This window comes from Xanthomonas pisi DSM 18956, assembly GCF_001010415.1.
GTDB classification, from domain to species: Bacteria; Pseudomonadota; Gammaproteobacteria; order Xanthomonadales; family Xanthomonadaceae; genus Xanthomonas; species Xanthomonas pisi.
This window is the reverse complement of record NZ_JPLE01000016.1, coordinates 115344-170906: the sequence shown is the minus strand read 5'-3', so window position 1 is coordinate 170906 and position 55563 is coordinate 115344. Positions and strand designations below refer to the sequence as shown.

Sequence of the window (55563 nt, the reverse complement as noted above, 5' to 3'; positions counted from 1 at the left end):
GACAGGATCAACGACAGCCGCGTGTCGTCGGCAGTGAGTTCCAGGGTCGGGATGGGGTCCGATTCGTGCGCACGGTGCAGCAGCACTGCCAGCCGCAGCAGCGCAGCCTTGCGGCGGGGGGGCAGCAGCAGGCGGTCCGGCAGCGCATCGAAGGCGGTCTTGGGCACGTTGCGCCGGTGCGTGCGTACCAGCGCCGCCAGGACCTGCTGTTCCTGCCGCGAAAAACCGGCGATATCCGAATGTTCCAGGATATAGCTGCCATGCACGTGATACTGGCTGTGCGCGATGATCAGGCCCAACTCGTGCAGGCGTGCGGCACGCCGCAGTACCTGCGCATCGTCGCCATCCAGTTGCCAGGATTCGCAGACCTGATCGAACAGGCGGCAGGCCGTGGCTTCCACGCGCTGCGCCTGCACCTCATCGATGCCGTAGCGCTGCACCAGCGAGGCTACCGAGCTATCGCGCGGGTCGTTCTGGCCGCCGCGGCCGAGCATGTCGTACAGGATGCCTTCGCGCATCGCGGCCTTGCTGACCATCAGCTTCTCCAGCCCCAGCGCCTGGAAGGCCGCTTCGAGCACCAGAATTCCACCGGCGATGATTGGGCGCCGCTCGGCCGCCAGGCCGGGCAGCTGGATGTCTTCGATGCGCTTGGCCTTGAGCAGCTCATCGCGCAGCGCCGGCAGCGCCTGCGCGGTGATCGCACCCTTGGTGAGCTTCATCGCCGCGCAGATTTCGCCGATCGCCTTGTGCGTCCCGGACGAACCGATCGCCTCATGCCAGCCCAGCGCCTTGTATTGGCCGGCGAACTGCTGAAATTCGGCACCGATCTCGGTCAGCGCATCCTTCCATTTTTTCTTCGACAACTTGCCGCCCGGGAAAAATCGTCGCGTGCTGGCAATGCAACCGGCCTGCAGGCTTTCGCGTTCCAGCGTCTGGAAGCCCTGGCCGATGATGAATTCGGTCGAGCCACCGCCGATGTCGATCACCAGCCTGCGTTGATCGGGCTTGGGCGGTTGCGCATGGGTCACGCCCAGATAGATCAGCCGCGCTTCCTCGCGCCCGCTGACCACTTCGATCGCATGCCCCAGTGCAGTCTCCGCCGGCATCAAAAAGGCTTGCGGCGAGCGCAGCTGACGCACCGTGTTGGTAGCCAGCGCGCGCACGCGCAGCGAGGGCACGTCGCGAATGCGCTGGCCGAAGCGTGCCAGGCATTCGAGCGCGCGCTGACGTGCTTCGTTGGAGAGACCACCCTTGCCATCCAGGCCATCGGCCATGCGCACGGTTTCGCGCAGGCGATCGACGACGCGCAGCTGACCCATCAGGTAGCGCGCAATGACCATGTGGAAACTGTTGGACCCTAAGTCGATGGCGGCAAGAAAATCGCCATCGCGCAGGGGCGGAATCGTGGGGGAGGGCATTGGCATGGCCGCATGGTAGCCGATGGGCGGTTGGCCACGTGAGAGCCCACGGCTCTCGCGTTCTCAGATCCGATCGAGCAAGGTCATCTGCGCCGAATGGGCCGGCTCGCCAGGGCCGGGGGTGCGCTTGTGGTACACGCCTTCGGCATCCAGTTCCCAGGCACTGACGTTGTCGTCCAGGTAGTTCTGCAGCACTTCGCGATACACGCGCTTGGCCAGATCCGGTTCCAGGATCGGGAAGCAGGTTTCCACGCGGCGCAACAGGTTGCGTTCCAGCCAATCGGCGCTGGCGCAGTACAACTCGGCCGCCCCGTCGTTGCCGAACCAGTACACACGGCTGTGTTCCAGGAATCGCCCGACGATCGAACGCACACGGATATTCTCGGACACGCCCGGCACCCCGGGACGCAGCGTGCAGGCACCACGCACGATCAGGTCGATCTGCACGCCGGCTTGCGAGGCGGAATACAGCGCACGCACCACCTGCGGTTCGTTGAGGGCATTCATCTTGGCGATGATGCGGCCGGGGCGACCCTTGCGTGCCAGGCGGGTCTCGCGTTCGATCCGCTTCAGCACACCGGCATGCAACGTAAATGGCGACTGCAGCAGCTGCTCCAGCTTCATGCGCGGGGCCAGCCCGGACAACTGCTGAAACAGCATGTGCACGTCGTTGCCGATCTCCGCATCGGCGGTGATCAGGCTGATGTCGGTATACAGCCGCGCAGTGCCGCTGTGGTAATTGCCGGTGCCCAGGTGCACATAGCGTTTGAGCTTGCGCCCCTCGCGCCGCACGATCAGCAGCATCTTGGCGTGGGTCTTGAAGCCGACCACGCCATAGACCACTTGCACGCCGGCCTCCTGCAGCTTGTCGGCCAGGCCCAGGTTGGCCTCTTCGTCGAAGCGCGCGCGCAGCTCCACCACCACGGTGACGTCCTTGCCGTTGCGCGCGGCCAGAATCAGCGCATCGACGATCAGCGAATCCTTGCCGGTGCGATACAGCGTCTGCTTGATCGCCAGCACGTTCGGGTCGACGGCCGCCTGCCGAATGACATCCAGCACCGCAGTGAACGCATCGAAGGGATGATGCAGCAGCACATCGCCCTTGCTGACGATCTGGAAGATGCCCTCGCTTTCGCGCAGGGTACGCGGGTTGAACGAGGGGTACTTGAGTTCCGGGCGCTGTACCAGGTCGTAGACCTGGGTGACACGGCTCAGATTGACCGGCCCGACGATGCGATACACCGCATTCTCGTTCAAACCGAAGTTCTGCAGCAGGGTGCGCATGATCGGCGCCGGGCAATCGTGCGCGATCTCCAGCCGCACCGCCGGCCGGTAGCCGCGCGTGACCAGTTCGTCGCGCAATGCCAGTGCCAGGTTTTCGACTTCCTCTTCGTCCACCACCAGCTCGGAATTGCGGGTGACGCGGAACTGGTAGGAGCCTTTGACCTGCATGCCCGGGAACAATTCGTCCACGAACTCCGACAGCACCGAGGACAGGAACACGAAACTTTGCGCGCCCTCCGGCGACAGGCTGGCCGGCAACTGGATGATGCGCGGCAACGAGCGCGGCGCACGCACGATGGCCAGATGGCCGGCGCGCCCGAATGCGTCCTGACCTTCCAGCACCACCACGATGTTCAGGGTCTTGTTGAGAATCTTCGGGAACGGATGCGCCGGGTCCAGGCCCAGCGGCGACAGCACCGGCATGATCTCGTTGCGGAAGTAGGCGCGCAGCCAGCGCTTCTGGCGCGAGGTCCACGTCGCGCGGCCGAGCACGGCAACGCCGGCCTCTTCCATCGCCGGGCGCAGCACATCGTTCCACGCGTGGTACTGCTGCTCGACCAGCTTGGCCGCGCGGTCGTGCACGGCGTTGAGGATGGCCGTGGGGCTCAGGCCGTCCGGTGCCGGCGGCAGGCCGAACTCCTGCGCGTGCCGCACGGTGGCGGCGCGAATCTCGAAGAACTCGTCCAGGTTGGTGCACGAGATGCACAGGAACCGCAGCCGTTCCAGCAGCGGCACCTGTTCGTCCAGCGCCTGCGCCAGCACCCGGAAATTGAAGTCCAGTTGCGACAGTTCCCGGTTGATGTACAGCGCCGGATCACGCAAGGGATCGGTGGCGATGTCCTCGGAAGGTGTGACGTCGTGCAGTTGTTTGGCGTGGCCCATGGAGTCGGTCATCAAGACGGATTGGTGTGCGGTGCAGCGCGTGCAACGGACGTTGCGCAGGTGCATCGCGACGCGCGTCGACGCGCACTGCTTACATATCACGCCGAGCGTGACAGTGGCAGGGACTGGTCGCGCTGCACCACGCGTGCGGCCACAAAATGACACGAGAATTCGCTGCCGCGTCCCACTTCGCTTTCGATCTCCAACCGTGCCTGGTGCAGGCCCAGGATGTGCTTGACGATCGACAGCCCCAGCCCGGTGCCGCCGCTCTCGCGCGAGCGGCTGCTGGAGACGCGGTAGAAGCGCTCGGTAATGCGCGGCAGGTGCGAGGCAGGAATGCCGTAGCCGGTGTCGCGGACCGCCAGCGCCGCGCCGTCGCCCTCGCGCAGGAAGCGGATCGTCACCGTGCCGCCGCCGGGCGTATAGCGCACCGCGTTGGTCACCAGGTTGGAAAACGCGCTGTGCAATTCCTTGTTGGAGCCGAGCAGGTCCACGCCGGCTTCATCGATCACTTCCACCGTGTGCCGGCCCTGGCTGTGCGCCTCGGCCTCGCGGCGCAAGGTCGAAAGCATCGGCGCCATCGCCACGTTTTCTTCGCCGAGCTCTTCCTGCGATTCCAGCCGCGACAGGGTCAGCAGGTCCTCGACCAGCTGCGCCATGCGCTGCGACTGCTTGCGCATCTCCGCCAGCATCGGGCCAGAGTCCGGAAAGTCCTCCGGGTCGAGCATGTCCAGGTAGCCGTGCACCACCGTCAGCGGGGTGCGCAGCTCGTGCGACACATTGGCCACGAAATCGCGACGCACCTGTTCCAGGCGCAACAGCTTGCTGACATCGCGCGCCACCAGCAGCCAGTAGTCGTCGGAGTAGGGGATCAGGCGCAGATTCAGGCGCAGGTCCGGGTCCACCGGCGAGGCCGCATCCAGCATCGGCTCGGCATTGCGCCCGGCCGCCAGCCAGTGGGCAAGCGGCAATGGCTGCAGGCGTTCCACCACCGACACGCCCATATCGCCAGGATGATGCAGCCCGAGCAGGCCGCCGGCCGCCTTGTTGAACCACTGCACGCGCTGGCTGTTGCGGTCCACCACCACCACCGCATCCGGCAGCGCCTGCGCCGCGGCGCGATAGGTGCGCAGCATGTCGATCAAGCGTCGCTTGCGCCCGCGCATTTCGGCCTGGCTGCGATACAGCAGGCGGTCCAGTTCGTTCCAGGCGCCGACACCGGCGGCAGGCTCGGCACGCTGGCGCGCAGTGAGCCGGCGCAGCACCTGGCGCAGCCGCCAGTAATGCCAGCTCAGCACCCCCAGCGCGGTGAGCGTCAACGCCATCCACACATGCCCGATCAGCACGCCCACCACGACGGCAGCGCCCAGTAACAGCGCAAGGGTGCCGAGCGTCTTGAGCCAGGCGGAACGGATATGTTGGGGCATGGAAGGCGTTACCACGAAGCGTCAGGTGGGCAGGCAACCCGGCCAGGCAGCGGCCGGGTCGCGGTGCGGCACGTCAGGTTGCCGACGAAAAACGATAGCCCGAGCCACGCACGGTCTGCACCATGTTTTCCAGGCCGAACGGTTCCAGCGTCTTGCGCAGGCGGCGGATGTGCACGTCGATGGTGCGCTCTTCCACATACACGCTGCCGCCCCAGACATGGTCCAGCAACTGGGTGCGCGTATACACGCGCTCCGGATGGGTCATGAAGAAGTGCAGCAGCCGGTATTCGGTCGGGCCGATCGGCACCGGCGCATCGCCGGCAAACACCCGGTGCGCGGCGCCATCGATACGCAGCCGGCCCACGGCCACGCTGCCGTCCTCGTCGTCCTCGCGGGTGCGGCGCATCACCGCACGGATACGCGCCAGCAGCTCGCGTGCCGAGAAGGGCTTGACCACGTAGTCGTCCACGCCGGCTTCCAGCCCGCCGACACGGTCGTTCTCTTCGCCGCGGGCGGTCAGCATGATGATCGGGATCTCCCGGGTCAGCTGTTCCTTGCGCCAGCGCCGCGCCAGATCCAGCCCGCTGGTGCCCGGCAGCATCCAGTCCAGCAGGATCAGGTCGGGCACGCGGTCGGCGATGGCGGTCTGCGCCTCGCGCGCGTCGCCAGCATGGATGGGTTCGAACTCGCCTTTGCGCAGCGCGAACGCCACCATGTCGCGGATCGCGGGTTCGTCGTCGACGATCAGAATGCGTTTCTGCACGCGGGGCTTACCGTCTGGCTTTGGTTGATCGCCAGTAGACTACGGTTTTGTGACTTTAATGTGACATGGCGGGCGTTGCCTCCTGTCAGACCGTCGTTCTGCGGAGCGGGCTGAGCCGCTGCAGGAATGGTGAAGCCAGGCGCAGCATGCCGCTCGATGCGTCTTGCCGCACCCGCTGTCACTGCGTGGACAGATCCGGATCGCGAATGCCTTGGCGACGCAGTTCCAGCACCGTCGGCGTGATTGCGGCAATCCGCGCATCCACACGCGCCCGTGTCACATAGTCCAGGTCCTTCTTTTTCAGCGCCTCCAACTGGATCAGGGCCTGTTCCGGGCGCCCGTTCAGAGACGCCGATTCGGCATAGGCCTCGCTGGCTCGCAGATGATCGCCGGCGAGCTCGCAGGCGCGGGCGTAGGTTTGCTGCAGCAACGGGTCCTCGCCGCTGCGGTAGAGCAGGGGCTCCAGCACCTGACGCGCGCGCTGACCGGATTCCTTGCCGGCTTGTTCGTTGAGCGCGCCGGCATAGGTCAGCGCCACCGCACGGTTGTTCGGCAGCCGCTTGAGCAGCGCATCGAAGCGGGCGTTGGCCGCCTCGCGCTGGCCCACGCGCGCCTGCGCCTCGCTCAGGCCCAGCGCCAGCCACAGATTGTCCGGATGCGCCTCCAGCAGGCCGGTCAGCTCGGCCACCGGTTCGCTCGGCCGGCTCCCGCTGTTACGCAGTTGCGCCAGCGCCAGCCCGTAACGCTGCGCATCGGTCAGGCCCTGCTTGGCGCTGCGGCGCAGGTTTTCGTATTCGCGAATGGCCGCGTCGGGCGTGCTCGCACTGAGCACGCGCAGGCGCTCCTTGGCCCAGTCGAAACCCTGTTGGTCGCCGCCACGGCTCAGCGCATCCACCGGCAGCCGCAGCGCATACGGCAGCAGCGCGTTGCCGTTGCGGCTCAGCGGCTCCGACAACGATGGGTCGGCCGGGTCCACGCGCTCCTGGCGCGTTCCGCCCGGCACCGAGGTGGTCAACACCACGGTGTTCTTCTTCATCTGCTCGGCGCGCGCCTTGGCCTCGCTGATGCGGGTGGTGGTCACCGGGTGCGTCTGCAGGAAATCCGGTGCGCTATAGCCGCCCTCGTTGGCGCGCATCGCAACGGACATGCGTTCGAAGAAGCCAGCCATCGCGTCCACGTCGTAGCCGCTGCGTACCAGCGTGCGGATGCCCAGCCGGTCGGCCTCCGATTCGTTGGAGCGGGTGTAGTCGATCTGGCGTTGCTGCATCAGCCCCATCGCACTGGTGATGGTGGCCATGGTGGCATCGCCCTTGGAATTGCCGCCGGCCTGTTGCGCCGCCACCACTGCCGCCAGCATGCCGAGCAGGATCGGGATCTGGTCGCGCTGGGCGCGTTCGACCCCGCGCAACACGTGCTGCTGGGTGACGTGGGCGATTTCGTGCGACAGCACCGCGGCCACTTCGTCCTCGCGCTCGGCGGTCAGCACCAGCCCGGCATTGACCGCGATATAGCCGCCCAGCGTGGCGAAGGCATTGATCTGGCGGTCGCGCAGCATGAAAAAGGTAAACGGCTGCTGCGGTTGGTCGCTGTTGGCGCCCAGCCGGGTGCCCATGGTCTGCAGCCAGTCGCCGATCAGCGGGTCGTCCAGCACGTAGTCGTAGTTGCGCAACTCGGCCAGCATCATCTTGCCGTACTCGGCCTGACGGGCCGGAGTCAGCAGCTCGCCAGCCGACGAGCCGATATCGGGCAGGCGGCTTTCCTGCGCAGGTGCCACGCCCACGGCGATGGCCAGGGTGAGGGCGGTAGCGAGCGGAAGCAGGCGCAAGTGGAACTCCCAGGTGGTGCGCGGAGCATGCGGGCAGCGCAGCGCAGCGGCGTGAATCGGCAATTAATCCACAGTGTTGCGGTGACGACATGGAAATTCCAGTCGCCCGCTACCATGTGTCAGACCTCAAACCCACCACGGAGTTTCCCGTGAGCCAAGACCACACCGGGCAGGACGCGGCCACCGGCCCGCAGATCACCCTGTATTCCACCGCCATCTGCCCGTATTGCGTGGCGGCCAAGAACTTCCTCAAGAGCAAGGGCCAGACCTGGACCGAGGTGCGGATCGACCTCGACCCGGCCGAGCGCGACAAGATGGTCGCCCTGGCCCGGCGTACCAGCGTGCCGCAGATCTTCGTCGGCGATGTCCATGTGGGCGGCTACGACGACATGATGGCCATGCATCGCGCCGGCAAGCTCGAGCCACTGTTCGCCGCCGCAGGCGGTCAGGCATGAGTGGTTCCGATGACGGCAGCGCCGATCGCCTGCGCGAGTTCACGCAATTCCGCCAGCGCATGAACCAGCGCATCCTGGCCGAGCCCAATCAGGTCGTACGGCGCTTCTTCGCGCTGGACACCCAGACCTACCAGGCCGGTGCACTGGACGTGAAGACCAAGGAGCTGCTCGGCCTGGTCGCCTCGATGGTACTGCGCTGCGACGATTGCATCAGTTATCACGTGGCACAGTGCAAGGAAGCCGGCGTCACCCGTGAAGAGTTCTTCGAAACCTTCTCGGTCGGGCTGGTGGTCGGTGGCTCCATCGTGATCCCGCATCTGCGCCGCGCAGTGGATTTCCTCGATCAGCTCGAAGGCGGCGCCCAGGCACCGGAGCAGCACGCGCACGACTGACTGCCTGGCTTGGGGCGCGGGAGTGGGGATTGGCGATCAGCGATTCGTAAGGGCGCGCGTGCTGCGCCCGAGGTCACTGCCTGGCGGCAGCATCCAGCCAAGCATGCGCGGGTGGTCATCCCGACCTTGGATCGAGATGGCTCCAGCCCTGCGGCGCGCGACCCAGCCAACGCCCCCGCGCCCACTTAGACCATGGTCGGTTTGGGCGCGGTCACCGGCATCGGGCATAATTGCCGGTGAAACCTCCTTGCGCCGATCTGCCGCGTTGACGGCTGGCGCTCCCCCCTTCAAGTTCGGAAACCCAACGTTATGACGCAGACAATCACGGTCATCCGCGGCGACGGTATCGGCCCGGAGATCATGGATGCCACGCTGTTCGTGCTCGACGCGCTGCAGGCTGGCCTGACCTACGAGTACGCCGACGCTGGCCTGGTCGCGCTGGAAAAGCACGGCGATCTGCTGCCCGAGTCCACTCTGGCCTCGATCACTAAGAACAAGGTGGCGCTGAAAAGCCCGCTGACCACGCCGGTCGGCGAGGGCTTCAGCTCGATCAACGTGGCCATGCGTCGCAAGTTCGACCTGTACGCCAACGTGCGTCCGGCCAAGTCGTTCCCCAACACCAAGTCGCGTTTCGCCGATGGCGTTGACCTGATCACGGTGCGCGAAAACACCGAAGGCGCCTACCTGAGCGAAGGCCAGACCGTGTCCGAGGATGGCGAGACCGCGTTCTCCGGCGCCCGCGTCACCCGCAAGGGCTCCGAGCGCATCGTGCGCTACGCCTTCGACCTGGCGCGCGCCACCGGCCGCAAGAAGGTCACCGCGGTGCACAAGGCCAACATCATCAAGTCGACCTCGGGCCTGTTCCTGAAGGTGGCACGCGATGTGGCCACGCAGTACCCGGAAATCGAATTCCAGGAAATGATCGTCGACAACACCTGCATGCAGCTGGTGATGCGTCCGGAACAGTTCGACATCATCGTGACCACCAACCTGTTCGGCGACATCATCTCCGACCTGTGCGCCGGTCTGGTCGGCGGCCTGGGCCTGGCCCCGGGCGCCAACATCGGTGTCGATGCGGCGATCTTCGAGGCGGTGCACGGCTCGGCGCCGGACATCGCAGGGCAGGGCAAGGCCAACCCGTGCGCTCTGCTGCTGGGCGCCGCGCAGATGCTGGACCACATCGGTCAGCCGCAGAACGCCGAACGCCTGCGCGAAGCGATCGTCGCCACCCTGGAAGCCAAGGACTCGCTGACCCCCGACCTGGGCGGCACCGGCAACACCATGGGCTTTGCCAAGGCCATCGCCAGCCGCCTCTAAGCGACACGGCGACAGCACAACAAAAAGAAAGGGCGCCCAGGCGCCCTTTCTTCTGCTCGAAATCCGAATGATTGAGGGCGCCGCTTCTGCGATTCCCCAATCCCGATTCCCAATTCCCTTAATTGCGCGACTGCAGCTTCGACAGCAAGCGCAAAAACTCGATGTACAGCCACACCAGCGTCACCATCAGGCCGAACGCGCCGTACCACTCCATGTGCTTGGGCGCGCCGTGCTCGACGCCGCTTTCGATGAAGTCGAAGTCCAGCACCAGATTCAACGCCGCCACCACCACCACGAACAGGCTGAAGCCGATGCCGATCAGGCCCGAGTCGTGGATGAAGGGGATGCGCACGCCGAAAAAGCCCAGCACGATGGTCGCCAGATACACCAGTGCGATGCCACCGGTGGCCGCGACCACGCCGAGCTTGAAGTTCTCGGTGGCCTTGATCATGCCGCTGCGATACGCGAACAGCAGCGCAAACATCGTGCCGAAGGTCAGCAGCACCGCCTGGAACACGATGCCGTTGAAGCGGGCCTCGTACACCGCCGAGATCGACCCCAGGAAGAAGCCTTCCACCAGCGCGTACAGCGGTGCGGTGACCGGTGCCCAGGTCGGCTTGAAGCTGGTCGCCAATGCAAACACCAACCCGCCGATCGCGCCTGCGATCATGTACAGGCGAGCTACCGGCAATGGAATGCCGTCGGCGCCGATCGATTGCGACCAGGCGAAAGCGGCGGTGAGCACTGCCATCAGCAACAGCAGGCCGGTCTTGTTGACGGTGCCGTTGAGGGTCATCGCCTGACCGTCGCGGGTGACCACCGAGCCGGAGCCGAGGTCGAGGAACGTGGATTCCCGAAGGGCCGGGTTACCGCTACGCATACATGTTCTCCATGAAAGTGGTGCTCGCCTTGCAGGCGAGCGTTGCAGTGAGGATACCGGATCGCCCGATTTACACGGAAACGATTGACAGCGAGGCCAATCGTTCCCAAAATAGCCGACCTTTCCAGCCTTCGGGATGGAAGGGTCCCGCCGGGGTATAGCGCAGTCTGGTAGCGCGCCTGCTTTGGGAGCAGGATGTCGGGGGTTCGAATCCCTCTACCCCGACCATTCCGAGCTCTTGACGGCGTGGGAATGCGAAGTTCGGTCCGGGCGCCCGTAGCTCAACCGGATAGAGCACCGGCCTTCTAAGCCGGCGGTTACAGGTTCGAGTCCTGTCGGGCGCGCCATCGGCGGTACGGTAGGAAGCAGGTTTTCAGTGGTGGCTGTAGCTCAGCTGGTTAGAGTACTGGATTGTGATTCCAGATGTCGGGGGTTCGAGTCCCCTCAGCCACCCCACTGATAGCAGGAAAGTTTGACCCGATGCATCGCGGGGTGTTGCAACGAAGCAAAAAAGCGCATAAGATGCGCGACTCAGTTTCAGGGCCGTTAGCTCAGTTGGTAGAGCAGTTGACTCTTAATCAATAGGTCCAAGGTTCGAATCCTTGACGGCCCACCAGACAGGCAGCCACTCAGCGAAAGTTGAGTGGCTGTTTTTCTTTGCGTCGACATCTGGTCCAGGCGCGCTGCATTTGCTGCATCGGTGCGCAGCCATCGACGCAGCAAATGCAGCGCCTGGCGTCCACGTCGACACTTCGACGCGCGAATCGATCCGCTCGGCCTGGTCATTTGGGTGTGACCGGATGGCTGCCTGGCGGCGGCAGTGCGCTGCACACCGCCGGCAGTGTCCTCATCTCGCATCGCGACGATGCGCCGTGCGCGCGTCTTTAGCGTTGCGTGTCCAGCAACTGCTGGCGCACGGCAATCATGCAGCTCTCCTTGGTGAGCAGGTGCTCCAGGGCGCTGTTGTCGTCGCGGTTGCCGCTTCCCAGATCCAGTACCGTGACCTGCGTGCTGCCGTGCCGCTTGAAGCTGTCGATGGCGGTGGCGGCGTTCTTCAGTGGCACGGTGGCGTCATTGGAGGATCCGCACAGCAGCGTGCGCGTGCGCGGCGCCCAGTCCAGCAGATCGTTGCGCGCCAAGTCCTTGCGGAACGGGTTGTTTGGATTGCGCGGGACGTCCCTGTAAAAGCTGGGCTGGAAATAGCTGCCGATCTTGTCGATACCCGGCAGTGCGTCACCGATCGCAAGATCGGTCAGGTCGTGCGTGCCCGGAAAGTAGCCCTCGACCTTGCCCGCCCACGGGTCCTGGAAGACCTGCGACGGGGCGAGATAGATGTTGTGATAGGCATGCTGCATGCCGACCAGCGCGTACGTCGCCAGCACCAGGCCGAATGTGCTTTCGCCAACCGCATTGGTTCCGCTCCAGCTGTCCAGGAAGGTCTGGCTCAATGCATATGGCCCGGAGATCGGCGCGCTGGCAACCAGGTCGAACTCCTTGGCATCGTGCGCCTCGATCTCGCGCTGGGTCGCCATCGCCGCATGCCCGCCTTGCGAGTATCCCGACAGCATGACCTTGCCCGACAGGGGCGTGTTCAAACGCGCCAGAACCTGGCGCGCGGCGCGCATCGCATCGATGCTCGCACTGGCCTCGGTGGCCGCATGCAGATAAGGATGGAACGAATACTGCGACTTGCCCAAACCCAGGTAATCGGTGCTCACCACCACATAGCCCTTGCCTGCCAGTCGAGTGACCAGTGGGTCGTCGCCCTTCGCATCGCGGATGTCCTTGGCCTGTTCCGCGGTCCGTTTCGGTTGGGTGCCCTGGTTCCAGCTCAGCAACGGGTAGGGGCCTTTACAGCGTGTGCCACCCGGCACCAGCAGAACGCCCGATGCGGTGGTCGGCTCGCCCTGTACACCGACTGTGGCATAGGTGAATTCCGCCAAGCGGACATCGCATGTCGGCAAGTCGCCGGCCTTCTCGCCAGGCAGCAGTGCGCCAAGTGCCGAGCTGGTATAGCTGGTCAGGAAATTGCTGTTGAGCAGCGTGCCGCGCGCGGGCGATGCCATTGCGATAATCGGCAGAAAAGCCAGCGCCGTCCCAATGGCTGTGAACAGGCGTGACGCGTTGCGATTCCGTAGCTGGACCATGGTGTGGTGTCTCATCTGTGTTTACCCGACAAGTGCGGGTTGCGTGGGGTGAGCAGGAATTGGAAGCTTCACGCCTCAGGTAGTCCCTCGCCGCTGGTGCTGCAAGTCTTCCATTTGCTGGCGACGTGCAGCCAGGGGCGTATCGGCGAGCGGGCTTTCAGAAGGTGGCATGCGTATGCCGACAGTGCGATTGCCAGTGAAGAGCGCCAGATGGTGTGCTTGTGGGACAGGTCAGGATCTCTCAACAACGAAGCCCGCACTCCCGGCGCGAACGCACGCGGTGTGACGCGCTTTATCGCCTCACTGCGTTTCAGGTATCTGACACAGGGGATTTACGAAGACATGATGTTTGCAGCGAAGTGCATGCCGTCCAAGGTCCCCTGCAAGTAACTTCAAGTCGTCGCGCTGCAGGTCGCCGACGGTGCATGCCCAAGCGCAGGCGCGACGTATCCTGCTGGAATCACCTGCATGAGCATCACGCAAGAAACATCGAATGCTGAGTGGATGCTGATGCATCACTCGGTCAGCAGGGTGTCATAGGGCGGCGCCTCGGAGGGTCGAAACCGATCCTAGCCGCGATCAAGAGCGGCTAACAAAACGCAGCGAGCAGTCGTCAGGTGGGCGTGGGCGGCGCGGAGGAACCGCAGTGCACGCGTGGTATATGCCGCACCGAGCGCCGGCCGCGCCGCCTGGCGAGAGGCGCCGTCGTTTTGTTCGTTGCTCCAAGTCAAGGGCGTCGCCGATCACTGCAGGCAGGGGCGAAGGAACTGCACAATCGCAGCGCTGCACGCAATCGCCACAGCGACCAACCCGCATCGCTACCTGCACTGCGCGCACACGCAGCCGTGCACTTCTGCCGTGGCCGACCGAGTGTTAGGCCTGCTGCACGCGCGGAAACGCAAGCACGAAGCGCGCGCCGTTGCCCGGTGCCGATGTCACGTCGATAAAGCCGCCTGCCTGGCGCACCGCGCTATACACCTGCGCCAGGCCCAGGCCGGCTCCCTTGTCTGCGCTCTTGGTGGTGAAGTACGCCTCGAACAACCGCGACTGCACATGGCGATCCATGCCGTGCCCGTCGTCGACGACCGCGATGGTGGCGAAGTCGCCGGCGGGTTTGGTCAAGGTCGCGTCGGCGTTGGCAACGTGCGTTTGGCCGGTCTCCACATGGATGACGCCGCCGCTTGCGCAGGCGTCGCGCGCATTGATGACCAGGTTCAAGATCGCGCGTTCCAGCGTATGCCGGTCGACCATGGCGCAGCATCCGCCCGCAGCGGTGTTTACGTGCAGGCGCAGGTCTGCGCCGACGACCTGTTGCAGCAACGGGTTGAGCTGGTCGGCCAATGCTGCAAGATCAACGGCCTCGGGGCTGTACGGGTACTGGCGCGAAAACCCGACCAGCCGCTGTGCCATGACCGAACCATGTTGAAGCGCGGCATCGGCCACGCCGAGCAGTTTGCCGTCCTGTGCGTCGATCTTCCCGCGTTGGACCACCAGGTCGATCGCCGAAGTGGCGGCCTGCAGCACATTGTTCAGATCGTGCACGACGCCGGCCAGCAGTTGCCCGACCGCCTCGCCCTTTTGCGCCTGCTCGGAGATCTTTTCGGCAGCGCCTTGTGCGGCACGCGCAATGTCCAGATCGTCTTCGATGCGTTCGCGCAGATCGCGCAGGCTGTGCAACTCGGTCGACAGCGAGTCGGCGCGGGTGCGCGCCAGCAGCAACGCGCCCATGGAGAATTCGCGCTCGGCCTTCAAGGTGCGATCCAGCGTGTGGAACGCCGCTTCCAGCGCACGGCGGTCGGAGATGTTCTTGCTGACCGCCAGGATCGCCTCGACGTGGCCGGCCTCGTCGAACAACGGGCTGGTGACCACCTGCCAGGTCTGGCGCACGCCAACGAAGTTGACGCAGCTGGCCTCGAACTCATGGACCGAGCCCGCCAGCGATGCCGCCAGTGCCGCATCGACCAACGCGACGGCCTCGGCCGGCCAGAACTCCCGCCAGGGGCGAGAGAGCATCTGCTCCGGACCACTGGCGGCCAAGGCGGTCAGTCCGTTGGCATTGACCGCCGTGATCCGCCCGTCGAGGTCGATCTCTTTGATGCAGTCTCGCGACAGTGCCACGATCTGACGGTATCGGTCTCTCATTGCGACGGCATGCTCTCTGGGGCGTTGGTTTAACGGAATTTTCGCAAATATTGACGCAGTCATGCGCACGCAGCATTACCGGGTTTGGGCTGGGATCAGGCTGACAGCGTAAACCGTTCAGTCGAGTCCGGTTCGCGCTGGTCTCCAGACAGGGGGGGGGGGCGTGCCTGCCCGCTCCAGACCAGTCGCACCGCCGTGCCGGCCCGTTCGCAACGCTTTTTCTTTGCCGGCATCCCTGCAACAATGCGCGGGCACCTGCAGCATCGCGAAAGTGGCGGAATTGGTAGACGCACCAGATTTAGGTTCTGACGCCGCAAGGCGTGGGGGTTCGAGTCCCCCCTTTCGCACCAATGCAGTGCGGCCGTGAGTGCTCCGGCCGCTGCAGCTCCCGCAAACCGGCTTCACGCTGCAGGCGCCATTGCGCGCGTCCCGCTGGTAGCCGCCGCCGTTATCGGCGAAACTACAAGGCTCGGCGGCTTTCTCGCCATCCGTCAACCCGCATCTTCCATCTCGTGCCGACGCTTGTGCAGTCGGTGGCAGGAGTCAACATGCAAGCATCGATCGAATCCACCGGCAATCTGGAACGCCGCCTGACCTTCACCCTGCCGCAGGAGCGTCTGGAGACCCACGTCGGCGGTCGCCTGCGCGAGCTGGCGCGGACCACGCGCATCAAGGGCTTCCGTCCCGGCAAGGTGCCGACCAAGGTCATCGAGCAGCGCTTCGGTCAGCAGGTGCGTGCCGAGGCGATGGAAGGTCTGTTGCGCGAAACCTTCGATTCGGCCGTGCGCGAGCACTCGCTGCGTCTGGCCGGCAACCCGCGCATCGACCAGGGCGAAAGCGACTTCGACTTCGTCGCCACCTTCGAAGTGGTGCCGGACTTCGGCGATATCGATGTCGCCAAGCTGTCGGTGGTGCGTCACACCGCCGAAGTGACCGATGCCGACATCGACCAGATGATCGAAAACCTGCGCCTGCAGCGCCGTACCTGGAACCCGGTCGAGCGCGGCGCGCAGGTCGGAGACCTGGTGGCGCTGGAGACCTGGTCGCAGGCCGGCGACGAGCGTCTGCCCGCCGAAGGCGTGGAGACCGGCAGTAGCGTGCTGGGCTCGGGTGTGATGTTCGACCAGATCGAAAAAGGCCTGGAAGGCCTGACCAAGGGCGAAGACAAGACCCTGACCGTCGATTTCCCGGCCGAATGGCGCGTTCCGCAGCTGGCCGGCAAGACCGTGCAGGTGCACGTCAAGGCGGTTGAAGTGTCCGAGCCGGTGCTGCCGGTGGTGGACAAGGAGTTCATCAAGAGCTTCGGTGTCAAGAGTGGCGATGCCGAGCAGTTCCGCGCCGACATCCGCACCAACCTGGAGCGCGAGCTCAAGGGCGCGCTGATGAACCGTCTGCGTCGCGAAGTGGGCGAGCAGCTGATCGCCGCCTACGCGCACGTCGAAATGCCGCCGCGTCTGGTCGAGAACGAGGCCCGTTCCATGCTGGCCCAGCAGGTCGAGCAGGTGCGTCGCAGCGGCCGCGATCCGGGCCAGGTGCCGGACGATGCCTACCAGGGCTTCATGGATGCCGCCGCCAAGCGCGTGCTGGTCGGTCTGCTGGTCGGTGAAGTGGCCCGTCGCAACGAGCTGCGCCTGGAATCCAAGCGCGTCAGCGAAACGCTGCGTCTGATCGCCTCGACCTACGAAGAGCCGGAACAGGTCATTGAGATGTACCGCAACGACCCCCAACTGATGAATGGGCTGCAGAGCCGTGTGATGGAAGAGCAGGTGATCGACTGGATCGCCGAGCGCGCCCAGCACACCGAGCAGCCGCTGTCGTTCCAGGACGCCATTCGCGTCTGATGCGGTAGCAAGAGAAGGACTGCGCCCTGCAGGATCGAGGGCGCGGATGTCGAACACGGGCAGCGGCACAGGCCGCTGCCACAACGGGAAGACTGATGAGCATTGTGACCAAAGCCCTGAACCTGGTGCCCATGGTGGTCGAGCAGACCAGCCGTGGCGAGCGTGCGTACGACATCTACTCGCGTCTGCTGAAGGAGCGTCTGATCTTCCTGGTCGGTCCGATCGACGACCATATGGCCAACGTCATCGTGGCCCAGTTGCTGTTCCTGGAAGCAGACAACCCGGAAAAGGACATCAGCATCTACATCAACTCGCCCGGCGGCGTGGTCACGGCCGGCATGGCGATCTACGACACCATGCAGTACATCAAGCCTGACGTGAGCACGATCTGCGTCGGCCAGGCCGCCTCGATGGGCGCCCTGCTGCTGGCCTCGGGTGCGGCGGGCAAGCGGTACGCGCTGCCGAATTCGCGCGTGATGATCCATCAACCACTGGGCGGCTTCCAGGGCCAGGCGACCGATATCGACATCCACGCCCGCGAGATCCTGACCCTGCGTTCGCGCTTGAACGAGATCCTCGCCAAGCACACCGGCCAGTCGCTGGAGACCATCGCGCGCGACACCGAGCGCGACAACTTCAAGAGCGCGGTCGATGCACAGGCCTATGGCCTGGTGGATCAGGTGCTGGAACGTCGTCCGGAAGAGTCGATCCAGCCGTCTTGATCGCCAGATCGCTGAAATTGCAGGAAAAACCGGCAGGGTCGGGCTGGGCAAACGTCCTCCCGACCCTGTGCTATTCTCGAAATCGAACCCCCGTGCATCGGGTGGGGTAACTGGGTAACAGAAGCATGAGCGAAGACCGCCAAGGTCGTTCCGGCGACAGCAACAAGATTCTCTACTGCTCGTTCTGCGGTAAGAGTCAGCATGAAGTCCGCAAGCTGATTGCCGGTCCCAGCGTATTCATCTGCGATGAGTGCGTTGAGCTGTGCAACGACATCATTCGCGAAGAGCTCGAAGAGAAGGCGCAGTCGGCCCGTTCCAGCCTGCCCAAGCCGCGCGAGATCCTCGAAGTGCTGGATCAGTACGTGATCGGGCAGTTGCGTGCAAAGCGCACGCTTGCAGTGGCGGTGTACAACCACTACAAGCGGATCGAAAGCCGCAGCAAGAACGACGACGTCGAGCTCGCCAAATCCAACATCCTGCTGGTCGGTCCGACCGGTTCGGGCAAGACGCTGCTGGCCGAAACGCTGGCGCGCCTGCTCAATGTGCCGTTCACGATCGCCGATGCCACCACGCTGACCGAAGCCGGCTATGTCGGCGAGGACGTGGAAAATATCATCCAGAAGCTGCTGCAGAAGTGCGACTACGACGTCGAGAAGGCGCAGCAGGGCATCGTCTATATCGATGAAATCGACAAGATCTCGCGCAAGAGCGAGAACCCGTCGATCACCCGCGACGTGTCCGGCGAAGGCGTGCAGCAGGCGTTGCTGAAGCTGATCGAAGGTACGGTCGCCTCGGTGCCGCCGCAGGGCGGGCGCAAGCATCCGCAGCAGGAATTCCTGCAGGTGGACACCAAGAACATCCTGTTCATCTGCGGCGGCGCCTTCGCTGGTCTGGACAAGGTGATCCAGGCGCGTTCCAACGATGCCGGCGGCATCGGCTTCGGTGCCAAGGTCAAGAGCAGCGAGCGCAAGCAGGAAGTCGGCAAGATCCTGGCCGAGGTCGAGCCGGAAGATCTGATCAAGTTCGGCCTGATCCCCGAGTTCGTCGGCCGCCTGCCGGTGGTCGCAACGCTGGAAGAGCTGGACGAGCCGGCGCTGATCAAGATCCTGACCGAGCCCAAGAACGCCATCACCAAGCAGTTCAAGAAGCTGTTCGATATGGAAGGCGTGGAACTGGAGTTCCGCCCGGACGCTCTGTCCGCGATTGCCAAGAAGGCACTCAAGCGCAAGACCGGCGCGCGCGGTCTGCGCACCATCGTCGAATCGGTGCTGCTGGACACGATGTACGAGCTGCCCTCGCAGGAAAATGTCAGCAAGGTGGTGGTGGACGAGTCGGTCATCGAGCACAAATCCGAGCCGTATCTGATCTACCAGGCGCAACCGGCTCCGGCTAAGGCCGCGTCCGGCGACTGAGTCCTGTGAGCGTGAAGCCAGGCCCTGGCCCGGCTCGCGCTTAAAGGGGATCCAAGCGCTACTTGCAACACCTCGCCGATGGCCCCATAACGGGGCCATCGGCTTTTTTTACGCCTTAAATTCCCATTCCTGCGGAGCGCCCCATGGCCCAGTCCCAACCAGAAGTTCTCGATCTGCCGGTGTTGCCGCTGCGCGACGTGGTGGTGTTTCCGCACATGGTGATTCCGCTGTTCGTCGGCCGTGACAAGTCGATGCGCGCGCTGGAAAAGGCCATGGAGGCGGATAAGCGCATCCTGCTGGTTGCGCAGAAGTCGGCCGAGACCGACGACCCGGCCGCCAGCGATCTGTACACCGTCGGCACCCTGGCCCAGGTCCTGCAACTGCTCAAACTGCCCGACGGCACCATCAAGGTGCTGGTCGAGGGCTTGTCGCGGGTCACCGTCGACAAGGTCGTCGAGCTGGACGGCGCATTGCAGGGGCAGGGCATCGAAGTCGAGGCCAGCGATGGCCGCGAGCCGCGGGAAGTGGAAGCGATCGCGCGCTCGTTGATGTCCCTGTTCGAGCAGTACGTCAAGACCAATCGCAAGTTGCCGCCGGAGCTGTTGCAGACCCTGGCCGGCATCGACGAGCCTGGCCGCCTGGCCGACACCATCGCCGCGCATATCGGCGTGCGCCTGGCCGACAAGCAGCGCCTGCTGGAGATCACCGAGATCGGTGAGCGCCTGGAGCTGCTGGTTGGGCTGGTAGATGGCGAAATCGACGTGCAGCAGCTGGAAAAGCGCATCCGCGGCCGCGTGAAGTCGCAAATGGAAAAGAGCCAGCGCGAGTACTACCTCAACGAACAGATGAAGGCCATCCAGAAGGAGCTGGGCGATCTGGATGACGCGCCGGGCGAGCTGGAAGAGCTGGCGCGCAAGATCGCCGAGTCCGGCATGCCCAAGCCGGTCGAGACCAAGGCCAAGGCCGAACTCAACAAGCTCAAGCAGATGTCGCCGATGTCCGCCGAGGCAGCCGTGGTGCGCAATTATCTGGATTGGCTGCTGGGCGTGCCGTGGAAAAAGCGCACCAAGGTCCGCAAGGATCTGAAGGTTGCCGAGGACACGCTGGACGCCGATCACTATGGCTTGGACAAGGTCAAGGAGCGCATCCTTGAATACCTGGCGGTGCAGTCGCGCGTGAAGCAGATGAAGGGCCCGATCCTGTGCCTGGTCGGCCCGCCGGGCGTGGGCAAGACCTCGCTCGGGCAGTCGATCGCCAAGGCGACCAACCGCAAGTTCGTGCGCATGAGCCTGGGCGGCATCCGCGACGAGGCCGAGATCCGTGGCCATCGCCGGACCTATGTCGGCTCGATGCCGGGCCGCCTGGTGCAGAACCTCAACAAGGTCGGCAGCAAGAATCCGCTGTTCCTGCTGGACGAGATCGACAAGATGTCGATGGACTTCCGTGGCGACCCGTCGTCGGCGTTGCTGGAGGTGCTCGATCCGGAGCAGAACAACTCCTTCAACGACCATTATCTGGAAGTGGATCTGGACCTGTCGGAGGTGATGTTCGTCGCCACTTCCAACTCGCTCAACATTCCCGGTCCGTTGCTGGACCGCATGGAAGTGATCCGCATCCCCGGCTACACCGAGGATGAGAAGCTCAACATCGCCATGCGTTACCTGGTGCCCAAGCAGATCAAGGCCAACGGCCTGAAGCCGGAAGAGATCGAGATCGGCAGCGATGCGATCCAGGACATCGTGCGTTACTACACGCGCGAATCGGGCGTGCGTAATCTCGAGCGCGAAGTGGCCAAGATCTGCCGCAAGGTGGTCAAGGAAATCGCGCTTGCCGGTCCGCAACCGGCGGTGAAAAAGGTTGCCGCCAAGAAGGGCAAGCCAAAGGCGCTGGTCACGGTCAACGCGAAGAATCTCGACAAGTACCTGGGCGTGCGTCGCTTCGACTTCGGCCGCGCCGAAGAAGAAAACGAGATCGGCCTGGTCACCGGTCTGGCCTGGACCGAAGTCGGCGGCGAGCTGCTGCAGGTCGAATCCACGCTGGTGCCGGGCAAGGGCAATCTGATTCTCACCGGTCAGCTCGGCAACGTCATGAAGGAGTCTGCATCGGCGGCCTTGTCGGTGGTGCGTTCGCGCGCCGAGCGACTCGGCATCGATGTGGACTTCCTGCAGAAGCAGGACGTGCACGTGCATGTGCCCGATGGCGCGACGCCGAAGGACGGTCCCAGCGCAGGTATCGCGATGGTGACCTCGCTGGTGTCGGTGTTGACCCGGGTGCCGATCCGCGCCGATGTGGCGATGACCGGCGAGATCACCTTGCGCGGTCGCGTGTCGGCGATCGGTGGCTTGAAGGAGAAATTGCTGGCGGCACTACGTGGTGGCATCCGCACCGTGTTGATCCCGGACGAGAACCGCAAGGACCTGGCAGACATCCCGGCCAACGTCACGCGCGATCTGAAGATCGTGCCGGTCAAGTGGATCGATGAAGTGCTGGATCTCGCCCTGGAGCGTCCGCTGGCACCGAAGAAGGCAGGCAAGGAAAAAGCCCGCAAGACCGCTTCGCGCGTTGCCGTGCGCGGCAAGTCGCGCACTACCCCGGGTGCCCGCGTCAAGCACTAACGTGCGCTGTCTAAGACGTCCCGAAACAAGCCAAAACCCGCGTCGTTATTGGGTTTTGGCTTGCGTGCTGTTGGGGGCGCTGGTATAAATGCACGACTCGTGGGCGCGGCAAAATGTGATGCGTCACGCGATACCACTTGTGTCGGGTTCTTCGCTAACGGCAAGAGCGCCGATTGTCGATTCCGCGGCATCTGCCGCAAAGGGAGTTTCAAGAATGAATAAAACCGAATTGATCGATGGCGTTGCCGCTGCCGCTGACATCTCCAAGGCTGAAGCTGGCCGTGCTGTCGACGCGGTTGTGAGCGAAATCACCAAGGCGCTGAAGAAGGGCGACGCTGTCACCCTCGTTGGCTTCGGCACCTTCCAGGTCCGCGAGCGCGCTGAGCGTACCGGCCGCAATCCGAAGACCGGCGACAGCATCAAGATCGCTGCTTCGAAGAATCCTGCATTCAAGGCTGGCAAAGCCCTGAAGGATGCAGTAAACTAATCGACTCGCTAGGGTGCTTAGCTCAGCGGTAGAGCGTCTCCCTTACACGGAGAGGGTCGGGGGTTCGAAACCCTCAGCACCCACCACTAAGCACCAAGCAAAGTTTTAAGCGCGGAGCGGTAGTTCAGCTGGTTAGAATGCTGGCCTGTCACGCCGGAGGTCGCGGGTTCGAGTCCCGTCCGCTCCGCCAGTTACATCGAAGCCCCTGAGCAATTGGGGGCTTCGTTTTCTCCACGGCATTCGTGACGCGAATGCCGTGGGGTAGATGTCCAAGTTTAAAGCGGAGCGGTAGTTCAGCTGGTTAGAATGCTGGCCTGTCACGCCGGAGGTCGCGGGTTCGAGTCCCGTCCGCTCCGCCAGTTATACCCAAGCCCTCGGCCTTGTGCCGGGGGCTTTTTTATTGGCTGTTTGAGATTGTCTGGCGAGTGGATCGCGCATTGGCCTTGGGTGGCCGCAGCTCGGATCCGGCGCGGCGATAACCCGGTGCCATGACGATCGTATCGCGGCGCGCGTGCCGCCTTTGCCGTTACGCGGCCCCACCTTTGCTGCATCTTGGCCCGGGGCTGGCTGGCGTTGGGCTGGGTGCTTGGCGTCAGGCGGGTTACACTGCGCGGCTCGCCCACAGGCCGTGATTTGCCAATGCTGCAGAAACTTCGCGACAAGACGTCAGGCTGGATCGCTACCGCCATCCTGGGGTTGCTGATGATTCCGTTCCTGTTCGTCATCGACAACAGCTACCTGGGCGGCATTGGCGCCAATAATGTGGCCAAGGTGCAGGCGCCACCGACCTGGTGGAAATCGGCACCCACGTGGTGGCCGGTCTCGCTGCTATGGCAACACCATGAGATCAGCACGCAGGATTTCCGTGCGCGCTTCGAACAGGCGCGCATGCAGGAGCGCCAGCGCCAGGGTGAGAACTTCGACCCGCGCACCTTCGAATCCCGCGAAAACAAGCTGCAGGTGCTCGACCAGTTGGTGGACGAGCAAGTCGTGCGGCTTGGCGCCGAAGACGCCGGCATCGTGATCGGCGATGCGACGGTGCGCGATTACATCGCCAATATTCAGGCGTTCCAGGTCGATGGCAAGTTCAGTCCGGACCAGTACCGCGCCGCGTTGGCGCAGGGCACGCCACCGCGCTTGCCGGCGCAGTTCGATGCGCTGGTGCGCGACAGCTTGCAGCAGTCGGTGATCCCCCAGGCCGTTGCCGAATCGGGTTTTGCGACCAAGACCGAGTTCGAGCGCCTGCTCAAGTTGATGGGTGAAACGCGCGATGTGGAGTTGGCGATGTTGCCCGCTCCGGCTGCCGATACCGCACCGGTCAGCGATGCGCAGATCAAGCAGTGGTACGACACGCATGCACAGGATTTCCGCCAGCCGGAGACCGTGAGCATCGAGTACGTCGAGCTCAATGCCGCCACGATGCCGCCAGCGACTGCTGCCGACGAGGCGACGTTGCGCAAGCGTTACGAGGAAGAAAAGGCGCGTTTTGTCGAGCCGGACCAGCGTTTGGCGTCGCACATCCTGATCAGTGCAGGTGGCGATGCCGCTGCGCAGAAGGCGGCCGAAGCCAAGGCGGCCAAGCTCGCTGCGGAAGCCAAGCAGCCGGGCGCCGATTTCGCCGCGCTGGCCAAGGCCAATTCGCAGGATCCGGGCTCCAAGGATGCCGGTGGCGACCTGGGTTGGGTCGAGAAGGGCACCATGGTCAAGCCGTTCGAAGACGCGCTGTTTGCGATGAAGGCCGGCGACGTGGTCGGGCCGATCAAGACCGAGTTCGGCTATCACGTGATCCAGCTGCGCGAGGTCAAGGGCGGGCAGGGCAAGTCGTTCGAGCAGGTGCGCGACCAGCTTGCTGCCGAGCAGCTCAAGGCCGATGCCGACAAGGCGTACGCCGATATCAGCGGCAAGCTGGTGGATCAGGTCTACAAGAATCCGACTGCCCTGGAGCCGGCGGCCAAGCAGGTCGGTTTGCCGGTGCAGACCCTGGGCCCGTTCTCGCGTACCAACGCCAGCGGGATTGCGGCCAACCCGGCGGTGCTGCGTTCGGCGTTCTCCGAAACGTTGGTGCAGGACGGCACGGTGAGCGACCCGATCGCCATCGCCCCTAACCACAGCGTGATGCTGCGCGTGACCAATCACACGGCCGAGCAGGCATTGCCGTTGGACAAGGTGCGCGACAAGGTGATTGCCGCGGTGCATGCCGATCGTACCGAGAAAGCCGCCGGCGCCGCCGCCGATGCGCTGCTGGCACGTGTGCAGAAGGGTGAAACCCTGCAGGCGCTGGCGGCAAGCGAGAAGCTGCAGGTGCAGCCAATCCCGGGGCTGCCGCGCACGGCGCCGATTCCGACGCCGGCGGCAAATCGCGCGATCTTCAGTGCACCGCGTCCGACCGAGGGTAAGCCGTCGGTCGGCAAGGTGGAACTGGATGGCGGCCGCTTTGCGGTGTTCGTGATCAGCAAGGCGACGCCGGGCGACCTGAAGCAGATGCCGGCCGAGCAGCAGACGATGCTGCGCGAGCAGCTGAGCCAGATCGATGGCAACAATGCCGCGCAGGCCTACGTCAAGGAAATGCGCAAGCGCTACAAGATCCAGATCGAAGAAGCGCAGCTGTAACGGCTGGGTGTCGATCGAGACAAAGAAAGAGCCCGGGCGACCGGGCTTTTTTTTTGCGCTGATGGCGTTGGGTTTCGGGACGGCGCGCGCGTGTTGCGGCCGCTGATGCGAAGTGGGACGAAGTCACGCTCACGTGATTGGCGAGTGCGCGAGGACTGCGCGGTAGCTGCGGCCGATGACCAATCGCGTGGCGGCCGGGCGGGCGCAGCCAGTGCTCGGAATCGGAATGTCCTGCTCGTGCACGTGGATGGCGAGCGCGGCTGCGCGCACGCGGCTGAGGACGTGCTCGCTACGTCCAGTCGCTCCTGGCGGTGCGGCGACGCATGCTCTTGTCGTGGGCGTGCGGCTTGGATGTTGGCAGCGCGAATGCCTGACCAGCGCTGCGCCAACCGGTCTTGGAGCGCGCCGAGCCTCTTCCTCTGATTCGGACGGCTGAAATCCGTGCGGGAAGAGTGGAGGGCCGGTGACTGGCGCGCCGGTGCCGTACGTTGCCGCGTCGACCGATGCCCGGCAAGCTATCCAGACACGCGCGATGTCACTCGATGCAGACGCAGCAGTCCGTCAAGGCGCTTCGAGGCCTGGGGTCTTAGCGACAGCGAAAGGCGAGGCGCGCGGCAACCAGCCGCACTGGGCCGATCGAGCGGCCTGCTCAGGGTGTGTCGTTGAACGACAGCACCATGCCCGGCTTCAATACGGCACGCTTGTCCAGGCCATTGCTGGCGAGCAGGGTGGCGACGGTGATGCCGTAGCGACGGGCGATGGCCCACGCGGATTCGCCGTTGCGCACGGTATGGGTGCGGGCGGGCGAAGGGCGGGACGTCTTGGCCGTCGTGGTGCTGGCGACCGCTGTGGCGGGGCCGGTCGTATCAGCATCCATGCTTGCAGAGGTGGAGGCGACCACTGCACCGCCGGAGCCAGGCTGCGCTGCCGCAGCGGGCGCCAGTACGTGGACGCCTTTGGGTGCTGCACGTGCGCTCGCCACTGCAGGGTTCAGGCGCGCCAACAGCTGCGGCTCGATCGCGCGCTGCCCGGCCCAGGTATTGAGGCTGGTGCCGGCCGGCAGTGCGTGTTCGGTCAGTACCGGCACCTGGCGATCCAGCGAGGTCAGCAAGCTGCCCTGCTGCTGCGCATGATCGAGTACACAGGCCAGTGCATGCAGCTTTTCGACATAGTCGTACGTGACCTTGGACATGCCGGGCAGCTCCGACGGGCGCGCGTTCTGCGCGTTCATGCCGGCGCTGCGCATGGCCTGCAGGACGCGGTACTCGCCTGCGTTGTAGGCCATCAGTGCCAGTCGCCAGTCGCCACCGAACATGCCGTACAGGGTCTTGAGATAACGCACTGCGGCGGTGGTGGAATCCACGGCCGACAGCCGGCCGTCGTACTGCGCGCCGACCGGCACGTGGTGGTTGCGCGCGGTGGTGGCGATGAACTGCCACAGCCCTGCCGGGCCGCTGCCGTTGCGTGCGCCGGGGCGGTAGCCGCTCTCGACGAATGGAATCAGCGCAAACTCGGTCGGCATGTCCGCGGCACGCAGTTCGTCGACCACGTAACCAAACAACGGCAGAACGTCCTGACCGTCGTCGGCCAAGCGAGCCGGGGCCCGCGAGAAATGCTGTTCCCAGCGCGTATCGCTGTGTTCGCTGTCGCAGCCTGGATCGGCACGGCCTTCCAGGAACGACGAAAAGATCTCGCGGCCATTGCGCATGCCGGGCGCAGTGGCAGCGGTGTCGGCGGAGGTGAGGCGGCTTGCGTCGTTGGACGAGGCAGCTGCCGGCGCGATGGCCGCAAGCGCGGCCACCACTGCCAGAATCAAGCGCCTCATGCGCGAAATTCGTCTTTCCAGCGCCTAAGTTCGGCGAAAACGTCTACTTCTGAGGAAAGTGCGCCGGCTGCACGCGGTGCTACCGCGGCGCGGATTTCAGGACGGCTGGTACGTAAGAACGGATTGGTGGCCAGTTCACTCTTGAGCGAAATCGGCAGGGTAGGACGGGCTGCTTGACGCATGGCCTGGGCTTCCTGTTGACGGCGCTGCAAGGCAGCGTTGGTTGGATCGACGTGCAGCGCGAAGGCTGCGTTGGCCAGGGTGTATTCATGGCCGCAACACACAAGCGTTTCGCCGGGCAGAGATGCCAGGCGCTGCAACGCGTCGAACATCTGAGCAGCGGTACCTTCGAACATCCGCCCACAGCCTAGGCTGAACAGGGTATCACCACTGAACAGATGACGGTCTGTCACAAAGGCGATGTGGCTGCGGGTGTGACCGGGGACCTTGATCACCTCGAAGCTGGTCTCCAGCAGCTGCAAGCGCTCGCCTTGGGTAACGCGATGGGCATCTGCCGGGATGCGAGGGTCATCGGGACCGAACAGTTCGAGTGCCGGCCAGCGCTGCTGCAGCGCGGCTACGCCGCCGATGTGGTCGTCATGATGATGGGTGAGCAACACCGCGCTGGGGGCCCAGTCATCGCGCTCCGCGGCGGCGATGACCGGCTCGGCCTGGCCGGGGTCTACAACGACGGCGCGGCCATCTGTGGCGACCAGCGCCCAGATGTAGTTGTCGTCGAATGCGGGCAGGGCGGTCAGTCGCATAGAATTGGGACCATGCCTGCCGTCCCATTCTCCCGTCAAGCTGGCGTCTCATCCTGGTTTGATACGGAGGCGGGGCGAAGCCTGCTCCAATCCGAGCGTCGCCTGGCGCTGGAGTCCCTGCAACGGCGGCCATCCCAGCCCTGGTTGTGGGTGGCGCCGACCAAGGAATTGCCGCCGCGCGAGGTGCTCGATGGCCGCGGCCTGCGCCTGTTTCGTAGCGCCGGACGCTTCGCAGGCGATGCGCGCTGTGCGATGCCGTTTCCGTTGCCCACCGAAAGCCTGCAAGCCATTGTGGTGCAGCATGCGGTCGTTGGCGGTGCGGCGGAGTTTCTGGCCGAATGCGAGCGGCTGCTGATGCCGGGAGGCCGGCTGTGGCTGTTCACGCTCAACCCGCTGAGCCCGTACCGCTTTCATTGGGCGCGGCGCGGCCCGGTGGCATTGCGCCCGGATCGCTGGCGATCGCTGGCGCAGCAGGCCGGCCTGCAGTGCGTGGCAACGGAGCGCTTCCTCGGGCCCATCTGGCGGACCGGGCGCGGTTCGTCCGATCCTGGCCGCGCGCCATGGCGCGCGGTGTATTTACTCGAAGTGGAAAAACGGGCCTCCGCACCGATCGCGCCGACGCCGATCGCGCGGCCAACGCGCTGGCCGCAACCGGTGGCCACGATCTGACCTTAGTACGTGACAACTCTGGAAACTGATGAAATCAATTGAAGTGCATACCGATGGCTCCTGCCTCGGCAATCCGGGGCCGGGCGGTTGGGCGGCCCTGCTGCGTTACAACGGCCGCGAGAAGGAATTGGCCGGCGGTGAAGCGGTATCCACCAACAACCGGATGGAATTGATGGCCGCGATCATGGCGCTGGAGACACTGACCGAGCCGTGCCAGATCGTGCTGCATACCGACTCACAGTACGTGCGCCAGGGCATCACCGAGTGGATATCCGGTTGGGTGCGGCGTGGCTGGAAAACCGCCGGCGGCGATCCGGTCAAGAACCGCGAACTGTGGGAGCGGCTGCATGCGGCCACCCAGCGGCACAGCATCGATTGGCGCTGGGTGAAGGGTCACAATGGCGACCCGGACAACGAGCGCGTCGACGTGCTTGCCCGCAATCAGGCCATCGCCCAGCGCGGCGGCGCTGCAACTGCGTAAGAGGATTCATGCGTCAGATCATTCTCGATACAGAAACCACCGGCCTGGAATGGCGCAAGGGCAACCGCGTCGTCGAAATCGGTGCAGTGGAGCTGCTGGAGCGGCGCCCGAGCGGCAACAATTTTCATCGCTATCTGAAGCCCGATTGCGATTTCGAGCCGGGTGCGCAGGAAGTCACCGGATTGACCCTGGAATTCCTGGCCGACAAACCGTTGTTCGGCGATGTGGTGGAGGAGTTTCTCGCCTATATCGACGGCGCGGAATTGATCATCCACAACGCTGCGTTCGACCTGGGCTTTCTGGACAACGAGTTGTCGCTGCTGGGCAATGGTTACGGCCGCATCGTCGACCGCGCCACCGTGGTCGACACCTTGATGATGGCGCGCGAGCGTTACCCGGGGCAGCGCAATTCGCTCGATGCCTTGTGCAAGCGCCTGGGCGTGGACAACGGGCATCGCCAGCTGCATGGCGCCTTGCTCGATGCGCAGATCCTGGCCGATGTGTATATCGCGCTGACCTCGGGCCAGGAGGAGATCGGCTTTGCCAGCGCCGATGCCGGCCAGAACAGCAATGAGAACAACGGCATGATCGCGTTCGACCCCGCGTTGCTGTTGCCGCGCCCGCGCGTGATGGTGACTGCGTCGGAATCGCATGCGCACGAAGCGCGATTGGCGCAGCTGCGCAAGAAGGCCGGCCGCGCGCTGTGGGACGCGCCTGTCGAAGAGAGCGCTGTCGCCGGTTGAAGTGGCGCTGCACCCCTTGGCTGGCGGCGCATGCCGGCAACGGGTGCAGCGCATGGTCAGGACCTCGCGAGGTTCTGCCGCGCGTTCGAAGGCCGCCCTCGACGCTGTCCTGCCGTGGCTCAGTAGCTACGCACCAGGATCGCGGTGATGTTGTCCGAACCGCCGCCATCCAGCGCTGCGGCGACCAGGCATTCGACGCACTCCTGCGCGCTGCAGTCGGCTTGCGACAGGGTTGCCGCAATCGCTGCATCGTCCACTTCTTCGGTCAGCCCATCGCTGCAGAGCAATAGTTGCATGCCGGATTTGAGCTCGCCCTGCATGGTGGCAACGTTGAGATGGACCGGATCGGTGACGCCCAGTGCCTGGGTCACCACGTTGCGATGCGGATGCGCACGCGCCTGCTCGCTGGTGAGCGTGCCTTGGGCGATGAGTTCCTGCACGTAACTATGGTCCTGACTCAGCTGTGCCAGGCGCCCGTCGCGCCACAGGTATGCACGGCTGTCGCCGACCCAGGCCACCTCGAAACGCTGGCCCAACACGCGTGCGGCGACCACGGTGGTGCCCATCGGCAAGGTGTCGTTGCAGCGGCGCGAGGTCTTGATGATCTCTTCGTCGGCGATACGCACGGCCTGCGCGAGCGGGGTGCCGGCGCGGACTTCGCGCACGATGGTTTCGCGTGCAAGTGCGCTGGCCACCTCGCCGCAGGCATGTCCGCCCATGCCATCGGCCACCAGCCACAGCCCCAATTCGCTGTCGCCGTAATAGGTGTCCTCGTTGAGGTCACGGCGCAGGCCGACGTGGGTGAGGTGTCCGAATTCGAGCATGGGGCCGGGTCGCCAGGGAGAAGATGCGTGCCCATCATCGCGGCCCGGCCGGCCAGCGGCAACAGAGCGCTCGCGCCGGGCGCAGTACCGGTTCACGCCGCGCCGACAGCCGGGCGGTGGAGCGCTGGCCCGGGCCGCTTGTGGCCTGGCGCGTGTGCCCGTATGATGCACGGCCCCAGGACACTGGGGACCATCTGGAGAGGTGGCAGAGCGGTTGAATGTACCTGACTCGAAATCAGGCAGGCGTTTATAGCGCCTCGGGGGTTCGAATCCCCCCCTCTCCGCCAGATTGAGGCGAGCAGTTGCGCCAGTGACGCGTGAGTTTTGCCGGCGTCATTGGGGGGCGAGAAGCCCCGGGTTCGACAGACAGCAGCGCTGTCTGCACGGCGAAGGCACGAAGTGCCGGGTGAATCCCCTTCTGACGCCAGATTCGCATCAGCCCCCGCAAGGGGGCTTTTGTTTATGTGTCGCAGCCGGCCGTGGCTGCGATGACTACAATCCGCTCGACCCCTGTTGGAGGCCTGTCATGTCCGAGATCCTGGTGCCCGTGTCCTTTGGTGAGCTGCTCGACAAGATCGCGATCCTGCAGATCAAGTCCGAGCGCATGCGCGATGCGGCCAAGCTGGCCAATGTCCGCAATGAGTTGTCCGCGCTGGAAGCCAGCTGGATGGCGCATCCGGCTGCCGGTCACGACATCGTGCGGTTGCGCGCCGAGCTCAAGGCCGTCAACGAGCGGTTGTGGGTGATCGAAGACGACATCCGGCTCAAGGAGCAGGCGCAGAGCTTCGACGACGGCTTTGTGCAGCTGGCACGCAGCGTCTACATCGAAAACGACGAGCGCGCGCGGATCAAGAAGGAAATCAACCTGGCGCTGGGTTCTTCGTACGTGGAAGAGAAGTCCTACCAGGACTATCGCGCGACCGGCGCCTGAGCGGAGTGAGGGGCCGACTGCGCCGGCACCAGCCCGCGCACTGGAACGCTGCGCCGCCTGTCATCGCGATAGGCGGCTGGTGCGATGCCGGTGCATCGGCTTGAAGGCTGGATGCCAGGCGACTTGAGTCCTGGTGCAAACGAAAAGCCGCGCGTCATGAGCCGAATCGATCTGAGGATCAGTTGGGCGCCAGCGTTTGCCGGGAGTCAGCGGGGATGATCGGCCCGATAGCGTTCGAATGCAGCAATTGCGTCGTCGACGGTAATCAGCGACATCACATCGTCGAACTCAATCTTGGTGCCCCAGCCGAGCCGGTCGGCCGGCGTGCGCAGAAACTTGCGCGCTGCCGCGTCGTAACGGTCCACGCAATAGCGCACGTCCGAGTACGGGCCGCTGCGTCGCGGATTGCTGGCCGCATGCAACCCCAGCACCTTGCTACCCATCGCATTGGCGATATGCATCGGGCCCGAATCCGGGGTGACCACCAGGTCGGCGCGGGCGAGCAGCGCGGGAAGCTGCTTGAGCGTGTCCTTGCCGACCAGGTCCAGCAGCGGTGCGCGCGTGTTCGCCACGATGGCGTCAGCCGTGCTGCGCTCCAGTTCGCTACGGCCGCCGCACAGCACCACGCGCCAGCCCTGGGCCGCTGCATGGTCGGCAAGGGCGGCGTGGCGGTCCGGGTACCAGTTGCGCCGCACGTGACTGGAGCAGGGCGAAATCATCAGCACCGGGCGGCCATCGTCGTCCCATTGCGCGCGCGCCCAGGCATGCGCGGCGTCGGGAACCGGCAGGTCCCAGCGCACCTGGGTCTGGCGCAGGCCCAGCGGCTCGGCGAAGCTGCCGATGGCGTCGAGGACATGGATGCCGGGGCGGTCGGCAATGCGCTCTTTGACGAACAGGCCATGCAGGTCCTTGGAGCGGCTGCGGTCGTAGCCGATGCGGCGGCGCGCCGGGACGAATGCCGAGAGCACGTTGGCGCGCAATGCCACCTGCATCTGCAGCAAGGCGTCAAAGCGCCCCAGCGGTGCCAAGGCCTGGCGCAAGGCGCGCATGCCGGCGACGCCGCTGCGTTTGTCGTAGGCATGGAAGTGCACGCCGGGCAGGCCGTCGAGCAGCTTCAGGCCGGCCTTGTCGATGATCCAATGCAGTTGCGCCTGCGGGAAACCCGCCTGCAGCGTGCGCACCAGCGGCACCACATGGGTCACGTCGCCCAGGGCGGACAAGCGCAGCAAACACAGCGATGCAGGCGTTACAGCCATGGTGTTGTTAGACTCGATAGATGGTTTCTTTCGACGCCACCGAAGCGCTGACGCCGTACCGCGAGGCCCGCGGCTATGGCGCCATTCTGTTCGACCGCGAACGGCTGCGGCAAGCCGATGCCGGGCTGTTTTCGCCGCAACGCTGGGGCGACAGAGCGCGACCGGTCGACGAAGGCGGGCGTGGCGGTGCGTGGTTCGTGGATGCCCCGTTCGGTCGCAGTGTGCTGCGGCAGTACCTGCGTGGCGGCATGGCCGCACGCGTCAGCCGCGACCGATACCTATGGAAAGGTGCCGGCCGCACGCGCAGTTTTGCCGAATTCCGCTTGATGCGCGAACTGATCAAGCGCAAGTTGCCGGTGCCGCGTCCGTTGGCGGCCTGCTATCTGCGCGAAGGCCTGGGCTATCGCGCGGCGCTGTTGATGGAGCGCTTGGAAGACGTGCGCTCGCTGGCCGACCATGCGCAGGTGGCCGGGCGCGGCGCGCCATGGGAAGCCACCGGGCAGTTGATCGCGCGTTTCCATCGCGCCGGTCTGGATCACGCCGATCTCAATGCGCACAACATCCTGTTCGATGCCAGTGGGCATGGCTGGCTGATCGATTTCGACCGGGGCGTGCTGCGCATTCCGGCCACGCGCTGGCGCGAGCGCAATCTCAAGCGGCTGCATCGGTCGCTGTTGAAGCTGCGCGGCAATCGCAGCCGCGAAGAGGTCGACAAGGATTACGAGCGGCTGCACCGCGCCTACGAGCTGGCCTGGGGCCGGGGCTACTGATGCAGTGGGCGTTGCGCGTGCAGGGAGTCGGCAATGCGTCGGCAGTGGCGCTTGGTTCGCCGATGGCCACGCTCGAGCGCGCTGGCGCGCCGTGGCTGACCATCGACTGCGGCAGCGAAGGGCTCACCGCCTATCAGGCGCATTACGGTGACCTGCCGCAGGCCATCTTCATCACCCATGTGCATCTGGATCATGTCGGCGGGCTGGAGCGGGTGTTCGTCGACAGCTATTTCTCCGAGCGACGCGGGCGCACGCGCCTGTACGTACCGGCGCCGGTGGTGCCGCTGCTGCAGCGGCGCATTGCCGACTACCCGAATGTGCTCGCCGAGGGCGGGGCGAACTTCTGGGATGCATTCCAGCTGGTGCCGGTCGGCGATGCCTTCTGGCACGACGGGGTGCGGCTGGAGGTGTTCCCGGTGCGCCACCACTGGCCGGAGACGGCCTACGGGCTGCGCCTGAAAGGCGCGCTGGTGTGGACCGGCGACACCCGGCCGATCCCGGAAATGCTGAAGCGTTACGCGGACGACAACGAGTTGATCGCGCATGACTGCGGCGTTCACGGCAACCCGTCGCATACTGGCGTGGATGATCTGGAGCGGGAATATCCGCAGGACCTGTTGAGCCGCATGCTGCTGTACCACTACGCCAGCGACGCCGACGGCGACGTGCTGCGCGCACGCGGCCATCGCGTCGCGGTGCCCGGGCAGTACCTGACGCTGGCGGACCCGACCGCCGACACGGTGCGCTGATGGGCGCCTTGTCGCTGCCGACCCTGACCGGTACCCCGATGCAGGACCGTTACGGCCGCCCGCTGCGCGATCTGCGCCTGTCGGTGATCGAAGCCTGCAATTTCCGCTGCGGCTACTGCATGCCGGCCGACCGTGTGCCCGACGATTACGGCTTCGATGCGCAACAGCGCCTGAGTTTCGATCAGCTGGAAACATTGGTGCGGGCGTTCGTGTCGGTGGGCGTCACCAAGGTGCGCCTGACCGGTGGCGAGCCGCTGCTGCGTCGCGATCTGCCGACCTTGATTGCGCGGCTGACCGCCATCGAAGGGATCGAGGACCTGGCGCTCACCACCAATGGCGCCTTGCTCGCGCGCCAGGCCGAGGCGCTGCGCCAGGCCGGGCTGCGGCGCATCACGGTGAGCATGGATGCACTGGATCCGTCGCTGTTCAAGCGCATGAGCGGCGACCGTGGCGACATCGCACAGGTCCTGGCCGGCATTGCTGCCGCCGAGCAGGCCGGCTTCACGCGGCTGAAGATCAATTGCGTGGTGCAGCGTGGCGTCAATGAGGACCAAGTGTTGCCGCTGGTGGAGTACTTCCGTGGCACCGGGCATGTGTTGCGCTTCATCGAATTCATGGACGTGGGCAGCTGCAACGGCTGGACCCCGGACGCGGTGGTGAGCTCGGCGCAGTTGCACGCGCGCATCCACGCGCGCTGGCCGCTGAGGGCGCTGGACGCCAATTACACCGGCGAAGTTGCGCAACGCCATGCATTCGTCGACGGCGCGGGCGAGGTGGGTTTCGTCAGTTCGGTCAGCGTGCCGTTCTGCGGCGATTGCCAGCGCGCACGCGTGTCGGCCGACGGGCATCTGTACACCTGCCTGTTCGCCAGCCAGGGCCATGATCTCAAGCCGGCCCTGGCCGACGGCGAGCAAGGCCTGGCCACGCATTTGCGTCAACGCTGGAGCATGCGCGGCGACCGCTACAGCGAGGTGCGCGCATCCGCCGCACCGCGACGTGGCAAGCCGGTCGAAATGTTCCTGATCGGCGGGTGAGCGCCTGTGCGCTGCTGACGCAGTTGCGCGGCTTGGAGCTGCGTCTGCTCGATCCGCAGGTGCGTCGCTCGCTGCCGGAGCTGGAGGCGCTACTGGATCCGGCGTTCGTTGAGTTTGGTGCCTCGGGCCGGCGCTACACACGTGAGGAGATCATCGCTGCATTGACCGCCAGCGCTGCGGCTGCCGACTACGCGGCCGACGGCTTCGTCTGCGTACTGCTGGCTCCGCAGCTGGCGCAGCTGCGCTATCGCACCCGCGCGCACGTCGACGGCGTCGTGCGGGGTGCCTTGCGCAGTTCGTTATGGCGCCTGGACGGTGCATGCTGGCGAATGCTGTTCCATCAAGCCACTCCGTTCACCGAGAATGCCGCATCCTGAGCGCCTGTCATCGTGTCGTTTCCCATGCCTGCAAAACCCCGTTCCGCACGCCTGACCCACCTGGACGATTCCGGACTGCCCACGATGGTGGATGTCTCGGACAAGGCAGTCACCGCGCGCAGCGCCACTGCCCAAAGCCGGGTGCGTTTTCCGGCCGCCATCGCCGCACAGTTGCGCGCCAATGGCTTGCGCAGCGCCAAGGGTGGCATCGTCGAGACCGCGGTGATCGCCGGCACCATGGCGGTCAAGCGCACGCACGAGCTGATTCCGTTCTGCCATCCATTGCCGATCGATGCCTGTCGTTTCGAGATCGACTGGGCAGGCGAGCAGGTGCTGGAGATTCACTGCACGGTGCGCTGCGTGCATCGCACCGGGGTGGAGATGGAAGCGCTGACCGGCGCCAGCGTGGCGGCGCTGACGGTCTACGACATGTGCAAGGCGTTATCGCATGCGATGACGATCGGGCCGACCAAATTGGTGTCCAAGCGCGGCGGCAAGCGCGATATCGGAGCGGCGCAATGACGGCAACGGTGACGGTGTTGTATTTCGCCAGTCTGCGCGAAGCGGCTGGAATCGCCGACGAGCGGGTGCAATCCGGCGCGCCGGACCTGCGTGGCCTGTATGCCGAACTCGACGCGCGGCACGGCCTGCGCTGGACGCCTGCACAGTTGCGCGTTGCCGTCGATGGCGCGTTCGCGCGCTGGGACGATGCGCTGCGCGACGGCAGCGAAGTGGTGTTTATTCCGCCAGTCTCGGGAGGTTGAGCGTGAGCGATGAGGTCGTAGCCATCTTTGCACTTTCGGATCTGCCATTGCCGGTGGAGCAGCTGCGTTCCGGCGCGGTGCATCCGCAGGCTGGTGCGTTTGCCAGTTTCGAAGGCTGGGTGCGCAATCACAACGAAGGCCGTGGCGTTGCCGGGTTGCGCTATGAAGCCTATGCCGCGCTGGCTCAGGCCGAAGGTCAGCGCGTGCTCGACGAAGCGATGCGCCGGTTCGCCATCGTGCATGCGCACTGCGTGCATCGGGTGGGCGAGCTGCAGATCGGCGACATGGCGGTCTGGGTGGGCGTCAGTGCGGCGCATCGTGGCGCCGCGTTCGACGCGTGCCGCTACATCATCGACGAGGTCAAGGCGCGCGTGCCGATCTGGAAGCACGAGCACTACCTGGAAGGCGACGCGGGCTGGCTGCATCCTGAGTCGCAGTGATGTCCTCGGTCGCATGACGTGTGCAACAGCATGTCTGCCCTGGCGCACTGCGCTGCCGGTTCGACCGGCATCGTCGCGTTCGACCACGCTGCGTCAAAGTCGGTCTGCTTGATCCATGAAGTCTCCGCAGCTAGGCCAAAACGCGCGCGGCGATGGGGCTGCGAACCGAGACCTGCTTGAAGGGTGGGAGTGCCGCGCCGGTCGACCTCGGCGCCCGCATCGCGCCGAGGGAGGCGCTAACGCTGCAGGAATGTGTGTGCCGTCGCCACGGCGGGCACAAATGACTTGTTGGCTTTATGCATGGGCGCACAGCGCCGCAAAAGATGGCTGCTGCTTGTTGCTCGATCAATCAGGCGCAAGCCAGTGTTCCGGCTAGTCGGCCTGGCGTCTGTCGAAGGTTAGGGTGGTGTCCCCGCCGGTTGACCTCGGCGCCCGCATCAATCGATACCGTTGCTGCCTTCCGGCCCTGGCGGGATTTTCGATCTAGCGTCGCGAGGGACCGACGGGGCCACCATAAGACGTGGGCCACTGGCATGGCCCTGCGATTTGCGGCATTGGTGTCATTGCGCAAATCATGAAACTGGCGGAGAGAGGGGGATTCGAACCCCCGAAGCGCGGTTTAGACGCTTACACACTTTCCAGGCGTGCTCCTTCAACCACTCGGACACCTCTCCGTACCTGCACGACCGGGGTCGAACAGGGCCGCAGATTCTAGCGGTCGCCGGCCCGTACCACAAGCTGAATCTTCCCGGCGCAGCCGGTGAGACGCGCCGTGGCACAATATCGGCTCAGAACAAGCTGGTTGCCCGATGTCTTATCTCGTTCTCGCCCGCAAGTGGCGCCCGAAGCGTTTTGCCGAACTCGTGGGCCAGGAGCACGTGGTCCGCGCGCTCACCAACGCGCTCGACAGCGGGCGCGTGCACCACGCGTTCCTGTTCACCGGCACCCGCGGCGTGGGCAAGACCACCATCGCGCGCATTTTCGCCAAGTCGCTGAACTGCGAGACCGGCACCAGTGCCGACCCGTGCGGCATCTGCCCGGCCTGCCTGGACATCGATGCCGGCCGCTACATCGACCTGCTGGAAATCGACGCCGCGTCCAACACCGGCGTGGACGATGTGCGCGAGGTGATCGAGAACGCGCAATACATGCCCTCGCGCGGCAAGTTCAAGGTCTACCTGATCGACGAAGTGCACATGCTCTCCAAGGCGGCGTTCAACGCGCTGCTCAAAACCCTGGAAGAGCCGCCGGAACATGTGAAGTTCCTGCTCGCCACCACCGATCCGCAAAAACTGCCGGTGACGGTGTTGTCGCGTTGCCTGCAGTTCAACCTCAAGCGCCTGGACGAGGACCAGATCCAGGGCCAGATGACGCGCATCCTGACCGCCGAGGAAATCGAGTCGGACCCGTCGGCGATCGTGCAGCTGTCCAAGGCCGCCGATGGCTCCTTGCGCGACGGCTTGTCGCTGCTGGATCAGGCGATCGCCTATGCCGGCGGTGCGCTGCGCGAGGATGTCGTGCGTACGATGCTGGGCACGGTGGACCGCACCCAGGTCGGGGCGATGCTGCAGTCGCTGGCCGACGGCGATGGCGCGCGCCTGCTGCAGGTGGTCGCTGCACTCGCGGAATTTTCGCCGGACTGGAGCGGAGTGCTGGAAGCACTGGCCGAGGCCTTGCACCGCGTGCAGGTACAGCAATTGGTGCCGTCGGTGGCGTTCGTCGGCGACGGCATCGACCCGACCCCGTTCGCGGCACAGCTGCGGCCGGAAGTCGTGCAGCTGTGGTACCAGATGGCGCTCAACGGGCGCCGCGACCTGTATCTGGCGCCGAGCCCGCGCGCCGGTTTCGAGATGGCAGTGCTGCGCATGCTGGCGTTCCGCCCCGCTGCGGCGGTGCCGGCCGGAAGCAGCGACGATGGACGCGGTGCCAGCGCAGGCGGCGGCGCACGCACGGCCGCTGCGGGCGTGCAGGCGGCGGCACCGGCGACGGCTGCGGCGGCGCCTGCCAAGCCGGTCGAGGTGGTTGAAGCGGCGTCGGGTGCTGGTGCGGCGTCGGTGTCCACAGCAACGTCGGCGTCAACATCGGCACCAATGCCAGCACCAACGGCAGCCGCCGCCCCTTCGGCACCGGCACCGGTTGTGGTGCTTCCTGCGTCGGAGGCCTTGGCTGATGGTCGTTCGTCCGCCGCCGCGCGCACCGACGACGCGCCGCCGTGGGCGGTGGACGATGCGCCGGTGCGTACGCATGCTGCGCCAGTGGCCGATACGGCAGGCGTGCTTGCGCCCGAGTCTGCAATGGCGCCACCGCCGGAAGCCGCTGCTGTGGCGCCGACCACGGCGATACCCGATCTCGTGCCTGCGCTGGCCACCGCCGCTGCTCCCGTGCCCGGAGAGATGGCTGCAGATGCGCCCTCTGTCGCTGCGCCCGCCGAGACTTCGCCAGCTTCAGCATCGTCATCCGCGGTTGCGCCCGGCAACGATTCGGGCACGCCGATCGACGACGGCCGCATTGCCGACGCCGAACAATGGCTCGAGCTGGTCACCCGTAGCGGGTTGAACGGCCCGTCGCGCCAGCTCGCGGCCAATGCGGCATTCATCGGCCATCGCGATGGCGTGCTGCGGCTTGCGTTGGCGCCGGGCTTTGAATATCTCAACTCCGAGCGCTCCATCGCCAACCTCGCGCAGGCGCTGGCGCCGGTTCTCGGAGACACGCCGCGCATCGTGATCGAAACCGGCAGCGCCGATGTCGAGACCTTGCATGAGCGTGCCAACCGCCAGAAAGGCGAGCGCCAGAGCGCAGCCGAAAGCGCCTTCATGAACGACCCGAATGTGCAGCAGCTGATCCAGCAGCAAGGCGCGCGGGTCGTGCCCGATTCCATCCGCCCTTACGACGAGTAACGCCCCATGCGTGGAAATATTGCCCAATTGATGCAGCAGGCGCAGAAGATGCAGGAAAACCTGCAGCGCGCCCAGGAAGAACTGGCCAAGCTGGAAGTCACCGGGACCGCCGGCGGCGGCATGGTCAGCGTGACGCTGACTGGTGCCAAGGAGTGCCGTAAGGTGCGGATCGATCCCAGCATCCTTTCCGACCAGGAAATGGCCGAGGACCTGATCGCCGCCGCCTTCAACGATGCCTCCAACAAGATCGACGCCGAATCCAAGGACCGCATGGGCTCGGCGACTGCCGGCATGCAGTTGCCGCCAGGCATGAAGTTGCCGTTCTGAGCGAGGGGATTCGGGAGTCGGGATTGGGGATTGGCTGGAAGCGAGATCCGCCTCTGCATTTGCGAATCCCAAATCTCCAATTCCCAATCCCGGCCACCCAATGTCCTCCCTACTCGAACAACTGATCGAAGCCTTCCGGGTGTTGCCGGGCGTGGGCCAGAAATCGGCCCAGCGCATGGCCTACCACCTGCTCGAGCGCGAGCGCGAGGGTGGGCGGCGTCTGGCGGCGGCGCTTGCCAATGCGGTGGAAAAGGTCGGCCATTGCGTGCAGTGCCGCGACTTCACAGAGGCGCAGATCTGCCCGATCTGTGCCAACGCCAGTCGCGACCGGCAGCAGCTGTGCGTGGTGGAATCGCCGGCCGACCGATTGGCGATCGAGCACGCCACCGGCTACCGCGGCGTGTATTTCATCCTGCAGGGCCGCCTGTCGCCGCTGGATGGCATCGGCCCGCGCGAGCTGGGGCTGGACCAACTCGGCGAACGCCTGGCTGCCGGCGAAATCACCGAAATGATCATTGCCACCAACGCCACGGTGGAGGGCGAGGCCACCGCGCATTACCTGGCGCAGCTGGCGCGCCAGCATGGCGTGCGGCCCAGCCGGCTCGCGCAAGGCATGCCGCTGGGCGGCGAGCTGGAATATGTGGATCGCGGCACGCTGTCGCACGCCTTCGGCACGCGTAGCGAGGCGGTTTGAGGGCGGGGATTGGGGAGTTGAGATTGGGGATTCGTAGAAACGAAAAGCGGAGGCATGCGCGGTAAGCTCTTGCCAATCCCCAATCCCCAATCCCCATCATGTCCGACACCATCTTCAGCAAGATCATCCGTCGCGAAATCCCCGCCACCATCGTCTATGAAGACGACGAGGTGCTGGGCTTCGAAGACATCGCGCCGCAGGCGCCGGTGCATGTGCTGTTCATTCCCAAGCAGCACGCCATTCCCACGCTGGACGATGTGCCGCCGGAGCAGGCGCTGTTGGTGGGCAAGCTCGCACTCGCTGCAGCGTCGTATGCACGCGAGCAGGGCCTGGCGCAGGACGGCTATCGCATCGTGATGAATTGCCGCGAGCATGCCGGGCAGACGGTATTCCATATCCATCTGCATCTGCTGGCCGGTGCGCCGCTGGGTCGCTTCGGCACACCCTGACTGTGCATCGCTGGGCGTTGCCAACGATGTGACTGAACAGGTCGTTGAGTGGTAAGGATAGGCCGGGGTCGAGCCTGGTCGATCGCCCGTCCGCTGCGGCCGCACGACGATGCGCATCGGCATGCACTCTCGCCAGCCGCGCAGCCGCGGTCACAGCCGGCGTGTTGCGCGTGCGCAGCGCGGGACCGGCGGGGACGGATGCAGCACGAGCGCGTTGATGTCGACGGCTTGTCCACATAAACAAAAACGCCGCTCCTTCAAGAGCGGCGTTTTGCATCACGGCTGACTCAGCAATCGCTTACCACCAGCCGCGGCCCCAGCCCCAGCCGCCGCCCCAGCGCGGACCCCACGGGTCGCCCCAGGGGCCGTACGGGTAGGCCGGCACCACGTCCACGTCGCGCACGACCGGCCATAGGTAGACCACGTCGGCGTTCACCTTGGGCAGCTTGTAGTCGTACTCGCCGATCTTGGTGGTCTCGTAACCCTCGATCTTGCCGATGAAGGTCACTTCACGGCCGGGTTCGAACACGGCCGGGTCGTAGAAGCCCGAGCGGCAGGCCAGGAAGCGGCCATCGCTGGCATCCACGGCATTGCGATCCGGACGGCCGCTGGCGTTGAGCGGGCGCGAAATCAGCTCGAAGCAGGTCTGGCCCTGGCCAGGCTTGGTCTGGATGATCTTGCCGCCCCAGCGCACCGAGGTGCCAAGCTGCGCGCTGGCAGTGGAGTCGCTTGGGCTGACCGTGGGGAACTGGCCCTGCAGCGGCTTGGGCGCGGTGGCGCAGGCTGCGAGCCCGAGCACAGCGACAATGGGAAAAAGAAAGCGGGTACTCATGAGGAAACTCCGGTTCGCGGGCGATGCTGCTGCAGATCTTTAAGGAGTGAGGCGCTGTCCGAATCAGCGCCAGCGTAGCGCGCGGCAGCGAAACGTTGGCTGAGTGCCAACAATGTGGTGTCGGGGTGGGTGCGGGCGACGCGTTGCGCCCAGGCAATGGCCGGTTCGTGCGGTTCGCGGGCAAGGCCCAGCTTGCCGTAACGCCGGCCCAGCCGATGCCAGGCACGCAGCAGCGGGTCGCGCTCGCGTTCGCCGCGCGCCAGCAACCAGCTCATCCACGCCAGTGCACCGACCGCGAACACCCCAAAGACGGCGGCCAGCTGGGTGGGCTCCAGGCGGTCGATACCCAGCGGCTGCAGCAGCCGTTGTTGGCGGTCGGCATTGAAGGACAGCACCAGATCGTTCCAGCCGCGGCGCAGCCAGTCGCCGACCTGGCTCAGGCCGGCCCAGGTGCCGAGCTGGGCGAAGTTGTTGCCATCGGTTTGCAGGCGATCTTCCAGCGTGTCGTAGATGCGTTCGGGCGCCACGGCGGCAGTCGGGTCCACCCGCACCCAGCCGCGACCGGCCAGCCACACCTCGGTCCAGGCATGCGCATCCATGCGGCGCACCACCCAGTAGTTGCCCAGCCCGTTGTAGGTCCCGCCGGCATAGCCGGTGACCACGCGTGCGGGGATGCCGGCGGCGCGCATCAGCACCACGAACGAGGAGCTGAAGTGCTCGCAAAACCCGGCTTTCTGCTGGAACAGGAACTCATCCACGCTGTTACGGCCAAGCAGTGGCGTGTCCAGCGTGTAGGCGAATTCACGGGTGATCCAACCCAGTGCGCGCTGCACGACGGCATCGTCGTTGTTGCCGGCGTCGGCCCGCCATTGCCTGGCAAGCGCGACGGTGCGCGGATTGAAGCCGGGTGGCAGGGCGAGTGCGCGCTTGCGCAACTGATCGGGCAGGTCGCTATCGAAGCGTGCCGGTGGCGCCGATTGCAGCTCCCAGCGGGTCAGTGCGCTCAATGGCCGCTGCGCGAACAGTTCGTAATCGGGCGACAGCTCGGCATCGGCGACACCCTGGGTCGGCAGGTCCAGCGATACCAGCTGGCGACGGTCTGTCGGCTCGTAATCCAGTCGATACCGATAGGTCTGTGGGCCGGGCGTGACCGATGCGGGCTGGCCGCGACCGGTCCAGCGCGCGCGCTGCCAGGTGCGGCCGTCGAAATCCCACATCACCGGCCCGCGCCAGTAGCGCTGCTGCGGCGGTGGCGCCTTGCCGGCGAATTGCACGCGCAGCGCCGGGCTGTCGTCGGCCATCAGGTCGATCCATTCGCCCGGCGACATGTTGTCCGACAGGCCAGGCCGCGACAGTGCGCGCTCAGGCACGCCCCACAGCGGCGAACTCAGGCGCGGCAGCAACCAGAACGTGGCCATGGCCAGCGGCACGCCGATGGCCACCAGCTTGCCGATCCCGCGCAACTGCAGGCGCAGCCCAGGCGTGCTGGTGCGATGTTCTTCGTCGGCCAGCCGCTGCATGCTGAGCAAGGCGCTGACCACCGCCAGCAACGCCAGCCCCATCGTTGCCGGCCCCTGGTCGAGCAGGAATGCCGCAAACGGGGCGAACAAGGCAAAGCCGAGCAGGCTGCGCGCATCGCGCAGGGAACGCAGTTCTGATGCCTTGATCGCCAGCATCGCGGCAAGCACCGCGCACCCGGTATCGCGACCGAAGCGCATACCGATCTGCCAGTACACCGCTGCCAGCATCGCGATCACCAGCAACCCCCGCACCGGCGCCATCACGGTGCCGCGCCAGCTCAGCCCGCCGACCAGCACCGCGGCCACCGCAATGGTGGTGGCGAGCAGGCCGGGCAACTGCAGCAGTAACGGCGCCAGGCCCAGCCAGCTGGTGGCCAGCACCCAGCCGCGGCTGGCCTGGCTGATCGGAAGGGACGGCTCAGTCATGGGGAAGCAGCGCCAGGGCGCGCAGGCATAGGTGGTGGTGGGACGGACCTTGCGCAGGCCCCAGTGGCGGCTGGCCCGGCAGCAGCAGGCGGTAACGCCGTCCGTCGCGTTCGGCCAGATTCACCCAGCGGGCAAGCCGCGCGATGCGGCGTTCGTACGGCAGCGCGTGCAGCGCACGCCAGTCCAGCGTGACTTCGATGCCCAGCGGCTGTTCGTATTCGCGCACCAGCAAGGTGTCGCGACGCGCCGAATGCTTCCAGGAAATCGTGCGCGGCGCATCGCCGGCGCGGTACGGACGCAGTTGATGCAGTTCTTCGCCTTGCGCATGCAGGCGGGTCTGGTTGGGCGAACCGGCGCCATCGGGCAAGGTGGGGTCGTGGTCTTCGGGTTTGGGATAGGCCAGCAACGGGGTTTCCGGCCACACCCACGACCAGGCCCGCACCAGGCCCAGCGGCTGGGTGCTCGACAAGCGGATGCGTTCGATGTCCTGCCAGCCGCGCTGCGTGGTGGGTACCAGCAGGTCGATCTCGGCCATGTCGTGCTCGACCAGCGAGCAGAAACCGCTGCTTTGCAGATGGTCCAGTCGCAGCCCGCGCCGCACGCGGGTATCGCGACGTGCCAACGACACCCGCATCCGCAGCGGCTCGCCGGCCACGACCGGTTCGGCCGAGACTGCTTCGATACGCAGCGTCGACAACTGCAGGTGCGCCATGATGCTGCTGGCGATCCCGGCGGTGGCCAGCAGCAGGGCCAGCAGCAAGGCCGGGTTGTTGTTGTAGTTCAACGCGCCCAGCAGCATCGCCAGCAGCAGGGCGGTGACGAACAACCCGAAGCGGGTCGGCAACACATAGATGCGCCGCCGATCCAGCACGATCGGCAATGCTTCCGCTCCCCGCGGACGGGCCAGCAGGCTGAGCCGGCGGCCAATGCCGCGCAAGGCTGCACGCACCTGGGTCAGTCCACCGGCACGCTGTGCAGCAGCGCCTTGGCCAGCGCCGGCCCGGAGGACGATTCGGCTTCCGGCACCAGCCGATGCCCGGCCACGGCCACGAACAGCGCCTGCACGTCTTCCGGCAGTACGTGCTCGCGCCCGAGCAGCAGCGCATACGCCTTGGCGGCGCGCAGCAGCGCGATGCCGGCGCGCGGGGACAGGCCCACGCGCACCCCGGCGTGCTGGCGGCTGCGCAACAGCAAGGCCTGCACATAGCCGATCAACGCGTCGCTGGTATGGATCTGGCCCACCACCGCGCGCAGCGCGACCACGTCGGTATCGCTGAGCTGTGGTGCGGCCTGGGCGATCAGCTCGCGCCGATCCACCCCCGACAGCAACGCGCGCTCGGCATCGGCGCTGGGGTAGCCCAGGCTGAGCCGCAGCAGGAAGCGATCCAGTTGCGAGTCCGGCAACGGAAACGTGCCCGACAGGTCGACCGGATTCTGCGTGGCAATCACGAAGAACGGTTCCGGCAAGGCGTGGGTCACGCCGTCCAGGGTCACCTGCTGTTCGGCCATGGCTTCCAGCAACGAACTCTGCGTGCGCGGCGGGGCGCGATTGATCTCATCGGCCAGCAGCACATGGGTGAAGACCGGGCCGGGGTGGAACTGGAACTGGCGCGAGGCCGCGTCGTACACCGATACGCCCAGCACGTCGGCCGGCAACAGATCGGAAGTGAACTGCACGCGCTGGAAGCCCAATCCAAGGCTGGAGGCCATCGCGTGGGCGAGGGTGGTCTTGCCCAGGCCGGGCAGGTCTTCGATCAGCAGATGTCCGCCGGACAGCAGCGCCACGAACGCCAGCCGCACTTCCTGCGCCTTGCCCAGCAGCAGCGAATTGACCTGGTCTTGTGCGCGCCGCAGCGAATGGCGCAGCGCATCGGTTAGCATTTCCGTGGAACGCAGCGGTGTCGACATCACAATTCCGTAGGTGAGAAGAAGAGTGCACAGGGCAATGCAAGGGGACCAACGCGCACATCGCACCTTCGTGATCCTGTGGACACTGGCGACGGCCGTCAAGCTGTTGATCGCCGCGCGGCTGCCGCTGTTTGTGGACGAGGCGTTTTATTGGCAGGAGGGCCAGCACCTGGCTGCGGCGTATTCGGATCTGCCGGGTATGACCGCCTGGTTGGCGCGCCTGGGTGTGGAGGCGGGCGGTCATCATCTGTTGGCGCTGCGGCTGCCGTTTCTGGCCATCGCCGCGCTGCTGCCGTGGCTGGTTGCGCACATCGCCACGCGCTGGTTCGGTTCCACCCTGGGCTGGCAGGCCGGCAGCCTGACGCTGCTGATGCCGCTGTCGGCCACGCTGGGCATCCTGGCCGTGCCCGACGTGCCGATGGCCCTGGCAGCTGTGCTGTGCATGGATGCTGGCGCACGCCTGCTGCGCGAGGTCGATGCCACCAGCGCGCTGGAGCTGGCGATCGGCCTGGTCATCGGCGCGCTCAGCCATTACCGCTTCGTCGGTGTGATCGGCGTGGGCTGCATCGCGCTGCTGTGCATTCCGCAAGGGCGTGCGGTGCTGCGCGACCCGCGCATCTGGCTGGCGCTGACGGTGGGCGCGGTGAGCTGGCTGCCGCTGCTGTTCTGGAACACCGACCACGACGAGGCCGGGCTGCGCTTTCAACTGGTCGACCGGCACCCGTGGCGGTTCCAGATCGGCGGACTGTGGTTCCTGCTGATCCAGGCGGCGGCGGTGACGCCGCTATTGGCCTGGGCGATGGTCAAGGTGAGTCTGGCCGGCACGCGTTCCGGCGGCGGGTCGCGTGCGCAGTGGCGTTACTTCGGATTGCTGGGCGGCATCTCGACCGTGGCGATCTTCGTGCTCGGCTTCTTCAGCGATGCCGAGCGGATCAGTTTCCACTGGCCGCTGCCCGGCTATCTGGCGTTGCTGGTGGCGGTGCCGGTAATCCTGTTGCGCTGGCCGCTTCCGTTGCGCCGTGCCGCATGGCTGCTTGCGCTGCTCGGCACGCTGGGGGCTTACGGGTATTACCTGGCGGTGTCGGTGCCGTCGATCCGCGCGCATGCGGCCGGCGAAAAATACTACCCACGCAATTTCGCCGGCTGGAACGATCTGGCGCGTGCGGTCAAACGTCAGCTGGCGCAGATGCCGCCGGGCACGCGGGTGCTGGCAGAGAACTTCAAGGTGGGCGCCGAGCTTGGTTTTCAGTTGCACGATGCGCAGATCGAGGTATTGCGTGCCGACTTGAACGACAAGCACGGGCGCAGCGCGCAGTTGCAGCAATGGGGCCTGCTCAGCGACGGACACCGCGATGGCCCGCGTCTGCTGGTGCTGTCGCCCAGCGATCAGCGTTACCGCGACCTGCTCAAGCGCTATCACGCGATCTGCGACATGGTCGGCCCGTTGCCACCGCCCACGGTGGTCTCCAACGATCACGGGTATCAACGTTTTCTGCTGTTCGGGCTGCCGGCGCAACGCGCTCCCGGGCCGTGCATCGCCCCGGCAATGGCCTGGATCGACACGCCGCTGCCGGATGTGCGGGTCTCCGGCCAGGTCCAGGTGCGTGGTTGGGCGTTCAAGGACGGTATCGGCCTGGCCGATGTGGAGCTGCTCCTCGATGGCCGTCCGGTCGCGCGAGCCGACTACGGCAGCCCGATGGATGTCCGCCCCTACTGGAAGATCTCCACCGACCCGCAGCATCCCAACGTCGGCTTTTCCGCCACGCTCGATACGCGCGCGCTGCCATCGGGCACGCATTGGTTGGGCCTGCGCCTGCACGGCCGCGACGGCAGCGTCGAGGACTGGTGGGAGCAGCCTGTCACCGTTTCCGCACCTTAGATCACGCAATGACCGACGCCTTGCCCGTTACCCATCCCGTACCTCTGTCCGGGTTTCGAATCGCCGTGCTGGTGCCCTGCCATAACGAGGCGGCGACCGTCGCCGCCGTGGTCGGCGATTTCGCTGCGGCATTGCCGGGTGCGGCGATCCACGTGCTGGACAACAACTCCAGCGATGCCACCGCGTCCAACGCCGCGGCAGCTGGCGCGCAGGTGTGCCGCGTTGCGCTGCAGGGCAAGGGCAACGTGGTGCGGCGTGGATTTGCCGATGTCCAAGCCGACATCTACGTGCTGGTGGATGGCGATGCGACGTATGACGCAGCCGCAGCACCGGCGTTGGTGCGCAAGCTCATCGACGAACGGCTGGACATGGTGGTCGGCGCGCGTCGCGATCAACAGCAGGCCGCCTATCGGCCAGGGCATCGGCTCGGCAATGTCCTGTTGACGCGCTGCGCCGGGGTGCTGTTCGGGCGCAGTTTCGACGACATGTTGTCCGGGTACAGAGTGTTTTCGCGGCGCTACGTCAAATCCTTCGCGGCGCATGCGCATGGCTTCGAAACCGAAACCGAGCTGGCCGTGCATGCCTTGCAGCTGCGCATGCCGGTCGCCGAGGTCGAGACGGCATATGGCGTGCGCCCGGAAGGTTCGCAAAGCAAGTTGAACACCTGGCGCGACGGCTGGCGCATCCTCACCACGATTGCAAAACTGTTCAAGGCCGAGCGGCCGCTGTTGTTTTTCTCGATCGGTTTTGCGCTCAGCGCCGCGTTGTCGATCGTGCTGGCGATCCCGTTGTTCGAGACCTATCTGCAGACCGGTCTGGTGCCGCGCTTTCCGACCGCGATCCTGTGCGTGGCGCTGATGCTGCTGGGCTTTCTGTTGCTGGCCTGCGGACTGATTCTGGATACGGTCACGCGTGGGCGCGTCGAAGCCAAGCATCTGGCGTATCTGGCCGAGCCGGGCGTAGGCAATCGTGTGGCGGCCTCGCACGACAAGGGGGCGCAGTGATGGCATCGGTGACCAGGGCGACGTCGACGACGCGCCGGCAGCGTTTGTTGCGCTGGGCGGATGATCGTTTCGGTTTCCATTCGCCGCGCCAGATCATCGCTGCGGTCGTGGCCGTGCTGCTGCTCGGTGCGCTGCTCTCGCTCGGCCTCGGTCAGGACGCCAATTGGGATTTACGCAATTACCATCTCTACATCGGTGACGCGTGGGCCCATGGCCGTCTGGGCGTGGACCTGGCGCCGGCGCAGATGCAGAGCTATTTCAGTCCGCTGCTCGATGTGCTGCATGCCTGGTTGATGCTGCATCTGTCCGGGCCATTGGTCGGGGCGTCATTGGGTGCGCTGCATGCAGTGGTGTTCATGCCGGTGGCCGTCGTGGCGTGGCGTGTCCTGTCCAATGAATCGCGACGTGCGCAGTGGACCCCGCTGTTCGCGTTGGCCGGCATGTGCAGTGCGGTGTTCCTGTCCGAACTGGGCAACACCATGGGCGATACCGCCAGCGCGATCCCGGTGCTGGCGTCGCTGGCGATCGTGCTGCTGACACAGGCCAACGCGCGGCAGGGGCGAGGCGTTGCGTGGGGGTGGGCCATTGCCGGCGCACTGATCGGTCTGGCGATCGCGCTCAAGCTCACCAATGCGCTGTACGCGCTGGCGCTGGCGCCGGCGGTTCTGTGCGACGGCGGGCGCATGCGTTCGCGGATTCTGGGGTTGAGCGTCCTGGCCGGTGTCGCGGTGCTGGTCTTGCTGTTGCTGGCCGGGCACTGGTATTGGCAGGTCTGGCAACACTTCGGCAACCCGCTGTTTCCGCAGTTCAACGGCGTGTTCAAGTCGCCGCTGGCTCAGCCGGTGTCGATTGCCGATGTCCGCTGGTTGCCGCGCAGCATCGGCGAACACCTGATCTGGCCGCTGCTGTTTACGTTCAAGCCGCAACGCGTCGGCGATCTCGGTCTGGTACAGGCGGGATGGGCGGTGTTGTATGCGGTCACGCTGATGGCAGCGGGACGCATCGTGCTGCGCCGCCGCGTGCCTGCGACAGGCCGCGATCGCGCAGCGGTAGTCCTGCTGGTGTTCTTCGGCATTGCCTATGCGCTGTGGCAAGCGGTCTTCAGTATCCACCGCTACCTGCTGGTACTGGAGCTGCTTGCGCCATTGGTGCTGTGGGTCGTATGCCGGCATGCCTTTGCGGTGAATGCGGATCGCAAGGCTGCGTGGTTGATCGGTATGTGCGCGCTGGTTGCGGTGGCTGGATGGAAGGACTGGGGGCATGAGGCGTGGGCGCGCGACAGTTTCCAGGTCGAGCAACCGGCGCTTGCCGATCCTGCTGCATCCACGGTGCTGCTGGTCGGCGACGAGCCGCAGTCCTGGCGAGTGCCGCTGTTGCCGCAGCAGGCGCGTTACATTGGCGTGGCGACCAATCTCTCCGAGACCGATCGGTACCGCGAGCGGGTCAGGGCCTTGATCGCCGAGCGGCCGCAGCTGTACGCGATGCTGGGTGCGACGCGCGACAAGCAGCGATTGCGGATCGATCGCATGAATGGCTGGGCGCAGCAGTTTGGCTGGGACACGCAGCCTCGGTGCGCGCGGTTGCGCTGGTTGATCGCCCGCGGTCTGCGTGCGCAGCTGGAAGCAGTGTCGCCAGGGCGCTGTGTGCTGCAGGTGCCCAGGGGCAAGGCGCTGGATATCGCCGCTGCAGATCGCGCGGTGCGCGAATCCGCGCAGCAGCGTCTGGCTGCGTACGGGCTGAGCCTGGATCCGTCACGGTGCCGCACCTTGTCCTCGCATGTCGGACAAGCCGAGTACCCATATCAATTCTGCGAACTCGCTCGGCCGGAGTAGCGCAACCGGCCGGTGCTCGTGCAACGGGCAGCGGTCGTGCCACGCCTCACTGGCTGTAAGTCGCGCCGTGGTGACGGTGGGCCTATAGCGTCATGGCGACTTGCGAGCAGATTCGCTTGAGCGGCCCTGTCACGGCCGAGTTGGTCTTACGGAATCGCGAACCCGGCCTGCCGCAACAGCCGCGCCAGCGCGATCAGCGGCAGGCCGACCAGGGCGGTTGGGTCTTCCGAGCGAATCGCATCGAACAAGCCGATGCCCAGGCCCTCGCATTTGAAGCTGCCGGCGCAATCCAGCGCGGGTTCGGCGGCCAGGTAGCGTTCGATCTCCACCGCTGTCAGCAGGCGCAGCTGCACCTCGGTCACATCCAGCGCATGCAGGCGGCGGTCGGGGCCGGCCAGGCTGACGGCGGTGTGGAAGCGCACCACCCGCCCGGACATGGCGCTCAGCTGCGCGCGTGCCTGGTCCAGGGTTCCCGGCTTGCCCAGGGCCTGGCCGTCCAGATCGGCGACCTGGTCCGAGCCGATGACCCAGGCCCCGGGCGCATGCGCACCCACTGCGGCGGCTTTTTCGGCGGCCAGGCGGCTGGCCAGCGCGCCCGGCGCTTCGCCCGGCAGCGCCTGCTCGTCGACCTCCGGGCGGGCGGTGGTGAAGTCCAGCCGCAGGCGGCCCAGCATCTCGCGCCGATAGACGGAGGTGGAAGCAAGGATCAGGCGTGGCATCATGAACGTCGAAAGAGGCGGGCAGGGGAGTCTGCCAGCCCGCGCGTCCTGCGGCACATGTGAATGGGGCCATTTGACATGGCTACTGCGGGTCTTTAACATTCTGCGGCTTATGTCCGCGAACGTACCCGAAATGCTGGATGCTTGGCGGATGGTCGCAGCGCGCAGGCGCTTCGATGGCCGCATCCCGCTCTCTGCGATGACCCGTTTGCAGGGAAGTCTGGTCGATACCGAGGGCGAATGCGTCTATTCGCTCCAGTTCGATCAGGACGCCCTGCTCAAGGTCGCCTATGTCGAACTCAGCATCGATGTCGAGCTGCCGCTGGCCTGCCAGCGCACCTTGCAGCGTTTTCTGTATCCGGTGCAGATCAGGCAGCGTCTCGGTCTGATCCGCGACGAGGACGAAGAGGCGGCGTTGCCGCCCGATTACGAAGCCTTGCTGGTGCCCGACGACGGCATGCTGCGGGCGACGGATCTGGTGGAGGACGAACTGGTGCTGTCGGTGCCGGTGGTGCCGATGGCGCCGGGCAGCGAAGCCATCGAGGCCGAGTGGGTGCCGAGCCAGGAAGAGCAAGACAAGGCCAGTCCGTTCGCGGCGCTGGCAGCGTTGAAGAAACAGTAACCGCCGCTGTTAAGGGCGGAAAGACAGGTCGACGCGGGCGTAGAGCGTGCTGTTCGACTCAACAGACAAGTTATCGAACTAAAGTTGGAGCAATCCCATGGCTGTGCAGAAATCCCGTGTCACCCCGTCCCGTCGCGGCCAGCGTCGTTCGCACGATGCCCTCACCGCCAAGCAGCTGTCGACCGACCCGACCAGCGGCGAGATCCATCTGCGTCACCACATCACCGCTGACGGTTACTACCGTGGCAAGAAGGTGATCGCGACCAAGTCGTCGGCCGTCCAAGAAGATTGATCCGTGGCACCCGCCGCAGTTTTGCCGGCGGGTGACCCTCGATACTTCCGGAGCCGCCAATCACCGCGGCTCTTGCACCAGGAAACAGCATGAGCAAGCGGATCTATTCCAGAATCGCGGGCACGGGTAGCTATTTGCCCGAAAAGGTGTTGACCAACGACGACATGTCCAAGATCGTCGACACCAGCGATGAATGGATCTTCTCGCGCACTGGTATCCGTGAACGTCACATCGTCGCCGACGACCAGACCACCAGCGATCTGGCGTATTTCGCCTCGCTGAAGGCGATGGAAGCGGCCGGCGTCACCGCCGACGAGATCGACCTGATCGTCATCGGCACCACCACGCCCGACCTGATCTTCCCGTCCACGGCCTGCCTGCTGCAGGCGCGGCTGGGTAACGTCGGTTGCGGTGCGATGGACGTCAATGCCGCCTGCTCGGGCTTTGTCTATGCGCTCAGCGTGGCCGACAAGTTCGTGCGCAGCGGCGATGCCAATACCGTGCTGGTGGTGGGGGCGGAAACGCTGACCCGCATCGTCGACTGGACCGATCGCACCACCTGCGTGCTGTTCGGCGACGGTGCCGGCGCGGTGATCCTCAAGGCCGACGAAGAGACCGGCATCCTCAGCACGCATCTGCATGCCGACGGCAGCAAGAAAGAGCTGCTGTGGGACCCGGTGGGCGTGTCGGTGGGCTTCGGCGAAGGCAAGAATGGTGGCGGCGCGTTGCTGATGAAGGGCAACGACGTGTTCAAGTACGCGGTCAAGGCGCTGGATTCGGTGGTCGACGAAACCCTGGCCGCCAACGGCTACGACAAGCACGACCTGGATTGGCTGATCCCGCACCAGGCCAATCTGCGCATCATCGAAGCCACCGCCAAGCGGCTGGATCTGCCGATGGAGCAGGTGGTGGTCACCGTGGATCGCCACGGCAATACCTCCTCGGCCTCGGTGCCGCTGGCGCTGGACGAAGCGGTGCGCTCCGGCCGCGTGCAGCGGGGCCAATTGCTGCTGCTGGAAGCGTTCGGTGGTGGATTTACCTGGGGCTCGGCGCTGCTGCGCTATTGAGTTCCGCAGGCGCCGCCGGCGGACGCGGCGGCGCCTGACAGCATCAGGGACGGACCCGTCATGGCAGAACCCATCGTCATCGCCGGCCAGCGCGTCTGGTTGAAGCAGTATCGCCGCGGCAACCGGGCGGTCTCGCTCGGCGCCCTCAACTTCGTCGCCCGCCGCTGGGGCCTGGATGCCCTGCGTCCGCCGCCGCACCGTGGCGGCGATGCCGCGCGCGACCTGGAAGCGCGCCGCCTCGGCGAACTGCAGGCGCAGGCGGTCAATGTGCCGCGCGTGGTCGGTTGCGGGCAGGCGGCATTGGTGCTCAGCGACAATGGCCGTTCCTTCGCCAGTTGCCTGCGCGAGGCCGATGCGCCCGAGCGCGATCGTCTGATCGCGTTGGCAGTGACCGCCATCGCCGATGCCCACCGCGAAGGTGCGTATTTCGGCCAGCCGCTTCCGCGCAACATGACCTACGACGGGCAGGCGGTCGGCTTCATCGATTTCGAAGAGGATCCGCTGGAAGTGATGGACCTGGCGCAGGCGCAGGCGCGCGACTGGCTGGTGTTCGGCTACGGCGTGGCCAAGTACTACCGCGGCCGCCGTGAGGTGCTGCAGGGGTTGATGACCGGCGCCTTCGATGCGGCCGGCCCGGCCGTGGCGGCGCATGCGCATGTGGTGACCGGGCGATTGCAGCGGGTTGCGCAGCTCACCGGCCGGCTGGGGCGTTCTGCCGCGGCGCTGGCGCGCGCCATCCTGGCCATCCATGCAGCGACCTCGTTCGGCGTCGTGCTGGTGCTGGTGGTGTGCGTGGACTGGCTCGCCGACGGGGACATCGACCTGCTCAACGCCTTGTTGTAGCTGGCGAACGCGCGCGCTGGCGCGGCCTTGCATACGCGGCAGTACAGACGCCAGGGCGATTTCGCACGTATCATCCCGGCTCGATTTTTGCAGGCAGCCGCGCGTGACCGAATCCACTCTCGCCTTCGTCTTTCCCGGCCAGGGCTCGCAGTCCTTAGGCATGCTGGCCGAACTGTCCGAACTGCATCCGCAGGTTCGCGACACGTTCGCCGAAGCCTCCGAAGGCGCCGGTGTCGACCTCTGGGCGCTGTCCCAGGGTGGCCCGGAAGAGATGCTCAACCGTACCGAGTACACCCAGCCGGCGCTGCTGGCGGCGGGCGTGGCGGTGTGGCGGCTGTGGACTGCGCAGCGCGGCGCGCGTCCGGCCTTGCTGGCCGGGCACAGCCTGGGCGAATACACCGCGCTGGTGGCCTCTGGTGCCCTGTCGCTGCATGACGGCGCGCACCTGGTGCGCCTGCGCGGGCAGTTCATGCAGGCCGCCGCCCCGGCCGGTATCGGTGCGATGGCTGCGGTGCTGGGCGCCGAAGACGCCCTGGTGCTGGACGTCTGCGCCGAGGCGGCAGGCAGCCAGGTGGTGGTGCCGGCCAACTTCAATTCGCCCGGTCAGATCGTGATCGGCGGCGATGCGGCGGCGGTGGATCGCGCGCTGGCACTGCTGGCCGAGCGCGGCGTGCGCAAGGCGGTCAAGCTGGCGGTGAGCGTGCCGTCGCACACGCCGTTGATGCGCGATGCCGCCAATCAGCTCGGCGAAGCGATGGCCGGGTTGAGCTGGCAGACGCCGCAGATTCCGGTGGTACAGAACGTCGATGCGCGCGTGCACGACGGCAGCGCGGCGATTCGCCAGGCCCTGGTCGAGCAGTTGTACCTGCCGGTGCAGTGGACTGGCTGCGTGCAGGCGCTGGCGGCGCAGGGCATCACCAGGATTGCCGAATGCGGCCCGGGCAAGGTGTTGAGCGGGCTGATCAAGCGCATCGACAAGAGCCTGGACGCCCGCCCGCTGGCCACGCCAGCCGATTACGCCGGCGCGCTCGACGCGTGGGCGCACTGATTCGACGCACGTGCCGGTGGTATCGGCACCCCTCGACGCTCGCGGCGGTGATCGCAGCGTCCCCCTTCGAGGAACAGTAGTCATGAGCAAGCCTTTGCAGGGCGAAGTCGCCCTCGTCACCGGCGCCAGTCGCGGTATCGGCGCGGCCATTGCCGACACCTTGGCCGCCCAGGGCGCCACTGTCATCGGCACCGCCACCTCGGCCGCCGGTGCCACGGCGATCGGCGAGCGGTTGGCGGCCCACGGCGGCCACGGTCGCGAACTCAACGTCACCGATGCGGCGGCGGTCGATGGCCTGATCGATGCGATCGGCAAGCAGTTCGGTGCGATCTCGATCCTGGTCAACAACGCCGGCATCACCCGCGACAACCTGTTGATGCGGATGAAGGACGACGACTGGCAGGCCATCATCGACACTAATCTGACCAGCGTGTTCCGTACTTCCAAGGCGGTGATGCGCGGCATGATGAAGGCGCGCAAGGGCCGCATCGTCAATATCGCCTCGGTGGTCGGGGTCACCGGTAATCCGGGCCAGACCAACTACGCCGCCGCCAAGGCCGGCATCATCGCGTTCTCCAAGTCGCTGGCCAAGGAAATCGGCTCGCGCGGCGTCACCGTGAATGTGGTGGCGCCCGGTTTCATCGACACCGACATGACCAAGGCGTTGCCGGAGGAGGCCAAGGCCGCCTTGCTGCAGCAGATCGCGCTCGGTCATCTGGGCGCGCCGGAGGACATCGCCAATGCGGTGGCCTTCCTGGCCGGGCCGACCGCCCGCTATATCACTGGCGAGACCCTGCACGTCAACGGCGGCATGTACATGCCGTGAGCGTGCGGCGCCGGGAGGCGCTAAGTGGCTGATCGGCCGGGACTTGTGATGCAATGCAAGGCTCGGGCGCTTCCACTACACTATCCAACGCGGCCATCGCAGCGGCGATGGCGTTTTTTTCGTACCACCACT

General features: G+C 65.6%; 50 protein-coding genes, 10 tRNA genes and 2 other RNA genes (1 of these 62 cut by a window edge). 42 read left to right on the top strand and 20 right to left on the bottom strand.

Annotated elements, in window-relative coordinates; genetic code table 11:
- The 5 genes from ppx to Y887_RS04595 form a co-directional block, all read right to left on the bottom strand.
- Window positions 1–1418, bottom strand: the 5' portion of a protein-coding gene (gene ppx, locus Y887_RS04615; protein WP_211256976.1) for an exopolyphosphatase. Its footprint begins 103 nt before the window's first position; 1418 of the gene's 1521 nt are visible here — the first part of the coding sequence; its start codon is at window positions 1416–1418; its stop codon lies off the left edge, out of view.
- 63 nt (window positions 1419–1481) lie between these two features.
- A complete protein-coding gene (gene ppk1 / locus Y887_RS04610; protein ID WP_046963240.1) occupies window positions 1482–3584 on the bottom strand; it encodes a polyphosphate kinase 1 in 2103 nt (700 codons plus the stop codon).
- Window positions 3585–3682: 98 nt separating this feature from the next.
- Complete coding sequence (phoR, locus tag Y887_RS04605; protein ID WP_046963207.1) at window positions 3683–5011, bottom strand: phosphate regulon sensor histidine kinase PhoR; 1329 nt, start codon at window positions 5009–5011, stop codon at window positions 3683–3685.
- 73 nt (window positions 5012–5084) lie between these two features.
- On the bottom strand, window positions 5085–5774 hold the full coding sequence (gene phoB / locus Y887_RS04600) for a phosphate regulon transcriptional regulator PhoB (RefSeq protein ID WP_002806631.1): 690 nt from the start codon (window positions 5772–5774) through the stop codon (window positions 5085–5087).
- Window positions 5775–5952: 178 nt separating this feature from the next.
- Window positions 5953–7599, bottom strand: a complete 1647-nt coding sequence (locus tag Y887_RS04595; RefSeq protein WP_046963239.1) for a M48 family metalloprotease — start codon at window positions 7597–7599, stop codon at window positions 5953–5955.
- A 149-nt stretch (window positions 7600–7748) separates the two neighbouring features.
- Here Y887_RS04595 and grxC point away from each other — a divergent pair, with 149 nt between their 5' ends.
- The 3 genes from grxC to Y887_RS04580 all read left to right on the top strand — a co-directional run bounded on the left by grxC (window position 7749) and on the right by Y887_RS04580 (window position 9763).
- Window positions 7749–8054, top strand: coding sequence for a glutaredoxin 3 (gene grxC, locus Y887_RS04590; protein WP_039423641.1), 306 nt, complete (start codon window positions 7749–7751; stop codon window positions 8052–8054).
- Window positions 8051–8446: a carboxymuconolactone decarboxylase family protein gene (locus Y887_RS04585; protein WP_046963206.1), complete on the top strand. Its 396-nt coding sequence runs from the start codon at window positions 8051–8053 to the stop codon at window positions 8444–8446. The genes grxC and Y887_RS04585 overlap by 4 nt, the downstream gene beginning before the upstream one ends.
- 309 nt (window positions 8447–8755) lie before the next feature.
- A complete protein-coding gene (locus Y887_RS04580) occupies window positions 8756–9763 on the top strand; it encodes an isocitrate dehydrogenase (protein WP_005998180.1) in 1008 nt (335 codons plus the stop codon).
- 118 nt (window positions 9764–9881) lie between these two features.
- Here the strand turns inward: Y887_RS04580 and Y887_RS04575 are convergent, their stop codons facing one another.
- The gene (locus Y887_RS04575) at window positions 9882–10643 is read right to left on the bottom strand and encodes a Bax inhibitor-1/YccA family protein (RefSeq protein WP_046963205.1); all 762 of its coding nucleotides are present in this window, start codon (window positions 10641–10643) and stop codon (window positions 9882–9884) included.
- A gap of 151 nt (window positions 10644–10794) precedes the next feature.
- On the opposite strand from Y887_RS04575, the gene Y887_RS04570 reads away from it, so the two are divergent.
- The 4 genes from Y887_RS04570 (at window position 10795) to Y887_RS04555 (ending at window position 11259) form a co-directional block, all read left to right on the top strand.
- A tRNA-Pro gene (locus Y887_RS04570) sits at window positions 10795–10871 on the top strand.
- Between the two features lie 42 nt (window positions 10872–10913).
- Window positions 10914–10990: transfer RNA gene (locus Y887_RS04565), tRNA-Arg, on the top strand.
- Window positions 10991–11022: 32 nt separating this feature from the next.
- A tRNA-His gene (locus Y887_RS04560) sits at window positions 11023–11099 on the top strand.
- 84 nt (window positions 11100–11183) lie between these two features.
- Window positions 11184–11259, top strand: a tRNA-Lys gene (locus tag Y887_RS04555).
- Between the two features lie 268 nt (window positions 11260–11527).
- Here the strand turns inward: Y887_RS04555 and Y887_RS04550 are convergent.
- The 3 genes from Y887_RS04550 to Y887_RS04540 form a co-directional block, all read right to left on the bottom strand.
- Window positions 11528–12790 carry an alpha/beta hydrolase family protein gene (locus Y887_RS04550; protein WP_046963204.1) on the bottom strand — a complete coding sequence of 421 codons (1263 nt, stop codon included), beginning with the start codon at window positions 12788–12790 and terminating at the stop codon, window positions 11528–11530.
- A 587-nt stretch (window positions 12791–13377) separates the two neighbouring features.
- Window positions 13378–13453, bottom strand: a non-coding RNA gene (locus tag Y887_RS18620) — sX9 sRNA.
- 210 nt (window positions 13454–13663) lie between these two features.
- On the bottom strand, window positions 13664–14932 hold the full coding sequence (locus Y887_RS04540) for a two-component system sensor histidine kinase NtrB (protein WP_046963202.1): 1269 nt from the start codon (window positions 14930–14932) through the stop codon (window positions 13664–13666).
- Window positions 14933–15197: 265 nt separating this feature from the next.
- On the opposite strand from Y887_RS04540, the gene Y887_RS04535 reads away from it, so the two are divergent.
- The 10 genes from Y887_RS04535 to Y887_RS04490 all read left to right on the top strand — a co-directional run bounded on the left by Y887_RS04535 (window position 15198) and on the right by Y887_RS04490 (window position 24619).
- A tRNA-Leu gene (locus Y887_RS04535) sits at window positions 15198–15282 on the top strand.
- A gap of 198 nt (window positions 15283–15480) precedes the next feature.
- Window positions 15481–16773, top strand: coding sequence for a trigger factor (gene tig / locus Y887_RS04530; RefSeq protein WP_046963238.1), 1293 nt, complete (start codon window positions 15481–15483; stop codon window positions 16771–16773).
- A 95-nt stretch (window positions 16774–16868) separates the two neighbouring features.
- Window positions 16869–17495 (top strand): ATP-dependent Clp endopeptidase proteolytic subunit ClpP, encoded by a 627-nt coding sequence (gene clpP, locus Y887_RS04525; RefSeq protein ID WP_002806026.1) that lies wholly within the window; start codon window positions 16869–16871, stop codon window positions 17493–17495.
- Between the two features lie 125 nt (window positions 17496–17620).
- The gene (gene clpX / locus Y887_RS04520) at window positions 17621–18907 is read left to right on the top strand and encodes an ATP-dependent Clp protease ATP-binding subunit ClpX (protein ID WP_046963201.1); all 1287 of its coding nucleotides are present in this window, start codon (window positions 17621–17623) and stop codon (window positions 18905–18907) included.
- 143 nt (window positions 18908–19050) lie between these two features.
- On the top strand, window positions 19051–21522 hold the full coding sequence (gene lon / locus Y887_RS04515) for an endopeptidase La (RefSeq protein WP_046963200.1): 2472 nt from the start codon (window positions 19051–19053) through the stop codon (window positions 21520–21522).
- 214 nt (window positions 21523–21736) lie between these two features.
- Window positions 21737–22009: a non-specific DNA-binding protein Hbs gene (gene hbs / locus Y887_RS04510; RefSeq protein ID WP_002806049.1), complete on the top strand. Its 273-nt coding sequence runs from the start codon at window positions 21737–21739 to the stop codon at window positions 22007–22009.
- An 11-nt stretch (window positions 22010–22020) separates the two neighbouring features.
- Window positions 22021–22095 (top strand) — tRNA-Val (locus Y887_RS04505).
- Window positions 22096–22122: 27 nt separating this feature from the next.
- Window positions 22123–22199: transfer RNA gene (locus Y887_RS04500), tRNA-Asp, on the top strand.
- Between the two features lie 92 nt (window positions 22200–22291).
- Window positions 22292–22368, top strand: a tRNA-Asp gene (locus Y887_RS04495).
- A 280-nt stretch (window positions 22369–22648) separates the two neighbouring features.
- Window positions 22649–24619 carry a peptidyl-prolyl cis-trans isomerase gene (locus Y887_RS04490; protein ID WP_046963199.1) on the top strand — a complete coding sequence of 657 codons (1971 nt, stop codon included), beginning with the start codon at window positions 22649–22651 and terminating at the stop codon, window positions 24617–24619.
- A gap of 649 nt (window positions 24620–25268) precedes the next feature.
- On the opposite strand, the gene Y887_RS04485 is transcribed toward Y887_RS04490, so the two are convergent.
- Window positions 25269–26444: a lytic transglycosylase domain-containing protein gene (locus tag Y887_RS04485; RefSeq protein ID WP_046963198.1), complete on the bottom strand. Its 1176-nt coding sequence runs from the start codon at window positions 26442–26444 to the stop codon at window positions 25269–25271.
- Window positions 26441–27208: a hydroxyacylglutathione hydrolase gene (gene gloB / locus Y887_RS04480; protein ID WP_046963197.1), complete on the bottom strand. Its 768-nt coding sequence runs from the start codon at window positions 27206–27208 to the stop codon at window positions 26441–26443. Before gloB ends, Y887_RS04485 begins: the two co-directional genes overlap by 4 nt.
- Window positions 27209–27220: 12 nt before the next feature.
- Here gloB and Y887_RS04475 point away from each other — a divergent pair, with 12 nt between their 5' ends.
- Genes Y887_RS04475 through dnaQ form a run of 3 tightly spaced genes read left to right on the top strand, consistent with a single transcriptional unit; the run spans window position 27221 to window position 29101 of the window.
- Window positions 27221–27877, top strand: a complete 657-nt coding sequence (locus Y887_RS04475; RefSeq protein ID WP_046963196.1) for a hypothetical protein — start codon at window positions 27221–27223, stop codon at window positions 27875–27877.
- 28 nt (window positions 27878–27905) lie between these two features.
- The gene (gene rnhA, locus Y887_RS04470) at window positions 27906–28358 is read left to right on the top strand and encodes a ribonuclease HI (protein ID WP_046963195.1); all 453 of its coding nucleotides are present in this window, start codon (window positions 27906–27908) and stop codon (window positions 28356–28358) included.
- Between the two features lie 8 nt (window positions 28359–28366).
- On the top strand, window positions 28367–29101 hold the full coding sequence (gene dnaQ / locus Y887_RS04465; RefSeq protein ID WP_046963194.1) for a DNA polymerase III subunit epsilon: 735 nt from the start codon (window positions 28367–28369) through the stop codon (window positions 29099–29101).
- 119 nt (window positions 29102–29220) lie between these two features.
- Here the strand turns inward: dnaQ and Y887_RS04460 are convergent, their stop codons facing one another.
- Window positions 29221–29925: a PP2C family protein-serine/threonine phosphatase gene (locus tag Y887_RS04460; RefSeq protein WP_024938430.1), complete on the bottom strand. Its 705-nt coding sequence runs from the start codon at window positions 29923–29925 to the stop codon at window positions 29221–29223.
- 196 nt (window positions 29926–30121) lie between these two features.
- Between Y887_RS04460 and Y887_RS04455 the strand changes: the two genes are divergently transcribed.
- Window positions 30122–30212: transfer RNA gene (locus tag Y887_RS04455), tRNA-Ser, on the top strand.
- Between the two features lie 239 nt (window positions 30213–30451).
- Window positions 30452–30856, top strand: a complete 405-nt coding sequence (locus Y887_RS04450; RefSeq protein ID WP_046963193.1) for a DUF6165 family protein — start codon at window positions 30452–30454, stop codon at window positions 30854–30856.
- A 206-nt stretch (window positions 30857–31062) separates the two neighbouring features.
- Here Y887_RS04450 and Y887_RS04445 read toward each other — a convergent pair whose 3' ends face one another.
- Complete coding sequence (locus tag Y887_RS04445) at window positions 31063–32112, bottom strand: glycosyltransferase family 9 protein (RefSeq protein WP_046963192.1); 1050 nt, start codon at window positions 32110–32112, stop codon at window positions 31063–31065.
- 20 nt (window positions 32113–32132) lie between these two features.
- On the opposite strand from Y887_RS04445, the gene Y887_RS04440 reads away from it, so the two are divergent.
- The 7 genes from Y887_RS04440 to Y887_RS04410 are packed head-to-tail and all read left to right on the top strand — an operon-like array spanning window position 32133 to window position 36246.
- Window positions 32133–32882, top strand: a complete 750-nt coding sequence (locus Y887_RS04440) for a 3-deoxy-D-manno-octulosonic acid kinase (RefSeq protein WP_046963191.1) — start codon at window positions 32133–32135, stop codon at window positions 32880–32882.
- Complete coding sequence (locus Y887_RS04435; protein ID WP_046963190.1) at window positions 32882–33631, top strand: MBL fold metallo-hydrolase; 750 nt, start codon at window positions 32882–32884, stop codon at window positions 33629–33631. The genes Y887_RS04440 and Y887_RS04435 overlap by 1 nt, the downstream gene beginning before the upstream one ends.
- A complete protein-coding gene (gene moaA / locus Y887_RS04430; RefSeq protein WP_046963189.1) occupies window positions 33631–34665 on the top strand; it encodes a GTP 3',8-cyclase MoaA in 1035 nt (344 codons plus the stop codon). The genes Y887_RS04435 and moaA overlap by 1 nt, the downstream gene beginning before the upstream one ends.
- A complete protein-coding gene (locus Y887_RS04425) occupies window positions 34662–35042 on the top strand; it encodes a nuclear transport factor 2 family protein (protein ID WP_046963188.1) in 381 nt (126 codons plus the stop codon). The genes moaA and Y887_RS04425 overlap by 4 nt, the downstream gene beginning before the upstream one ends.
- A 24-nt stretch (window positions 35043–35066) precedes the next feature.
- A complete protein-coding gene (moaC, locus tag Y887_RS04420; RefSeq protein ID WP_046963187.1) occupies window positions 35067–35564 on the top strand; it encodes a cyclic pyranopterin monophosphate synthase MoaC in 498 nt (165 codons plus the stop codon).
- Entirely contained in the window at window positions 35561–35806 is a 246-nt protein-coding gene (locus tag Y887_RS04415; protein WP_046963186.1) for a MoaD/ThiS family protein, read from the top strand. Before moaC ends, Y887_RS04415 begins: the two co-directional genes overlap by 4 nt.
- Window positions 35803–36246, top strand: a complete 444-nt coding sequence (locus Y887_RS04410; RefSeq protein WP_046963185.1) for a molybdenum cofactor biosynthesis protein MoaE — start codon at window positions 35803–35805, stop codon at window positions 36244–36246. Before Y887_RS04415 ends, Y887_RS04410 begins: the two co-directional genes overlap by 4 nt.
- A 409-nt stretch (window positions 36247–36655) precedes the next feature.
- On the opposite strand, the gene ffs is transcribed toward Y887_RS04410, so the two are convergent.
- Window positions 36656–36752, bottom strand: an RNA gene (gene ffs / locus Y887_RS18615) — signal recognition particle sRNA small type.
- A gap of 75 nt (window positions 36753–36827) precedes the next feature.
- Window positions 36828–36920 (bottom strand) — tRNA-Ser (locus tag Y887_RS04405).
- 135 nt (window positions 36921–37055) lie between these two features.
- Between Y887_RS04405 and dnaX the strand changes: the two genes are divergently transcribed.
- The 4 genes from dnaX (at window position 37056) to Y887_RS04385 (ending at window position 40613) form a co-directional block, all read left to right on the top strand.
- Window positions 37056–39143, top strand: coding sequence for a DNA polymerase III subunit gamma/tau (gene dnaX, locus Y887_RS04400; RefSeq protein ID WP_046963184.1), 2088 nt, complete (start codon window positions 37056–37058; stop codon window positions 39141–39143).
- A gap of 6 nt (window positions 39144–39149) precedes the next feature.
- Complete coding sequence (locus tag Y887_RS04395) at window positions 39150–39470, top strand: YbaB/EbfC family nucleoid-associated protein (RefSeq protein WP_005913896.1); 321 nt, start codon at window positions 39150–39152, stop codon at window positions 39468–39470.
- 100 nt (window positions 39471–39570) lie between these two features.
- Entirely contained in the window at window positions 39571–40164 is a 594-nt protein-coding gene (gene recR / locus Y887_RS04390; RefSeq protein ID WP_046963183.1) for a recombination mediator RecR, read from the top strand.
- A gap of 98 nt (window positions 40165–40262) precedes the next feature.
- The gene (locus tag Y887_RS04385) at window positions 40263–40613 is read left to right on the top strand and encodes a histidine triad nucleotide-binding protein (RefSeq protein ID WP_046963182.1); all 351 of its coding nucleotides are present in this window, start codon (window positions 40263–40265) and stop codon (window positions 40611–40613) included.
- Window positions 40614–40911: 298 nt separating this feature from the next.
- Here Y887_RS04385 and Y887_RS04380 read toward each other — a convergent pair whose 3' ends face one another.
- The 4 genes from Y887_RS04380 to Y887_RS04365 are packed head-to-tail and all read right to left on the bottom strand — an operon-like array spanning window position 40912 to window position 45299.
- Window positions 40912–41445 (bottom strand): Slp family lipoprotein, encoded by a 534-nt coding sequence (locus tag Y887_RS04380; protein WP_046963181.1) that lies wholly within the window; start codon window positions 41443–41445, stop codon window positions 40912–40914.
- Complete coding sequence (locus tag Y887_RS04375; RefSeq protein ID WP_046963180.1) at window positions 41442–43391, bottom strand: transglutaminase TgpA family protein; 1950 nt, start codon at window positions 43389–43391, stop codon at window positions 41442–41444. Before Y887_RS04375 ends, Y887_RS04380 begins: the two co-directional genes overlap by 4 nt.
- The gene (locus Y887_RS04370; RefSeq protein WP_046963179.1) at window positions 43384–44340 is read right to left on the bottom strand and encodes a DUF58 domain-containing protein; all 957 of its coding nucleotides are present in this window, start codon (window positions 44338–44340) and stop codon (window positions 43384–43386) included. Before Y887_RS04370 ends, Y887_RS04375 begins: the two co-directional genes overlap by 8 nt.
- 5 nt (window positions 44341–44345) lie before the next feature.
- Complete coding sequence (locus Y887_RS04365) at window positions 44346–45299, bottom strand: AAA family ATPase (protein WP_046963178.1); 954 nt, start codon at window positions 45297–45299, stop codon at window positions 44346–44348.
- Window positions 45300–45336: 37 nt separating this feature from the next.
- Here Y887_RS04365 and Y887_RS04360 point away from each other — a divergent pair, with 37 nt between their 5' ends.
- The 3 genes from Y887_RS04360 to Y887_RS04350 are packed head-to-tail and all read left to right on the top strand — an operon-like array spanning window position 45337 to window position 50014.
- Window positions 45337–47178, top strand: a complete 1842-nt coding sequence (locus Y887_RS04360) for a glycosyltransferase family 39 protein (protein WP_046963177.1) — start codon at window positions 45337–45339, stop codon at window positions 47176–47178.
- Between the two features lie 8 nt (window positions 47179–47186).
- Window positions 47187–48182, top strand: a complete 996-nt coding sequence (locus Y887_RS04355; RefSeq protein WP_046963176.1) for a glycosyltransferase — start codon at window positions 47187–47189, stop codon at window positions 48180–48182.
- Window positions 48182–50014: a glycosyltransferase 87 family protein gene (locus tag Y887_RS04350; protein WP_219819713.1), complete on the top strand. Its 1833-nt coding sequence runs from the start codon at window positions 48182–48184 to the stop codon at window positions 50012–50014. Before Y887_RS04355 ends, Y887_RS04350 begins: the two co-directional genes overlap by 1 nt.
- A 146-nt stretch (window positions 50015–50160) precedes the next feature.
- Here the strand turns inward: Y887_RS04350 and Y887_RS04345 are convergent, their stop codons facing one another.
- The gene (locus tag Y887_RS04345; RefSeq protein ID WP_046963175.1) at window positions 50161–50736 is read right to left on the bottom strand and encodes a Maf family protein; all 576 of its coding nucleotides are present in this window, start codon (window positions 50734–50736) and stop codon (window positions 50161–50163) included.
- 109 nt (window positions 50737–50845) lie between these two features.
- On the opposite strand from Y887_RS04345, the gene Y887_RS04340 reads away from it, so the two are divergent.
- The 6 genes from Y887_RS04340 to fabG all read left to right on the top strand — a co-directional run bounded on the left by Y887_RS04340 (window position 50846) and on the right by fabG (window position 55431).
- Window positions 50846–51355 carry a YceD family protein gene (locus Y887_RS04340; protein ID WP_046963174.1) on the top strand — a complete coding sequence of 170 codons (510 nt, stop codon included), beginning with the start codon at window positions 50846–50848 and terminating at the stop codon, window positions 51353–51355.
- A 97-nt stretch (window positions 51356–51452) separates the two neighbouring features.
- Window positions 51453–51647, top strand: coding sequence for a 50S ribosomal protein L32 (gene rpmF, locus Y887_RS04335; protein ID WP_003483870.1), 195 nt, complete (start codon window positions 51453–51455; stop codon window positions 51645–51647).
- A gap of 89 nt (window positions 51648–51736) precedes the next feature.
- Window positions 51737–52714 carry a beta-ketoacyl-ACP synthase III gene (locus Y887_RS04330; protein WP_046963173.1) on the top strand — a complete coding sequence of 326 codons (978 nt, stop codon included), beginning with the start codon at window positions 51737–51739 and terminating at the stop codon, window positions 52712–52714.
- A 60-nt stretch (window positions 52715–52774) separates the two neighbouring features.
- On the top strand, window positions 52775–53557 hold the full coding sequence (locus Y887_RS04325) for a BUD32 family EKC/KEOPS complex subunit (RefSeq protein WP_046963172.1): 783 nt from the start codon (window positions 52775–52777) through the stop codon (window positions 53555–53557).
- 103 nt (window positions 53558–53660) lie between these two features.
- Window positions 53661–54605 (top strand): ACP S-malonyltransferase, encoded by a 945-nt coding sequence (gene fabD / locus Y887_RS04320; protein WP_046963171.1) that lies wholly within the window; start codon window positions 53661–53663, stop codon window positions 54603–54605.
- A gap of 82 nt (window positions 54606–54687) precedes the next feature.
- A complete protein-coding gene (fabG, locus tag Y887_RS04315; RefSeq protein ID WP_046963170.1) occupies window positions 54688–55431 on the top strand; it encodes a 3-oxoacyl-ACP reductase FabG in 744 nt (247 codons plus the stop codon).
- Window positions 55432–55563: the final 132 nt, after the last annotated feature.

Bases quoted from the DNA above. Each gene is read 5' to 3' on its own strand.
- ppk1 (WP_046963240.1), bottom strand. From the start codon at position 3,584: ATGGGCCACGCCAAACAACTGCACGACGTCACACCTTCCGAGGACATC.
- moaC (WP_046963187.1), top strand. From the start codon at position 35,067: ATGCCTGCAAAACCCCGTTCCGCACGCCTGACCCACCTGGACGATTCC.
- dnaQ (WP_046963194.1), top strand. From the start codon at position 28,367: ATGCGTCAGATCATTCTCGATACAGAAACCACCGGCCTGGAATGGCGC.
- rpmF (WP_003483870.1), top strand. From the start codon at position 51,453: ATGGCTGTGCAGAAATCCCGTGTCACCCCGTCCCGTCGCGGCCAGCGT.
- Y887_RS04365 (WP_046963178.1), bottom strand. From the start codon at position 45,299: ATGTCGACACCGCTGCGTTCCACGGAAATGCTAACCGATGCGCTGCGC.
- Y887_RS04380 (WP_046963181.1), bottom strand. From the start codon at position 41,445: ATGAGTACCCGCTTTCTTTTTCCCATTGTCGCTGTGCTCGGGCTCGCA.
- clpX (WP_046963201.1), top strand. From the start codon at position 17,621: ATGAGCGAAGACCGCCAAGGTCGTTCCGGCGACAGCAACAAGATTCTC.
- Y887_RS04440 (WP_046963191.1), top strand. From the start codon at position 32,133: ATGGTTTCTTTCGACGCCACCGAAGCGCTGACGCCGTACCGCGAGGCC.
- Y887_RS04330 (WP_046963173.1), top strand. From the start codon at position 51,737: ATGAGCAAGCGGATCTATTCCAGAATCGCGGGCACGGGTAGCTATTTG.
- Y887_RS04585 (WP_046963206.1), top strand. From the start codon at position 8,051: ATGAGTGGTTCCGATGACGGCAGCGCCGATCGCCTGCGCGAGTTCACG.
- rnhA (WP_046963195.1), top strand. From the start codon at position 27,906: ATGAAATCAATTGAAGTGCATACCGATGGCTCCTGCCTCGGCAATCCG.
- Y887_RS04375 (WP_046963180.1), bottom strand. From the start codon at position 43,391: ATGACTGAGCCGTCCCTTCCGATCAGCCAGGCCAGCCGCGGCTGGGTG.
- Y887_RS04540 (WP_046963202.1), bottom strand. From the start codon at position 14,932: ATGAGAGACCGATACCGTCAGATCGTGGCACTGTCGCGAGACTGCATC.
- Y887_RS04325 (WP_046963172.1), top strand. From the start codon at position 52,775: ATGGCAGAACCCATCGTCATCGCCGGCCAGCGCGTCTGGTTGAAGCAG.
- Y887_RS04340 (WP_046963174.1), top strand. From the start codon at position 50,846: ATGTCCGCGAACGTACCCGAAATGCTGGATGCTTGGCGGATGGTCGCA.
- Y887_RS04460 (WP_024938430.1), bottom strand. From the start codon at position 29,925: ATGCTCGAATTCGGACACCTCACCCACGTCGGCCTGCGCCGTGACCTC.
- Y887_RS04475 (WP_046963196.1), top strand. From the start codon at position 27,221: ATGCCTGCCGTCCCATTCTCCCGTCAAGCTGGCGTCTCATCCTGGTTT.
- Y887_RS04450 (WP_046963193.1), top strand. From the start codon at position 30,452: ATGTCCGAGATCCTGGTGCCCGTGTCCTTTGGTGAGCTGCTCGACAAG.
- Y887_RS04415 (WP_046963186.1), top strand. From the start codon at position 35,561: ATGACGGCAACGGTGACGGTGTTGTATTTCGCCAGTCTGCGCGAAGCG.
- Y887_RS04345 (WP_046963175.1), bottom strand. From the start codon at position 50,736: ATGATGCCACGCCTGATCCTTGCTTCCACCTCCGTCTATCGGCGCGAG.
- Y887_RS04360 (WP_046963177.1), top strand. From the start codon at position 45,337: ATGCAAGGGGACCAACGCGCACATCGCACCTTCGTGATCCTGTGGACA.
- Y887_RS04385 (WP_046963182.1), top strand. From the start codon at position 40,263: ATGTCCGACACCATCTTCAGCAAGATCATCCGTCGCGAAATCCCCGCC.
- Y887_RS04490 (WP_046963199.1), top strand. From the start codon at position 22,649: ATGCTGCAGAAACTTCGCGACAAGACGTCAGGCTGGATCGCTACCGCC.
- Y887_RS04485 (WP_046963198.1), bottom strand. From the start codon at position 26,444: ATGAGGCGCTTGATTCTGGCAGTGGTGGCCGCGCTTGCGGCCATCGCG.
- recR (WP_046963183.1), top strand. From the start codon at position 39,571: ATGTCCTCCCTACTCGAACAACTGATCGAAGCCTTCCGGGTGTTGCCG.
- phoR (WP_046963207.1), bottom strand. From the start codon at position 5,011: ATGCCCCAACATATCCGTTCCGCCTGGCTCAAGACGCTCGGCACCCTT.
- gloB (WP_046963197.1), bottom strand. From the start codon at position 27,208: ATGCGACTGACCGCCCTGCCCGCATTCGACGACAACTACATCTGGGCG.
- tig (WP_046963238.1), top strand. From the start codon at position 15,481: ATGCAAGCATCGATCGAATCCACCGGCAATCTGGAACGCCGCCTGACC.
- clpP (WP_002806026.1), top strand. From the start codon at position 16,869: ATGAGCATTGTGACCAAAGCCCTGAACCTGGTGCCCATGGTGGTCGAG.
- Y887_RS04445 (WP_046963192.1), bottom strand. From the start codon at position 32,112: ATGGCTGTAACGCCTGCATCGCTGTGTTTGCTGCGCTTGTCCGCCCTG.
- moaA (WP_046963189.1), top strand. From the start codon at position 33,631: ATGGGCGCCTTGTCGCTGCCGACCCTGACCGGTACCCCGATGCAGGAC.
- fabG (WP_046963170.1), top strand. From the start codon at position 54,688: ATGAGCAAGCCTTTGCAGGGCGAAGTCGCCCTCGTCACCGGCGCCAGT.
- Y887_RS04575 (WP_046963205.1), bottom strand. From the start codon at position 10,643: ATGCGTAGCGGTAACCCGGCCCTTCGGGAATCCACGTTCCTCGACCTC.
- Y887_RS04550 (WP_046963204.1), bottom strand. From the start codon at position 12,790: ATGGTCCAGCTACGGAATCGCAACGCGTCACGCCTGTTCACAGCCATT.
- Y887_RS04580 (WP_005998180.1), top strand. From the start codon at position 8,756: ATGACGCAGACAATCACGGTCATCCGCGGCGACGGTATCGGCCCGGAG.
- Y887_RS04350 (WP_219819713.1), top strand. From the start codon at position 48,182: ATGGCATCGGTGACCAGGGCGACGTCGACGACGCGCCGGCAGCGTTTG.
- Y887_RS04435 (WP_046963190.1), top strand. From the start codon at position 32,882: ATGCAGTGGGCGTTGCGCGTGCAGGGAGTCGGCAATGCGTCGGCAGTG.
- dnaX (WP_046963184.1), top strand. From the start codon at position 37,056: ATGTCTTATCTCGTTCTCGCCCGCAAGTGGCGCCCGAAGCGTTTTGCC.
- lon (WP_046963200.1), top strand. From the start codon at position 19,051: ATGGCCCAGTCCCAACCAGAAGTTCTCGATCTGCCGGTGTTGCCGCTG.
- Y887_RS04355 (WP_046963176.1), top strand. From the start codon at position 47,187: ATGACCGACGCCTTGCCCGTTACCCATCCCGTACCTCTGTCCGGGTTT.
- hbs (WP_002806049.1), top strand. From the start codon at position 21,737: ATGAATAAAACCGAATTGATCGATGGCGTTGCCGCTGCCGCTGACATC.
- Y887_RS04395 (WP_005913896.1), top strand. From the start codon at position 39,150: ATGCGTGGAAATATTGCCCAATTGATGCAGCAGGCGCAGAAGATGCAG.